This is a genomic window from Treponema sp. Marseille-Q4523, assembly GCF_016901105.1.
GTDB lineage: Bacteria > Spirochaetota > Spirochaetia > Treponematales > Treponemataceae > Treponema_D.
The window spans coordinates 1-54696 of record NZ_JAFEVM010000022.1 but is presented as its reverse complement, the minus strand read 5'-3'; the positions used below and the strand labels follow the sequence as shown (position 1 = coordinate 54696).

Annotated in this window: 49 protein-coding genes; 38 read left to right on the top strand and 11 right to left on the bottom strand. The window is 50.9% G+C overall.

Features of this window, described 5'->3' with window-relative positions; genetic code table 11:
* The first annotated feature begins 424 nt into the window (after positions 1-424).
* From leuA to JSQ97_RS08245, 4 genes are all read left to right on the top strand, one after another.
* Positions 425-2107 carry a 2-isopropylmalate synthase gene (gene leuA, locus JSQ97_RS08260; protein WP_205075617.1) on the top strand — a complete coding sequence of 561 codons (1683 nt, stop codon included), beginning with the start codon at positions 425-427 and terminating at the stop codon, positions 2105-2107.
* Between the two features lie 299 nt (positions 2108-2406).
* Entirely contained in the window at positions 2407-4284 is a 1878-nt protein-coding gene (locus JSQ97_RS08255; protein WP_239447038.1) for an ABC transporter permease, read from the top strand.
* Between the two features lie 2 nt (positions 4285-4286).
* Complete coding sequence (locus JSQ97_RS08250) at positions 4287-5417, top strand: ABC transporter ATP-binding protein (protein ID WP_205075616.1); 1131 nt, start codon at positions 4287-4289, stop codon at positions 5415-5417.
* Positions 5418-5687: 270 nt separating this feature from the next.
* The gene (locus JSQ97_RS08245; RefSeq protein ID WP_205075615.1) at positions 5688-6857 is read left to right on the top strand and encodes an ABC transporter substrate-binding protein; all 1170 of its coding nucleotides are present in this window, start codon (positions 5688-5690) and stop codon (positions 6855-6857) included.
* Between the two features lie 138 nt (positions 6858-6995).
* Here the strand turns inward: JSQ97_RS08245 and JSQ97_RS08240 are convergent, their stop codons facing one another.
* The 5 genes from JSQ97_RS08240 to JSQ97_RS08220 form a co-directional block, all read right to left on the bottom strand.
* Positions 6996-8537, bottom strand: a complete 1542-nt coding sequence (locus tag JSQ97_RS08240) for a hypothetical protein (protein WP_205075614.1) — start codon at positions 8535-8537, stop codon at positions 6996-6998.
* A gap of 61 nt (positions 8538-8598) precedes the next feature.
* A complete protein-coding gene (locus JSQ97_RS08235; protein ID WP_205075613.1) occupies positions 8599-9426 on the bottom strand; it encodes an outer membrane lipoprotein-sorting protein in 828 nt (275 codons plus the stop codon).
* A gap of 246 nt (positions 9427-9672) precedes the next feature.
* Positions 9673-12558 carry an efflux RND transporter permease subunit gene (locus JSQ97_RS08230; RefSeq protein WP_205075612.1) on the bottom strand — a complete coding sequence of 962 codons (2886 nt, stop codon included), beginning with the start codon at positions 12556-12558 and terminating at the stop codon, positions 9673-9675.
* A gap of 162 nt (positions 12559-12720) precedes the next feature.
* On the bottom strand, positions 12721-15357 hold the full coding sequence (locus JSQ97_RS08225) for a polynucleotide kinase-phosphatase (RefSeq protein WP_370590046.1): 2637 nt from the start codon (positions 15355-15357) through the stop codon (positions 12721-12723).
* A 22-nt stretch (positions 15358-15379) separates the two neighbouring features.
* A complete protein-coding gene (locus JSQ97_RS08220) occupies positions 15380-16780 on the bottom strand; it encodes a 3' terminal RNA ribose 2'-O-methyltransferase Hen1 (protein ID WP_205075610.1) in 1401 nt (466 codons plus the stop codon).
* 284 nt (positions 16781-17064) lie between these two features.
* On the opposite strand from JSQ97_RS08220, the gene infC reads away from it, so the two are divergent.
* The 6 genes from infC to JSQ97_RS08190 are packed head-to-tail and all read left to right on the top strand — an operon-like array spanning position 17065 to position 19344.
* Positions 17065-17619, top strand: coding sequence for a translation initiation factor IF-3 (infC, locus tag JSQ97_RS08215; protein WP_187385527.1), 555 nt, complete (start codon positions 17065-17067; stop codon positions 17617-17619).
* Entirely contained in the window at positions 17612-17812 is a 201-nt protein-coding gene (gene rpmI, locus JSQ97_RS08210; RefSeq protein ID WP_016520365.1) for a 50S ribosomal protein L35, read from the top strand. Before infC ends, rpmI begins: the two co-directional genes overlap by 8 nt.
* 17 nt (positions 17813-17829) lie before the next feature.
* Positions 17830-18189 (top strand): 50S ribosomal protein L20, encoded by a 360-nt coding sequence (gene rplT / locus JSQ97_RS08205; protein ID WP_205075609.1) that lies wholly within the window; start codon positions 17830-17832, stop codon positions 18187-18189.
* 1 nt (position 18190) lies between these two features.
* Complete coding sequence (locus JSQ97_RS08200; RefSeq protein ID WP_205075608.1) at positions 18191-18547, top strand: cell division protein ZapB; 357 nt, start codon at positions 18191-18193, stop codon at positions 18545-18547.
* A complete protein-coding gene (gene zapA / locus JSQ97_RS08195; RefSeq protein WP_187385524.1) occupies positions 18548-18850 on the top strand; it encodes a cell division protein ZapA in 303 nt (100 codons plus the stop codon).
* Positions 18847-19344, top strand: a complete 498-nt coding sequence (locus JSQ97_RS08190; RefSeq protein WP_205075607.1) for a DUF188 domain-containing protein — start codon at positions 18847-18849, stop codon at positions 19342-19344. Before zapA ends, JSQ97_RS08190 begins: the two co-directional genes overlap by 4 nt.
* Before the next feature lie 98 nt (positions 19345-19442).
* On the opposite strand, the gene JSQ97_RS08185 is transcribed toward JSQ97_RS08190, so the two are convergent.
* The 3 genes from JSQ97_RS08185 to JSQ97_RS08175 form a co-directional block, all read right to left on the bottom strand.
* Positions 19443-20720, bottom strand: a complete 1278-nt coding sequence (locus tag JSQ97_RS08185; protein WP_205075606.1) for an HD domain-containing phosphohydrolase — start codon at positions 20718-20720, stop codon at positions 19443-19445.
* A gap of 155 nt (positions 20721-20875) precedes the next feature.
* Positions 20876-22243 carry a HAMP domain-containing sensor histidine kinase gene (locus tag JSQ97_RS08180; RefSeq protein WP_205075605.1) on the bottom strand — a complete coding sequence of 456 codons (1368 nt, stop codon included), beginning with the start codon at positions 22241-22243 and terminating at the stop codon, positions 20876-20878.
* Entirely contained in the window at positions 22240-22968 is a 729-nt protein-coding gene (locus tag JSQ97_RS08175; RefSeq protein WP_205075604.1) for a response regulator transcription factor, read from the bottom strand. The genes JSQ97_RS08180 and JSQ97_RS08175 overlap by 4 nt, the downstream gene beginning before the upstream one ends.
* 337 nt (positions 22969-23305) lie before the next feature.
* On the opposite strand from JSQ97_RS08175, the gene JSQ97_RS08170 reads away from it, so the two are divergent.
* From JSQ97_RS08170 to JSQ97_RS08060, 23 genes are all read left to right on the top strand, one after another.
* Positions 23306-23503 carry a flagellar FlbD family protein gene (locus JSQ97_RS08170; RefSeq protein ID WP_205075603.1) on the top strand — a complete coding sequence of 66 codons (198 nt, stop codon included), beginning with the start codon at positions 23306-23308 and terminating at the stop codon, positions 23501-23503.
* Between the two features lie 6 nt (positions 23504-23509).
* Positions 23510-24292 (top strand): motility protein A, encoded by a 783-nt coding sequence (locus JSQ97_RS08165; RefSeq protein ID WP_205075602.1) that lies wholly within the window; start codon positions 23510-23512, stop codon positions 24290-24292.
* Positions 24293-24294: 2 nt separating this feature from the next.
* A complete protein-coding gene (motB, locus tag JSQ97_RS08160; protein WP_205075601.1) occupies positions 24295-25023 on the top strand; it encodes a flagellar motor protein MotB in 729 nt (242 codons plus the stop codon).
* A gap of 63 nt (positions 25024-25086) precedes the next feature.
* Positions 25087-25635: a flagellar basal body-associated FliL family protein gene (locus JSQ97_RS08155; RefSeq protein ID WP_205075600.1), complete on the top strand. Its 549-nt coding sequence runs from the start codon at positions 25087-25089 to the stop codon at positions 25633-25635.
* A gap of 25 nt (positions 25636-25660) precedes the next feature.
* A complete protein-coding gene (fliM, locus tag JSQ97_RS08150) occupies positions 25661-26698 on the top strand; it encodes a flagellar motor switch protein FliM (RefSeq protein WP_187385515.1) in 1038 nt (345 codons plus the stop codon).
* Complete coding sequence (gene fliN, locus JSQ97_RS08145) at positions 26691-27815, top strand: flagellar motor switch protein FliN (RefSeq protein ID WP_205075599.1); 1125 nt, start codon at positions 26691-26693, stop codon at positions 27813-27815. The genes fliM and fliN overlap by 8 nt, the downstream gene beginning before the upstream one ends.
* A gap of 24 nt (positions 27816-27839) precedes the next feature.
* Entirely contained in the window at positions 27840-28478 is a 639-nt protein-coding gene (locus JSQ97_RS08140; RefSeq protein WP_205075598.1) for a flagellar biosynthetic protein FliO, read from the top strand.
* Between the two features lie 112 nt (positions 28479-28590).
* Positions 28591-29418, top strand: a complete 828-nt coding sequence (gene fliP, locus JSQ97_RS08135) for a flagellar type III secretion system pore protein FliP (protein ID WP_205075618.1) — start codon at positions 28591-28593, stop codon at positions 29416-29418.
* An 8-nt stretch (positions 29419-29426) separates the two neighbouring features.
* Positions 29427-29699, top strand: coding sequence for a flagellar biosynthesis protein FliQ (fliQ, locus tag JSQ97_RS08130; RefSeq protein ID WP_205075597.1), 273 nt, complete (start codon positions 29427-29429; stop codon positions 29697-29699).
* Between the two features lie 17 nt (positions 29700-29716).
* On the top strand, positions 29717-30514 hold the full coding sequence (gene fliR / locus JSQ97_RS08125; protein WP_205075596.1) for a flagellar biosynthetic protein FliR: 798 nt from the start codon (positions 29717-29719) through the stop codon (positions 30512-30514).
* Positions 30511-31632, top strand: a complete 1122-nt coding sequence (gene flhB, locus JSQ97_RS08120; RefSeq protein ID WP_205075595.1) for a flagellar biosynthesis protein FlhB — start codon at positions 30511-30513, stop codon at positions 31630-31632. The genes fliR and flhB overlap by 4 nt, the downstream gene beginning before the upstream one ends.
* A gap of 17 nt (positions 31633-31649) precedes the next feature.
* Positions 31650-33827 carry a flagellar biosynthesis protein FlhA gene (locus JSQ97_RS08115; RefSeq protein WP_205075594.1) on the top strand — a complete coding sequence of 726 codons (2178 nt, stop codon included), beginning with the start codon at positions 31650-31652 and terminating at the stop codon, positions 33825-33827.
* The gene (locus JSQ97_RS08110) at positions 33820-35076 is read left to right on the top strand and encodes a flagellar biosynthesis protein FlhF (RefSeq protein WP_205075593.1); all 1257 of its coding nucleotides are present in this window, start codon (positions 33820-33822) and stop codon (positions 35074-35076) included. Before JSQ97_RS08115 ends, JSQ97_RS08110 begins: the two co-directional genes overlap by 8 nt.
* A gap of 4 nt (positions 35077-35080) precedes the next feature.
* Positions 35081-35968, top strand: coding sequence for a MinD/ParA family protein (locus JSQ97_RS08105; protein ID WP_205075592.1), 888 nt, complete (start codon positions 35081-35083; stop codon positions 35966-35968).
* A 484-nt stretch (positions 35969-36452) separates the two neighbouring features.
* Entirely contained in the window at positions 36453-37187 is a 735-nt protein-coding gene (locus JSQ97_RS08100; protein WP_205075591.1) for a hypothetical protein, read from the top strand.
* Between the two features lie 14 nt (positions 37188-37201).
* Positions 37202-37990 (top strand): RNA polymerase sigma factor WhiG, encoded by a 789-nt coding sequence (gene whiG / locus JSQ97_RS08095; RefSeq protein WP_205075590.1) that lies wholly within the window; start codon positions 37202-37204, stop codon positions 37988-37990.
* On the top strand, positions 37990-39954 hold the full coding sequence (locus JSQ97_RS08090; protein ID WP_205075589.1) for a FapA family protein: 1965 nt from the start codon (positions 37990-37992) through the stop codon (positions 39952-39954). The genes whiG and JSQ97_RS08090 overlap by 1 nt, the downstream gene beginning before the upstream one ends.
* Positions 39935-40270, top strand: a complete 336-nt coding sequence (locus JSQ97_RS08085; protein WP_205075588.1) for a hypothetical protein — start codon at positions 39935-39937, stop codon at positions 40268-40270. Before JSQ97_RS08090 ends, JSQ97_RS08085 begins: the two co-directional genes overlap by 20 nt.
* A 2-nt stretch (positions 40271-40272) precedes the next feature.
* Complete coding sequence (locus tag JSQ97_RS08080; protein WP_205075587.1) at positions 40273-40947, top strand: hypothetical protein; 675 nt, start codon at positions 40273-40275, stop codon at positions 40945-40947.
* Positions 40948-41007: 60 nt separating this feature from the next.
* Positions 41008-42069 (top strand): aldose epimerase family protein, encoded by a 1062-nt coding sequence (locus tag JSQ97_RS08075; RefSeq protein ID WP_205075586.1) that lies wholly within the window; start codon positions 41008-41010, stop codon positions 42067-42069.
* Between the two features lie 335 nt (positions 42070-42404).
* A complete protein-coding gene (gene lysS / locus JSQ97_RS08070; protein ID WP_205075585.1) occupies positions 42405-44000 on the top strand; it encodes a lysine--tRNA ligase in 1596 nt (531 codons plus the stop codon).
* A 111-nt stretch (positions 44001-44111) separates the two neighbouring features.
* Positions 44112-44531 carry a hypothetical protein gene (locus tag JSQ97_RS08065; RefSeq protein WP_205075584.1) on the top strand — a complete coding sequence of 140 codons (420 nt, stop codon included), beginning with the start codon at positions 44112-44114 and terminating at the stop codon, positions 44529-44531.
* Entirely contained in the window at positions 44516-45550 is a 1035-nt protein-coding gene (locus tag JSQ97_RS08060; RefSeq protein ID WP_205075583.1) for an SAM-dependent methyltransferase, read from the top strand. Before JSQ97_RS08065 ends, JSQ97_RS08060 begins: the two co-directional genes overlap by 16 nt.
* On the opposite strand, the gene prmC is transcribed toward JSQ97_RS08060, so the two are convergent.
* Positions 45525-46526, bottom strand: coding sequence for a peptide chain release factor N(5)-glutamine methyltransferase (prmC, locus tag JSQ97_RS08055; RefSeq protein ID WP_205075582.1), 1002 nt, complete (start codon positions 46524-46526; stop codon positions 45525-45527). The two genes, JSQ97_RS08060 and prmC, sit on opposite strands and share 26 nt — an antisense overlap.
* A gap of 32 nt (positions 46527-46558) precedes the next feature.
* Positions 46559-47650, bottom strand: a complete 1092-nt coding sequence (prfA, locus tag JSQ97_RS08050; protein ID WP_205075581.1) for a peptide chain release factor 1 — start codon at positions 47648-47650, stop codon at positions 46559-46561.
* Between the two features lie 184 nt (positions 47651-47834).
* On the opposite strand from prfA, the gene JSQ97_RS08045 reads away from it, so the two are divergent.
* A complete protein-coding gene (locus JSQ97_RS08045; protein WP_205075580.1) occupies positions 47835-49265 on the top strand; it encodes a prolyl oligopeptidase family serine peptidase in 1431 nt (476 codons plus the stop codon).
* A gap of 5 nt (positions 49266-49270) precedes the next feature.
* Positions 49271-49393, top strand: a complete 123-nt coding sequence (locus JSQ97_RS13070; protein WP_255519648.1) for a hypothetical protein — start codon at positions 49271-49273, stop codon at positions 49391-49393.
* A gap of 20 nt (positions 49394-49413) precedes the next feature.
* Here the strand turns inward: JSQ97_RS13070 and mgtE are convergent, their stop codons facing one another.
* Complete coding sequence (mgtE, locus tag JSQ97_RS08040; protein ID WP_205075579.1) at positions 49414-50793, bottom strand: magnesium transporter; 1380 nt, start codon at positions 50791-50793, stop codon at positions 49414-49416.
* A gap of 140 nt (positions 50794-50933) precedes the next feature.
* Between mgtE and JSQ97_RS08035 the strand changes: the two genes are divergently transcribed.
* The 3 genes from JSQ97_RS08035 (at position 50934) to JSQ97_RS08025 (ending at position 54396) form a co-directional block, all read left to right on the top strand.
* Positions 50934-51293, top strand: coding sequence for a hypothetical protein (locus JSQ97_RS08035; protein WP_205075578.1), 360 nt, complete (start codon positions 50934-50936; stop codon positions 51291-51293).
* 1 nt (position 51294) lies between these two features.
* Positions 51295-53253: a tRNA uridine-5-carboxymethylaminomethyl modification enzyme MnmG/GidA gene (locus JSQ97_RS08030; protein WP_205075577.1), complete on the top strand. Its 1959-nt coding sequence runs from the start codon at positions 51295-51297 to the stop codon at positions 53251-53253.
* 231 nt (positions 53254-53484) lie between these two features.
* Positions 53485-54396: a formylglycine-generating enzyme family protein gene (locus tag JSQ97_RS08025; RefSeq protein ID WP_205075576.1), complete on the top strand. Its 912-nt coding sequence runs from the start codon at positions 53485-53487 to the stop codon at positions 54394-54396.
* Positions 54397-54696: the final 300 nt, after the last annotated feature.

Genomic DNA, 54696 nt, shown 5'->3' with positions numbered 1-54696 from the left:
ATTATATTCATTCTTTTCTCTGTAAAAGCCAAGCGGGCTATTCACCTACGCCTCTTCTCCGTATCCGTCATAATTCTCTTGTCAGGCAAATCGCCGTATAAGAATCATGCAACAATACCGTTATTGCTTTACTATACCACAACATCGTCCGAAAATACAGCATTTTTTACAAAAAAGGATTTCCGCCTCCCGCCGATGCTCGCTTGTGCCGTACGCTTGTGCTGTAAGCTTGACAGAGCAGTTTTTTTATGCGATACTTATTATATGATATATACGGCGCTACTATATGCAAATACTTTCTCAATTTGCCGACGGTAAAGGTGCTGTATATCGTTATCCTATAAATTACAGACCTGTCGCTTCGGCGGCGGGTCTTTTTGTTTTTAAATAGCGGTGCGCGGCGCGATGCGCAAGGAGCAATACAATGGCAGGAATGGATGCGAAAGGAAAATACCGGCAGTTTCCGAAAATCGATATCGGAAAGCGCGAGTGGCCGGATAAGCTTATCACAAAAGCGCCGGTGTGGTGTTCGGTCGATCTCCGCGACGGCAATCAGGCGCTCGTCAATCCTATGGGCGTAGAGCAAAAGCTCGATTTTTTCGATCTGCTCGTAAAGATCGGATTCAAAGAAATCGAAGTGGGATTTCCGTCCGCATCCGAAACGGAGTATGTGTTTTTACGCCGGCTTATCGAAGAAAACCGCGTGCCCGAAGACGTAACGCTGCAAGTGCTCTGCCAGGCGCGCGAACACCTTGTCAAAAAAACCTTTGCATCGCTGAAAGGTGCGCCGAAAGCGATTTTCCACATATACAATTCGACGTCCCCCGCACAGCGAAAATATACGTTCGGCATGACAAAGGCGCAAGTCACGCAGCTTGCCCTCGACGGCGTCAAGTGCGTGCAGGACTGTCTTTCGGATGCGGGCGACACGCATATCCGCCTCGAATATTCGCCTGAAAGTTTTTCGACGACCGAAATCGAATATGCGGTCGAAATCTGCGAAGCGGTAAAAGAAGCGTGGGCGAAAACGACAAGCGATAAAATTATTTTGAATTTGCCGACGACGGTCGAATGCGCGACGCCGAACATCTTTGCCGATCAAATCGAATATTTTTGCAAACACATTTCGAACCGCGAAAACGTCATCGTCAGTTTGCACAATCACAACGACCGCGGGGAAGCCGTCGCATCGTGCGAACTCGGCTTGCTTGCGGGAGCAGACAGAGTTGAAGGTACGCTTTTCGGAAACGGCGAGCGTACGGGAAACCTCGACATCGTAAACGTCGCCCTCAATATGTATACGCAGGGTGTCGATCCCGCTCTCGATTTTACGCACATCGACGGCGTGCGTGAACGTTACGAAGAGTTTACCGGCATGGCCGTCGGCCCGCGCGTGCCTTATGCGGGCGAGCTCGTGTTTACCGCCTTTTCCGGTTCTCATCAGGATGCGATCCGAAAAGGCATGGCCTGTCGCGCGGACGCCGGAGAAAATGCGCTGTGGGATGTGCCTTATCTTCCGATCGATCCTCACGACATCGGAAGGCAATACGAAGGCATCATCAGGATCAACAGTCAAAGCGGAAAGGGAGGAGCGGCCTTTATCCTTGAACAGGACTACGGTATCATGCTGCCCAAAGCGATGCATACGGCTTTCGGCGATATCGTTAAAGCTGCTGCGGACGAAGCGCAGCGGGAACTCAAAAGCGAAGAGATATACGATATCTTTGCAAAGACATGGCTCAATAAAACCTCTCCGCTTAAAATACTCGATTTGAACGAAACGCATCTCGACAGCGGTATCGAAAACGACGGCGACGAACAGGTTATGTGCCGCGCCGCAGTCGAATGGAAGGGCGAAAAGTATACGATCGGCGCAAAGGGAAACGGTCCTCTCGACGCTTTCGTCAATGCGCTGAAATCGACACCCGTTCCGAAATTCAATATAACATCGTTTCACGAACACAGCATCGGACGCGGCAGCGATACGAGCGCTATGGCGTATGTGCAGATCACGACGGAAGACGGAAAGCAAGTGTGGGGTGCCGGCAGGAGCAGTAACGTCGGGCGTGCGGGGGTCGCCGCAGTCGTAAGCGCGATAAATTTTTAATAATTTTTCGAAAAGTGTACGGCTTTAAAGAATTATTAATTTTTGTTTGCAATCTTAACTGCCGCACGTAAGCGGCAGCGACGTACGCTGTGGTGCATGCAGCAGTGTGCGTGCAATGCGAAATGTGCAATGCGAAATGTTGACTTTTCACAAGATGTGCTATACACTTATATCAATCGATTAAATCATCGCGGTTTTGCTTTGCATAAACCGCGTTTTTTGTATGAAGAGCATCTAAAAATGCACCCGAGTTTTTAGAAGTTCCCGTCATTACCCGGCGACCGATGTCGGATCTTTCAATGGAGTATGTGATGCGACCTGCACTGTACGATGCCGATGAGCCGTTTCCACCCTTTTCCCGGCGGAGACGGCTGCAAAATCGCCTGAAAAATTATTTTACCGATCCGTACAATATCATCATGCTCGTTTCCGTAGCGATTTTATGCTATCTCATCGTCGTGCCTCTCGTGCAGATGATCGGTACGACCTTTACGATGGCGAAAACCGACCTCCGTCGCGTGCGCGGTGCGGTCGAAGGTCAGTTTACGCTGTACTATTGGAAGCGGCTTTTGGCAAGCGATGTTTCGCGCAATCTCTTTTGGATCCCGCTCCGCAATTCCCTCGTCATCGCGGTTTGTACGAGTGCGCTTTCGATCCTCATCGGCTCTCTTGTCGCGTGGCTTTTAGTGCGTACCGATCTGCCGGCAAAAAGATTTTTCTCTCTTGCGGTGATCGTGCCGTATATGCTGCCGTCGTGGTGCAAATCCATGGCTTGGCTCACCGTGTTCCGTAACGAAACGATAGGAGGGGCTGCGGGATTTTTGAGCTATCTCGGCATCAACGCTCCCGACTGGCTCGCCTACGGGCCGCTTCCGATCGTATTCGTGCTTTCCATACATTATTATGCCTATGCGTATCTCCTCGTTTCCGCAGCTCTCCGTTCGATCAATTCGGAACTCGAAGAGATGGGAGAGATCGTCGGCGCGTCGAAGGGGCTTATGCTCAGGAAGATCACTTTTCCGCTCGTGCTTCCGGCCATTCTTTCGAGCGTCATATTGACTTTTTCAAAAGTGATGGGCACTTTCGGCGTTCCGTCTTTCCTCGGTCTCAAAGTCGGCTACTATACGATTTCGACCTCGCTCTATGCGACCGTCCAATCGCAAAAGGGCACGGGCTTTGCGATCAGCATCATGCTTATCCTCATCGCGTCGGTAAATATCTTCGTCAATCAAAAGCTTATCGGTTCGCGGAAATCCTATGCGACGATCGGCGGAAAGGGCGGACGCTCGACGCCGCTTTCGCTCGGTTCGTGGAAAGCGCCGACGGTCGTCGTACTCTCCGCATTTTTGGCCGTAGCCGTCATCCTGCCGCTCGGCATTTTGCTTTATCAAACCTTTATGCTCCAAGCCGGCGATTACAGTTTTTCGAATTTTACGCTGCATCACTGGCTCGGCGAAAGCGACCCCTTGATTTCCGACGGACTTCCCGGCGTTTTCAAATCGCCGCAGTTTTGGATGTTCGTCAAAAATACGCTCTTGCTTGTTGCGTGGACGGCCGTCATCGCGACGATCTGCGGACAGGTCATCGGCTATATCAATTCGCGCGGCAGGCATTTAAAAAGCGGAAAGCTCGTCGAACAGCTCGTGTTTATCCCGTATCTCATTCCGTCGATCGCTTTCGGTGCGATGTACCTTGCCATGTTCGCATCTCCGACCCGCGTTTCGTTTTTCGGACATCCGCTGACGCTCATTCCGTCGCTGTACGGTACCTTTGCCGTGCTTGTCCTCGTTTCTATTGTAAAGCATTTGCCCTTCGCTTCCCGCGCGGGTACGTCCAATATGCTCCAGATAAGTACGGAGCTTGAAGAAGCGGGGCAGATCGCGGGTGCGAATTTTTTGACGCGCTTTTTCAAAATCGTGTTTCCGCTTTCCAAAAACGGTTTTATGAGCGGTCTCATGCTCATTTTGATAAGCATCGCAAAGGAACTCGATTTGATCGTCATCCTCATGACGCCGACGCAGGCGACGCTGCCGTATATGGCGTACACCTATTCGACGAACGGCTTTCAACAGCCGGCGAGCGCCGTCGCAATCGTACTCTTTATCCTCGTGTTTTTATTTTACTGGATCGCAAATAAATTTTTCCACGCCGATATTGCCGGCGGACTCGGAGGCTAGACGTGAGCAAAATCGTATTGACCGGCATCAACAAATATTACGGAACGAACCGCGTTTTAAAAGACGTCGATTTGACGATCGAAGACGGAGAGTTTATGACGCTGCTCGGTCCTTCGGGCTGCGGCAAAACGACGACGCTGCGCGTTATCGCGGGACTCGAAAAACCGCAGTCGGGTTCAATCGTCATGGACGGTGAGCGCATCGTAAACGCGGCCGAAAGTTTTTTCGCACCTCCTGCAAAGCGAGGCTTAAATCTCGTGTTTCAGTCATACGCTTTGTGGCCGCACATGACGGTATTCGATAACGTCGCCTTCGGTCTTCGCGTAAAGCATACGCCGAAAGACGAAATCAAAAAGCTTGTCGAAAGTGCGCTCAGCCGCATGCAGATCGGCGAATATGCGGGGCGCTATCCGTCCGAGCTTTCAGGCGGACAACAGCAGCGCGTCGCCATTGCCCGCGCTATCGCTTCGCCGGTCGAACTCCTCTTACTCGACGAACCTCTGTCGAATCTCGACGCAAAGCTCCGCGTCGATATGCGCAGCGAACTGAAGCGATTGCACGAGGAGATGGGTACGACGATCATCTATGTGACGCACGATCAAGTGGAAGCGCTCACGCTGTCGACGCGCATCGCCGTTTTTTTCAACGGGCACATCGAACAGGTCGCAAGTCCTATGAGCTTATACCAAAATCCTGCAAGCGTGCGCATCGCGGAATTTATCGGAAATCCGAAAATAAATCTCACAGGCGGAAAAGCGAAACGGACGGAAGCGGGGCTCGAAGTCGAAAGCGCGCTCGGAAATTTCACATTTCAAAAAAGCGACTGCACCGATGCTCTTCCCCAAGGCACATTCGACTGCAGAATAGGCTTTCGACCGGAAGAAGTGACGATTTCCAATACGGCTTCCAAGGGGGCCGTCGAGTGCCGCGTGTATTCGAGCATGCCTGCGGGAAGTGAAACGCTCATACGCCTTTCCCTCGCCGGAGAAGCTTTCCTTGCAAAGCGGCTCGGTATCCGTCACTACAAAGCCGATGAAACGGTTTACGCGGCGATAGCCCCCGAAAAGCTCAACGTGTTCGACGCGTCGTCCGGCGTTCTCGTAAAAAAATCCGCCGAAGGCGAAAGCGATTGATCGTATCGAGGTAATTATCGGATATTGTAATTAATTATTAATATAGGAGGTACGATAAAAAGCGCCGTCTGAAATATCGCCGTCGCTTTTTATCTCGAGTTTGCTTGGATGTTTGCAGAAGACGTGTATACGTGTCGTTTCGATAAAAATTGTATGAATACGATACGCTTTATTTTGCAAACTCGACTATTGAACGTGTGCGCGCACGCGCACGGCTAAAAACTTTTTCGGAAATTGATATTTCCTGCAAAAGTTTTTATAGGAGTACAGATGAAAAAGATTGCAGTAGCGATGTTGTTGGCGGCGGCGATGTTTTCGTCCGCATTTTCGATGGGACAAACCGAAACGAAATCGAACAGCCAAGAAGCGAAGTGGGCGAAGGACAACGGACTCGATAAAGACGAAAGCGTCGACGAGCTCTATCAAAAGGCGAAAGCCGAAGGCTCCCTCGTCATTTATACGATTTCGAGCCGTACGCAAAAAGTTGCAAACGCTTTTAAAGAAGCGTACCCCGGCATCAACGTGGAAGTATACGATATTTCTTCCGGCACGTTGAAAGAAAAATTCGCAACCGAATATAAATCGGGCATCCGCACGGTGGATATTTTGCATTCGAAAGAGCAGGTCGGCGAATACACGTATGAAATGTTTTCCGAAGGTATGCTGCATAACTATCAGCCTGCATCGATTTTCAAAAACGTTCCGGCTTCTTATATGACGCTCACTCCACTCATGCTCGAACTTAATCTGTGGTTTTACAATACCGAAGTGTATAAAACGTGTCCGATTACGTCGTGGTGGGATTTTACGAAGCCCGAATGGAAGGGACGCGTCGTATTTCAGGACGCGGCGAGCAACGACGCTTACTGCGCCCCGCTTACGGCTATGGTGCAGCATGCGGACGAAATGGCGGCTGATTACCAAAAAGTGTTCGGTAAAAAAATTCAGCTTGAAAAAGACGAGCCGAACGCGGGCTATGCTTTTATCAAGCGCTTTCTCGCAAACTCGCCGATCATCGCAAAGGGCTCCGATGAAGTTATCGAACTCGTCGGTGCAAAGGGACAAAAAAATCCGCCGGTCGGCTACGCGTCTTCCGTAAAGCTTCGAAAGCAGCGTGACGGTTACGCGATCAATTACGGTCCGACGACGATGCACGTGTCGAACGGCATTCCCGCGCTGAACTTTATTTCAATCGCGAACGAATGCAAACATCCGAACGCCGCAAAGCTTTTTATTAAATTTTGGATGGGAGGCGAAGACGGAAAAGGGAAGGGCTATGAGCCGCTCGTTTCTCTCGGTTCGTGGTCGGTGCGGCCTGAAAATCCGTCGGCTAAAGGAAACATCCCGCTTGCCGATATTCCGCTGTGGAAGATCGATTTCGACTATATCTACAACAACATCGAAACCGTCCGCGATTATTGGATCGCGCACAGAAACTAAACTGCGGATCGTGTAAAGCGCGCAAAGATCGCATATCGATTTTTGCGCGCCGCCTGCGTTTTTGCGCGGGGCTGTCCTTTGCGAAGTTTTCAATAACTTTCGGGACAGCCCCTGCTTCCTTGTTTGTTATCCTATTTTTTAAAACCTGTATTTCATGCCCAGCTGCACAAAGCTGTTGTGACGGAAGGCGGAGAACTCGCTTTTGTCCGAATCGAACGCGTGGATAAATAAACCCGATGCGATGATGTCGAAGCTGTCGGCGACGTTCCACGTTATCTGCGGCATGACGATGAGGTCTTCGCGCTCGATGCCCCAGATGACGCTCAGTTCCGGTTTGATCTTTTCGTGATTCCAGCTGTCGGAAATGTTTACGACGATTTTATCGTTCGTGTAGCTCGCGTTCGCGTTGTAGTCGACGTCGTCTGCGCCGTTATCGCGTACGCCGCCGTCGTTCAGTACGCAGGTACCGATCGTCTGCACGTTTACATTGAGGTTACTGAGCGGCAGATCTTTGTCGAATCCGAACACCCAGCCGATCGAGTGATTGTGAATCGCCACGTCGCTGCCGGCAAAATCGTTCGTCATCGTGTACGCCGCTTCCGCGCGGAAATTGAATCCGCCGAAGGTTTTCGCTCCTTCCGCGCCGAAGACGTGCAGCCGGTCGTAGTCGATGAATTTGTCGCCCTCGGCGACATTTCCGGTCTTAAGATACGTTTCAACATAGCTTCGCAGCTTTGCAGCATTGACCGACGCTTTTTTGCTGCGCCCCGTATAATACGAAAGCCCCACATCCCAAGTACCGAGCGTCGCCGTCGCTCTCACTCCCGCCTGTCCGTATTTCAGCCGGTAGAGGTTCGGGTAAAAATTATTACCGGCGAGAGAATTTGCGCGCGAAAGCATTGTCATATATTGTACTATGATTGGCGGAGGGGTAGTACCGGTAATGCCGCCAGGAAATGCGCCGCCGATGACACTTGCCACCGCCGCCGTCACATTCCTTTTCAGCGTACTCATTTCAGCCGGCTGCCACATACCGCTTCCGTAACGATCGGCGGTCATAAACGGCGCATAGACGCCTTCGATGCGCAGGCTGTTTACTATGCCGACATCTTTCGGTGCGTTCCATACGAGGCGCACCATCGGTTCGGAAATGCGCCTGTCGATGTAGTCGGGGATGATAAAGTCGGTGTAATCGTTCGCGTTGAAGTTGTCGAGCACGTGCAGTTTGTCGCCCTTGCCCCAGACGACTTTCATTTTGCCGCCTTCGAGCACAAAGTCTCCGAGATACGCGCGGAGCGTCATCTCATCGATGATGTCGAAGGGGTAGTCGGCGATGACGTCTTTGTTGAACGCGAATTTTACGTCGGCTTCCGTTTTGCTCCCTTCGTATGCGAGTTCGATCTTTCCTTTCGGTTTGATATACGTATCCCAATCGGAAAACGATTTATTGTCGCCGTCCGAGTTCCTGCTGTCGACGTAATAGCGGAAATCGATTTTCGCTTCGCCTCCGACGCTGAGCCCCGCGCTTTTAACGCCCTGCGATGCACCGCCGAAATCGTCGGACACATCGCTTCCGAAGTCCGCGCTCTCGAAATCGAGCGCATCCTGCGCGTGCGCAAAATAGGGCAGTGTAAAACACAGCGCACCGATCAGCGCCGCAATGGCTTTTGTCTTTTTCATATCCGTGTCCCCTTTGTTTAATTATTAATAATTTTTACCGTTGTCGATTTTACTGCAATCTTTATTTGCCCGTGTTGAGGAAGTTCTGAGTAAATACGCGGTCGGGGATCGGCTTATCGAGGATGATGTTATCGAGCACGTTTCCGTTTGCATCTTTTCGCTGCGTGATCGCAATGCGCGTCGAGTGACCCGTTTGCACGTTTTTGAGCACGTTCGACATGGGGATATTGTAGCCGCCGATGTTTTTAAGTTTTTCGACGGTGAGCACTTTTAAAAGCGAGCCGTCTTTTTTATCGTACATTTCCGCATACACCGGAACGTAGGTCGCTTTATCGATCCACTGGATGCGGTATTTGTATTGCGCTTTCGACGCGTTTACCGGAGTCGATTTGACGACGTAGCAACCAAAGCCGTTTTTTTGCTCTTCTTTCAGCAGTTCGTGCGTGTCGTCGTCGAGTTCGCGCGTCGACATATCGTCGTAGGTTGCATCCGTTCCGGTAAACGATTTATCGCCTTCGCTCGAATTGACGCGGCGCGTATTGCGGAGCGCCGGAAGGTAGATCCATTTGTCGTCGTCGGCGTTTTTCTTTTCCATTTGGAGAAAGCGCGTATTGATATTGCCCTTGTTCGTGCTGTTTTTGAAAATGATGACGACGTCCGACGTGTCCGTCTGTGCGTTGTGCCGCCCGTATTCTTCGATTTCGCGGCTTTCTTCGATCGAACCGTTTTTTGCAATCAAATCCATTTTAATAAGGGAATGATTGTAGGCTGGCTTTTTTACGTTGAGTACCTTTTCGATGACAGCGCGCCCGTCTTCGGCAAATGCCGCTCCCGCTGCGGCGAAAGCCGCCGCCGCAAAAGTGATTTTAATAAGCGATGCTTTTTTCATAATACCCCCTATAAAGAGTTTTGCAGAAAGTTGCAACTTTCTGCAAAACTCTTTAGTCGTGCGCATAAGCACACACGTTTAATGATCGAGTTTGCGAAAATATACTGTATCGTATTCATTCGATTTTCATCAAAACGATGCGTGTACCTATCTTCCGCAAACATCCGCGCAAACTCGAGATCCGAAGCGGCGGCGATATTTCAGACGGCGCTTCGGATCGTCCTCCTATAAAAACTTTCTTATTTCCTATTCCGTGTCGTTTTCACCGATATCTCGTTCGACCTCCTTTTTCGCTCGTATGAATTTCGGATCGTAGGCGACGAGGAAGCCCGGAATGATCGTCATCGCGAGCGCCGAACTTGTGAACATGACGATCGCGACGAGGATGCCGATAAAGCGGAGCACGACGAATTGCGAAAAATAGAGCACGAGAAAACCGAGTCCGACGGCGAGCGCGTTCGTGATGATACCGATACCGCTTTTTCTGAACGTCCGCTTTGCCGCGTCTTTTCCGTCGCGCGTGAGCGCCCTCTCGGCGCGGTACGTTTCGAGAAAGTGGATCGTATAGTCGATGCCGACACCTATGGCAACCGACGCGAGAATGCTCGTCACGAGGTCGAGCTTGATCCCGGAAAATCCCATGACCATGTAGTTGAGCAAAATGGTAAACGCGAGCGGTACGGTGCCGAGCAGTCCCGCCCAGCCGGAGCGGAACGAAACGGCGATGACGATGAACACGCAGATGAGCGAAAAGAGCAGCGATTTGAGCTGGCTCGAAATGACCATATCGGTCATCGTCGCTTCCATTTCTCCCGGCCCGGTGAATTCGACCGTATAGCCTTCGGGAAAATGCTTTTGCGCATAGTCGCTCGCCGTATCGATAAAGTGCGTGATATCGTCCGTACTGTGCGAGCGGAATTGCACTTGCGTGCGCAAAACCGACGGCTGGAGCTGGTTATTTGCAAAGCGGTCGAGCGAACCCGAAAAGAGGAGCAGATACTGCGACACGAGGTCGGAAAGCGCTTCGCGGTTTGCCGCGGGATATTTTTTTACGTCGTCGGGGATTTCGTAATAATCGATCCCGTTGTAATTGAATTTCTTTTCGAGGGCGGACACGATTTTTTCGACGGTCGCATGCTGCCCGCCGGCTTCTACATACGCTGCAGAAAGCATATCGAGCATATCCCGTACCGACATCTTTTCGGAAAGTTTTCGCGCATAGTCTATATTCGGATCGATAAAATCGATCGGCGCTTCAGTTTCGGGTGCGGAAGAAGAACCGAAGTCTCCTCCGAAATCGCTTGCGGCAAAGTCGTTTCCGAAATCGTTCGAACCGAAGTCGCTTGAACCGAAGTCGCTGCCGAAATCTCCGCTTCCGAAGCTGTCATCGGCGATCAGGGATGCGCTTGCATCCGAAACGTTTTCCGTTGACGGAACATGCATGACTTGATTCATGCGTTTTATAAACGTCGTAAACGAAACGATTTTTCCGACGCTGTCGAAGTTGTCGAGCAGATAGGTTTGCATGTCGTCGAGCGGTTTTAATATTTCCGGTTTTGTCATGCTTCCCGCAACGTACACGCGCTTTCCGTCTTCGTCGAGCACGTCGTTTCCGTTTTCGTCTTTTTGTACCGGCCCTTTGACGATCATGTATACGGTATTCGTTCCGGCAAAACGCTCGTCGACGTAGTAGACGTCCTGTCGCAGTTTCGACATATACGGAAAATAGCTGATGAGCGCGGTATCGATGTGCAGGCGCGAAAGACCGACTGCGGAAAACAGCACGATGAGCGTACAGAACAGATATATGCGCGGTTTAGAGCCGCAAAAAAAGCTGTAGATACCGTACAGCGTTTCGCTTGAGCGGTGCGATCCCGTCCGCTTCGCTTCGATTTTCGCTTTGACTTTTGCTTCCGCTTGTGCAAAGCGCTTCGAGCGGTAACCGACCTTTTCCGGATTTTTTATCATGAGCAGCGCGGGGATAAACGTCGTTGCAAGGATCAATGAAAATGCGATGCCGAGTGCGGTGAATATCGCAAAGCTGTGGAGCGGCCCGATGGGGCTTGTGACGAGCGAAATAAAGCCGATCGCCGTCGTGAGTGCCGCAAGGAACACCGCAACGAACACGTCTTTGAGGCTTTCGATGATGAGCGCTTTGTGTGTCTCTTTTGTGAGCGTACCTCCTTTTTCGAGCGCATCGTCGAGGGCTACGTAGTAGTGCGTGAGCACGTGGATACCGTATGCCGACCCGCACGCGATGAGCGCGACGGGGATGATACTCGTGACGATCGTAAACGTAAAGCCCGACGCCGCCATCGTGCCGCACGTCCATATCGTCGCCATGAGTACGGCGATGAGCGGGAGCAGCGTTCCGTCGAGCGTTTTAAAGCTTAAAAACAGCGTGATCAATACGACGACGACGACGAGGGGAATGAGATTTTTCAAATCGCGCAGCATGAATTTTCTCGAGCTTTCGGTGAGGACGGGATCTCCGTAATAGATGACGTTGAGGTTCGTGTGTTCCGTCGCTTTACCTACGATGTCGCGGATCGCATTGAGCGTCCGCTGCCTCACGGCTTCGTCCGATTCGTGTACTTCATTCGGATCGGGATGGTTGTTCGATTTTAAGATGATCTGCATTTGAGCCGCACGCCCGTCGTCGGAGAGGATGACGCGGCGGTACATATCGTCCCAATCGTTTATGTTTCGCTTTACCGTTTCCGCCTGCTCGTCGGTGAGCGGCGGCAAAAGTCCGTTTTCCCGTTCGACGCCGATAAGGTTTCCCGCAATGAGCGCGTCATCTTTTCCGTAGATAAAGTCGATGTTCGTGAGCGAATCGACGCTTTCCACGTTTTCAAGCGCTTCGATTTCGGTCGTAATGCGGTCGATGATTGCGATGTTTTCCGGCGTGATGATCGATCCGCCGTCCGTTTCGAGCGAAACGCCGATGACGACGGTACTGCCGAACATATCTTCCGTGTCGATGAGACGCGTGTAGGATGCGTGCTTGTGCGGGAAAAATTGTCTGACCGAATTGTCGAGCTTAATGTTTTTGAGCTGGATACCGAGTATGCCCGTTATGACGAGGCATACGACGATGATGATCCTCGGATGCTTAAAAAATCGCTGCATGGAGTCTCCTTGTATTTTGTTTATGTGTTCTTTGGTTTAAGTTCTTAAACGTATGAACATATACTAATAAAACCGCTTTGAAAAGTCAATAGGGCATCGCGAAAAAACTCACTTTCCCCGCGATGTTTTTTGCGTATGTACTCGGATGTGCGGCGGTGATGATTACAGACGGGGATCGGTGGGTTCGCTTTCCGTTGCGAGTACGGCGAAGACGCTTTCATGGATCCGCCTGAGCGGTTCTTTTTTGACAAAACGTTCGAGCGCTTCGATCCCCAACGCAAATTCCTGTACGGCAAGCGCTCTCTTTTTTGCAAGTCCGCGTTTTTTCAAACGGCTGAGGTTTCCCTCCTCGCAATACTCCGGACCGTAGATGATGCGGAGATATTCTCTTCCGCGGCATTTAACGGCGGGCTGTAAAATGCCGCCGTCCTTACCGTATGCGATAAAATCATAGGGCTTTACCACCATACCTTCTCCGCCCTTACCCGTGAGATCACGCCACCATATCGTCGCATCGTTTATTTCAGCTTCATCTTCCAAATGCACGATTTTATACGGAGTCATTTTGAAAAGCGTCGTGTCCGCACGGCATATCTCCGCTATATGCTCCATATGCCATTGATGATTTTTATCGGTATGGACGCTACCTTCCGTTGCCAAAATATGGAAGGGTGCAAGTTTATAATCGTCTACGCTTGCAACTTCCCAGCAATAGGCACGGTACGCGGAAACGAATTGTTCCGCCGACTTCTTTTTTTCCAAAAACGTGTGCAACAGATTTTGGGAACCTTCAATGCCGCGCAGTGCCGTTAAACGTAAAACCTCTTCCGCTTCCGAAAGCGCGTTCAGCGCGGCTGATCCGGTTGCGGCATATTGATCGTGAATAAGGCTTTGCGCTTTTGCCGACCAGGGCATGAGTTCGGCATCGAGGCATACCCAGTCGGTATCGTGCTTTTCCCAAAAAACGGAACGAGTTAAGGCATTCCGCACTTTTTCCAAAAACGCTTTTTCGATTTCCTTATCGTTAAAAAAATTGCGTCCCGTGCGGGTATAGCAGATACCGAAGCCTTCACCTGCAATACCGAATCGGTTTTCGGCGGTCCGTTCATCCCGACAGATGATCAATACGGCGCGGGAACCCATGTGTTTTTCTTCGCAGACTATTGTTCGGATGCCGCGATTTTTATAATACGCAAATGCTTCGACCGGATATTCCAAAAAATCGTCGAGTGTACTCGTTTCGCTCGGCGACATGGTCGGCGGCAGATAGATGAGCCACTTGGGGTTAACTGCAAAACGACTCATCGCTTCAAGGGCGGCGATGGAATTTTCTTCCCGAATTAAAATATTGTTTTTAAGTCGCGTCTGAACGATACGCCGTCCCGTAACGTCTTCGATGTCGAGAACGTCGTCATCCAGATGCTGAAGCGCCATGAAAGCATAGTTACCGCTGGTTGCGTCTGCCGCCCCTGTCTCCGACGCAATCGCATTTTCTCGCTCCGCCTTTTCGTTTTCCGATGTATTCGCAGTTCCGGATCCTATCGCTTCAAGCGGTTTGACCGGTTTGCAATATGTCTTTTGAGCTTTTACCGAAACGAGTTCTTCTTCGGGATAGCGCAGCGCCGTGAGCGAACCGCCGAAGGCGCAGCCGGTGTCTATATCGATCGTATTGTTGAGCCACTGGGGGGAGGGGACGGGCGTATGACCGTAGACGACCTTTGCGCGTCCGCGGTATTCCGACGCCCAGTTGTACCGCACCGGTAAACCGAACTCATCCGTCTCTCCGGTAGTCTCCCCATACAGGCAAAACGAACGCACCGCTCCTGAGCCGCGCCCCTGCATTTCCTCTTTAATGCCTGCATGAGCGACAACGAGTTTGCCCGAATCCAATACATAGTGGCTGATCAAGCCGTATAAAAATTCTTTTACGTCGCTTTTAAATGTGTCGGATTCTCCTGTCAGCTGCTCAAGCGTTTCGGCTAAGCCGTATTTTTCCTGCACCGCCTTTCCGCTTAATTTCTTTTGGAGCTTTATATCGTGGTTTCCCGGGACACAGAGTGCCGTTCCGCCTCGCACCATACTCATAACGAGTTTTAATACGGCCGGAGAAGCGGGTCCCCTGTCGACCAAATCGCCTAAAAAAATAACCGTACGATTTTCGGGGTGACTTACTTTAAATCCGAAGTTCGTTCCGTCATCGGCTGTCGGTTCTATCGCATAATGCAGTTTTTGCAAAAGTGCAACCAATTCTTCATAGCAGCCGTGCACGTCTCCGATGATATCGAATGGGCCGTGCAGTTCGGTTTTATCGTTATACAGCTTTTCTCTGACAATCGCGGTAACGGCATCGACTTCATCTTCGGACTTAAAGACATGAATCTTTTTGAAGCCTTCTTTTTTTAAGTTTCGAAGAGAGCGCTTTAAATCATGCATCTGCCGCCTGAGGACATGGACGGAAACGGATCTGTCCGTACGTGTTTCATTCCTGCTTTCGCACAGCTTTTGCGGCATATCAAAAACGATTGCGACCGGCAGAACGTGAAAGGAGCGCGCGATATCGAGCAATTTTTTCCGTGCGTCGGCTTGAACATTTGTCGCATCGGCGACGGTGAGCAATCCGTTTTTAAGGCGCATCGAAAGGATAAAATGAAAGAGCTCGAAGGCATCGCCTGAAGAAGTCTGATCGTTTTCATTGTTGGAAACAATTCCGCGGCACGTATCGGAAGAGACTATCTCATATTTTGCAAAATGTTTTTTTGCAAAACTGCTCTTGCCCGAACCGGAAACCCCGACTAGCACTACCAATGCAGTTTTCGGTATATTAATTTCCATATGTAAATACCGCCATCTGAGACGGCGCTCCTATACTTTCCTCTTCTTCGCCGACCGGAAAAAACGCAACCGCATAATTGTTTTTGCGTGCAATCTCTTGCGCCCATGCTTCGAATTCTTTCCTCGTCCATTCAAAGCGATGATCGCCGTGCCTCATTTTTCCCGCAGGCAGATGTTCGTAGCGTATATTGTATTCGCTGTTCGGTGTGGTGAGCACGACGATATTCGGCTTTGCATACATAAAGATCGATTTTTCCAGTGCAGGCAATCTGTTCGCATCGAGGTGTTCTATCACTTCAACGAGGGCTGCGGCATCGAATCCGTCGAAACGTCTGTCCCGATAGGTAAGCGAACTTTGGAACAATGAAAGCCGCTCGCGCTGATTTGCAGACAGTTCTTCCCAATGCAGTTTTTCTTTGCATTTTATCAATTCCGAATACGAAACATCGGTACCGGCGATACGTGTAAATTGCTTTTCTTTTAAAAGCAGCTTCAACAGTTTGCCGTCGCCGCATCCCAAATCGATAACGCTTGCCGCTCCGCTCATGCGCAATTTTTCGGCGACGAGCCGTAAGCGTATGTCGTGGAGCCGCTCTTTCTTTTCTTTTTGCGCCGGTGTTTCATCGGCGGCGTCTTCATCGCCGGTGTTTTCTTCCGTCTGCAGTATTTCAAAGGCGGAACGCATAAGCGATTTTAAATTGATCAAATACCGCGAAACGATAGTTTCCTTTTCAGGATGCCCTTCGATCCATCCTTTTCCTTTTCGAAGCAGTTTATCGACTTCATCCTGCGTGATAAAATAATGCTTTTCGTTATCCAAAACGGGGATCAAAACATAGAGGTGGGACAGCAATTGTTTTAAAGGCAGTTTGTTTTTGAGCGTCAGGGTAAAATATTTTCCGTACCCCCATTCGGGAAACTGCGTATCAAGCGGATGTCGCTCCGCTTCGACCGTGTAGCCGAGCGGTTCGAAGAGTTTTTTGATCAGTATTTCCCCGCCGTGCGGAGCCGGCAGCACGGATATCTTCGCCGTTAAGGAAAGCGGCACATCGACGAGTTCCGGCCGTTCTTTGCAGTTTCCGTTTAAAGCGCTTGAAAAAGCTTTTGAAATCGCCGTACTCATGAAAGAGGAAGCCGCATAGGGGCGATCGTTGACGTATTGTCCGAGTAAAAAATCTTTCCCCGCAAAGTTTTTTGCGTTGCGAACCATGCCGACGGGATCGATATCCAAGAGGAGGGCGGCCGTCGCTTTTTCTTTTTCGTATTCGGGATAAAAAATATACGCCTTGCCGACCGACAACTCCGCGGTCTGCAGCGTGTCGGGATGTTTGTGCAGCAGAAAACTTAAAGCTTCGGCGTTATCTCCTTCTGCCCTTATTGTCAGCAACATATTCGCTCCGTCTCTACGATCTGTATGATGCACTTGAAAATCTTCAAAGATTGCGATTTCGGAAAACAGTATCAATTATATATAAAAGCAAAACGGCATTCAATCGACATCTCGCTTGGATCGTTACGTGTGTAACTGCGTCGATGCTCGTGCTCTTTTCGACATTCGTTCGGCTCAATCTTTTTTATGCGATGCGATGCGAGCACTAGACATTTCGGCATACATTATTATATAATACTACTTACTTTACATGGTAGACGTGTTTTCAGACACAAGGAGGATAGTTGGCCTATACTAACAACAATAAGGGTTTACGGATTAACGAACAAATCCGCGTACGGGAAATCAGGTTAATAGATGATGAGGGTAATCAAAAAGGGATCGTACCTACGATTGATGCGCTCAGAATGGCTAGGGATGAGGACCTCGACCTTGTTGAAGTTTCGCCAAACGCGAATCCGCCGGTCTGTAAAATACTCGACTTCGGCAAATACCGGTTTGAAATGGAAAAAAAGCTCCGAGACTCCAAGAAAAACCAAAAGGTATTGAAGCTCAAGGAAATCCGTATGCAGCCGAAAATCGGCCCGGGCGACCTTGACACGAAAGCCAAGCATGTGCAGGAATTCCTCGACGAAGGCAATAAAGTCAAAATCACGATCCGCTTCCGCGGACGCGAATTGGCTCACACCGAGCTCGGATACGGAGTCCTGCAGGAAGTTCTGAAAAGGCTTACTTCCCCATACGTCGTCGAAAAACCGGCCGCTATGGAAGGCAAGTTTATGTCGATGACCATTTCGGGAAAAGCCAAAACAACAAGTGAGGTAAAATCGAATGCCTAAGATGAAGACGAAAAAATCCGCCGCCAAGCGCTATTCGCTTACGGGCAGCGGAAAAGTCAAGTACAAGAAAATGAACCTCCGCCATATTCTCACCAAGCGTTCTTCAAAACGGAAACGCCAGCTGCGCGCTGCCGGAATTATGGCCGAAGACTCTGCAAAAAAAGTAAGAAAGCAGATGCTGCCGTACGGCTGATTTTCAGGAGTTAAAACATGTCAAGAGCAATAGACGGATCAAAACGTAAAAATCGCCGCATCAAAATCCTCAAGCTTGCAAAGGGTTTCAGAGGCGACAGAAAATCGAATTTCAAAGCCGCAAAAGACGCGGTCGTAAAAGCGCTGCGCCATGCCTACGTCGACAGACGCGACAGAAAGGGCAATTTCCGCGCGCTGTGGATCGCACGTATCAACGCGGCTGTCCGCGATGAAGGGCTTTCGTACTCCCGCTTTATCGACGGTTGTACCAAAGCCGGAGTTGCGCTCAACCGAAAAGTACTTGCAAATATGGCAATCGAAGATCCCGCGGCGTTCAAAGCCGTCGTGGACATCGCAAAGAACGCACTGAAGGCATAATATGATATCGCTCGATCAGATCCTTCTTCTTGAACGAAAAGTGGAAAGCGCTGTGGAAAAAATCTCACAGCTGCAGTCGGAAAACGATGCTCTGCGCACCAAGTGTGCCGAGCTCACAAATGCGCTTGCCGACAAATCGGAGCGGCTTTCCTCTATCGAACAGGATCAGAGCAAGATCGAAGACGGTATATTAAAAGCGCTCGACCGGCTCAATTCCATCGAAAATTCCGTACTGAGAGCCGGAAGCGCAGCCTCTGCTGCAAAAACGCCGCAAAGTCCGAAAGCGCCCCAGAGCGCACCCGTCCGTGCCGCCGAACCGAAAAAAGCGGAAGACGACGGACAGTTCGACATTTTCTAAATGGGTTCCCTTCAAATCGACCTGCTCGGCTCTTCTTTTGCGATAAAAGCGAACGAAGAATCGGCTTATCTTGAAAAACTGCTCGGCTATTATAAACGCATCACCGAAGAAGTGAAAAAAACGGGCGGTTTGACGAAGCCCGTCGAAATAGCGATCATGAGCGGCATTACGCTCGTCGACGAATTATACAAAGAAAAATCGAAAAACGTAAAACTCTCGAAAGACGGGCAATCGACGGACGATGAGGAAGTCGAACGCCTTACGCTCCGCATGATAGACAGGATCGATAAGGCGCTCGAGTGAAAGTTGTGCACGTGTGGGTGGATGCGGACTCCTGCCCTCGATCGGTACGCGATTATATTATTAAAAAGGCGGCGTCTCTTTCGCTTGCCGTCACCTTCGTCGCAAACCGCGCCGTCCCCGTCGATGATAAATTATTAATTAATAAAAAATCGTCTTTCGAAATGCTCACTTGTGAAAACACGCCCGGAGCGGCCGACGATTATATCGCAGATCATGCCGAAGAGGGCGATATGATCGTTACGCGCGACATCGTGCTTGCGGCAAAGCTTGCCGAACGGGGCTTGTGCGTTTTGAACGACCGCGGTACGTGCTACACGAAAGAAAGTGCCAAAAAAAAACTTGCCGACAGAAATTTCAATATGCAGCTCGCAGAGGCGGGGCTTACGGGCAATAAAAAAAACATCTACGGCAAAAAAGAGTTCGCAGCGTTTGCCGCGTGCTTCGACAAAGAAATTATTAAATTGATACGCGATCGCTCTCTTTCGATCCTATAAACGATACGGCTCTTTTGCAAAGGTTACGTTTCGTGCGCCTTTGCGGGGCATTGTGTGTGATTGTACTGCGTTCGGCGGCCGAATCTTTTTTAAATGGATTAGCCGCGTTCTTCGGGGGCGGATTCTTCGTCGGGATAGGCGAGGAGAATGGCCGAGATGCGGCTTTTTATCTGCAAAAACGCCGAGACGATTTCAGGGTCGAACTGTCTGCCCGCCTCTTTTTCGATCTCTTCAAACGCCTGTTCGGGCGACCACGCTTCTTTATATGAGCGGCGATGACTGAGCGCATCGAACACATCGGCCACGCTTATGATGCGCGCGGCGAGCGGGATCGCATCTCCGCCCAACGCGTCGGCATGGGGAATGGGCTCGCCTATTTTATAGGCGCGGTAATCGATATCGCCGGGATAGCCTGCGCTCGATTTATTCCACGCTTCGTGATGATGGAGCGCGACGTCACGGCACATCGAATCGAGCTGGGAAGATCCTTCTCCGAAAATCTGAGCGCCGATGCACGTATGTCCTTTTAGTATGGCTCGGTTTTCGTCATCGGGACCGTAGCGCTTCGGGCTGTGGAGCACCGCATCGGGAATGCCGACTTTGCCGATGTCGTGAAATTTTGCGGCGATTTTTAAACAGTCGCGAAAGCGATGCTTTTCCTGATCGGGGACATTGTGATCGAATGCCCAGCGGTCGTATATTTCGAGAGAATTTTCGGCAACGCGCATGACGTGGGGATAGGTTTCTTTCGGGTCTCGGAACTCCGCCATCCTCAGCATGCGCTGCACCATCAAATTCGTCTGATACGTATTTTGCAGCGCTTGGCGGACGCTGGAGGCAAAGTGTGTGATATAGAGCACCGCATCTTCATCGAAGCCGATAAGTTTTCCCGATTCGTCCTGCGCGTTTATGAGCTGCATGACGCCGAGCAGTTTTCCCGACTGCATTTTAAGCGGCAGCGTGTAGATCGATTTTGTGTGATAGCCGGTCGAGATATCGGTTTCTTTATTAAAAACGAAAGGCTTGTCAGCGGATATTTGATATGCGTCTTGAATATTGACCGGCTCTCCCGACAGTGCGACGTAACCGGAAATCGACTTTTGATTGATCGGAACGGAAAACGACAGATACGGAAGCTTTTCTCCGGGTTTGAGTTTTTTCAGCTGCGTATCGTTTTGCGCGTATTTTATACGCAGCTTGTTATCTTCGATTTCGTAGATGGAACCCGCGTCCGCGCGGACGATGGCGCGCGTTTCGGTGAGAATACGTTCGAGAAGCACGTCGATGTCTTGGATCTCTTCAAGCTTTTTTTCAAGCTCAAGAATTTTTTGCAGCTTCTGCTCTTTTTGCAAAACACTTTTTTTTGTCCGTCTCATGCACACTTTTTCCTGATACGATATCGAAAACACTTTCCGCGCACAGAGCACGAAAGCCGATTGATTATACTATTGTTTGAAATAAAATACAATGTAAAAACCGAGCCTTGCAAGCGGCGCGGGGAACTCGCGCTCGGCAAGCGACGAGGTTGTATTCATTTCGGAATCTTTATCGTAAACGTCGAACCTTTGCCGGTTTCCGACTCGACACCGATCGTCCAGCCGTGTGTGTCGACAATGCTCTTTACGACGGTGAGGCCGATCCCCATGCCTTCTTCCCGCCGCGAATCGGTCGCCCGATAAAACATATCGAATATGTGATCGAGGTCTTTTTGCGCTATGCCGATTCCCGTATCGCTGACGCTTACGACGCACGCGTCGTCCGTTTCCGTCGCAGAAATCGAGATTTCGTCTCCGTCTTTCGAATAACGTATTGCATTGCTCAAAAGGTTTTCGAGCGCGCGGGAAAAAAGCTGCCTGTCCATCGGTATTTTGCATTCGGGGGAGATGGTGATCGACGACGTGATTTTGCGTTTAAAGACAGCCCCCGTCATTTCGGCGCTTTTTGCGAATTCGGAAACGACGGAAAGGACGCTTTCGGGGACGAGCTTTTGTCGCCAATCCGCGCTGTCGAGCTTTACAAAATTGATGAGCGTGTCGATCATGCTTTCGAGCTGATTCGTCTTCGTCGAAATGATTTCGAGCGATTTTTTGATTTCGTTTTTGTCGGTGACGACATCGTCTGAAATCGCTTCCGTGTAACCTTTGATGACGGCAACGGGAGTACGGAGATCGTGGCTGATCCCCATGATAAATCTCGTGCGCCGCTCGTGCGCGTCGAGCAGCGCGCTCCGCATCTTTTCAAGGTTTTCGGTCAGCGAGATGATTTCGTTGCTTTTCGTTTTTGACTGCTTCGTATCGTCGGTGAGAGGCACGCTCAAATCCCCGTCGGCGATCTTCTGTGTCTTTTGTTCGAGGATCGTGATCGATGTAAATATGTCTCCCGAAATTTTTGCGATGATGATGAGTACGAGGGCTGCAAAGCACAGCAAAATGCCGACCAGGTAGCTGACGTAATCCATGCCGTGCCTTTCGCGTTTATTGAATTTATCGACGCGGGTCAAGATGACGATCGTATCGTTTCGACTTGAAAAACGGAAACTCGTAAATTGATAAAAATACGTATCGCTCGTCGAAGATGCGAATCCCCACAGTACGAGCGGAGAGAGAGAAGTGCCGGCTTTGAGTTCGGCGATCGATGAAATTAAAATATCGGCCGATCCGGAAAGCGAAAAGACGGCAACTTCCACATCCGGCGGCAGGCGACGGATATAATCGTGGAGCTTACTCCATTCACGCACCGAAAGTTTGAACGCATCGCTTTTGCGCAGCTCTTTGTAATCGTGGATGAGCGCGCGTCCCGGAGACGTAAAATAGTGATACGACGGAATAAAAAGTGCGCAGCATATCGGAATGACGATGATCGCTGCAAGAAGGATATGAAATTGGCGCCTGATCGTCATGCGTCTTTTTTCGCTCCTTGCCTGAAGGCGATCGATTCTTTTGAAAAGCAATAGCCGAGCCCGAACACCGTTTTAATAAATTCGGGATTTGACGGATCCTTTTCGATTTTTTTACGAAGCCGCTGGATGTACACTGCGACGGCGGTTATGTCTCCGTACTGCGCTTTCCACACGTCCGCGTAGATTTTTTCCGGTGAAAGAGATTCGCCCGCATGTTTGACGAGGTATTCGAGGACGGCGTACTCTTTTGCCGACAGGGCGATCTTTTGTGCGCCTTCTTTGAGCACGCAGCTGTTTAAAAGCAGCGTGTACGGACCGAACGAAATCGTCTCTTCCGCAGCGGCTTCGGTTGCCGCCTGTCTCCGCAAGTTTGCCTGAACACGGGCGACGAGGACGCGCGGCGAAAAAGGCTTTGTGACGAATTCGTCGGCTCCGAAACCCAAACTTTTGATGATGTCTTCGTCGGCATCGCGCGCCGAGACGATGACGACGGGTATCGTCGTTTTATATTCGGCGCGGAATTTTTCAAGGAATTCGAAACCGCTCATACCCGGAAGATTCAAATCGAGGATGACGAGGTCGGGTGTCGTGTCCGATTTCAGTTTTTCGAGCGCAGCTTCCGCCGTACCGAAAGAAAGAGCATCCATACCGGCTTTTGAAAGATACATCGCGATAAGGTTGGCAATTTCGGAAACATCTTCTATAATAAAAATACGGGAACGCATAGCTTTTCCTTTCAAGTTCGACTGCGGCATACACGGCGAGTTTGCAGAGCAAACTCGGTAGTGAGCGCAGCGAACGAAGTTCTCGCCGAAAGCACGGTTTTATTTAGAAATGCTTTCAAAACTCGGCATTCGATCTTTTAACAATTTAATGTAAAACGGAAAAACGCGCAACATCGACGGGGAACGATAACATTTTTTTATGAGATAAGAACGAAAAATTATCCGTAAACAAGTATATCGGCTCGTCCGATAATGAAATGACGAGATTTTTATCGGAATGGGGCATCGGGTATGGTGAATACTTGACGGCTCGAAGCAATCGGAGCATTATATAACGATGATCGAAGTGGTGCGTTTAAACGGAAAAAAGTATTGGATCAATCCCCATATGATCGAAAGCATGGAAGAAAATCCCGATTTGACGCTTGCGATGCTGTCCGGCAGAAAAATCGTCGTAAAAGACAGACCCGAAGATATTATCGAAAAGATCATAGCCTATCGAAAGAAGATCGGCATCAATACGCAAGAGGTGTGAGGAATTATGGATATAGCGACAATAATCGGAATCGTCGGCGGCGGCGCGTGTATCATGGTCTCCGTTATCTTTTCCGGCGGTTCATTGGCGGGTATTTTCGATGTGCCTTCTCTTTTTATGACGATAGGCGGTTCGTATTTTTCGCTGTGGCTCTGCGCTCCGATTTCATATTGTATCGGTCTCTTCCGCATCATGGGGCGGTCGTTTAAGATATTCGATTTCGGCGAAAAGCAAATAATTCAGAATATGGTCGCGCTTTCCGAAAAAGCGAGGCGTGAAGGCATCCTCGCCCTCGAAGACGGACTCGACGATATCGAAGATGCGTTTATGCGCAGCGGACTTCGCCTCGTCGTCGACGGTACGGACGGACAGGTCATCCGCGCGATCATGGAAAACGAAATGAACCAGTGCGAAGCGCGTCATATGACGTGGATAGGACTTGTAAACCAGTGGGCGGGCTTTGCACCGGGCTTCGGCATGATGGGTACCGTCGTCGGTCTTATCGGTATGTTGCGCAACATGGAAGACAAATCGGCTATCGGTCCGAATATGGCAGTCGCTCTTATCACGACGCTGTACGGGTCTTTGCTTGCGAACTGGATCATCGGACCTATCGCGCAAAAACTCATCGGCCACAACGCCGCCGAAATGCGGACGAAAGAGATGGTCATCGAAGGCGTGCTTGCCATTCAAGCGGGAGAAAACCCGCGCATCATGGCGCAAAAGCTGCTCACCTATCTCGACCCCGTCGCGCGTCACGCGATCGAAGCCGATGTCCTCAAGGATTGAGTATGGCACGGAAAAGCAAACAGCCCGAAAAGCCGTCAACGGCATGGCAAGGCACGTACGGCGATATGATCACGCTCATGCTCTGTTTTTTCGTCATGCTGTACAATCCGACTGAAGTCGATATAACGCAGCTTGCGACGATAACGCAGTCGCTCCAGATGCGCGAAACGGAAACGACGGCGGGCGGTCTTTCGCTTGCGACGGGACGGCTTGCGGATTTGGGAAACAATATCAATGCGCTGCCTGCGATGGAAAAGGGGCGCTCCCTTGCAAACGCGCGAAAAAAAGCGGTGAGTCTTTTTGCACCCGATATCAAATCGAACAGGATAACGATAACGAGCGACGAGCGGGGGCTTGTCATCACGCTTGCATCCGACAGTTTTTTCGCCGAAGGAAGCGCCGAAATCAATATCGACGAAACGCGCGATACGTTGCTGCGCCTTTCGGAATTTTTCAGGGATCCCGAACTGAAGGCGAGGCGATTTCGCATCGAAGGGCACACCGACAGTACGCCCGTTCCCGCATCCTCGCCGTATCCGAGCAATTGGGAGCTTTCCGCTTCGCGTGCGATGAACGTGCTCCACTATCTTGCCGACTTCGGCGTAAACGAGCAGCAGTTTTCGATAGCAGGCTATGCGGATACCCGCCCGATGTTTTCGGACAACACGCCGGAAGGCAGAGCGTACAACCGGCGGGTCGATATAATTATCCTAGACGAAGGACACTTTTGATGGTAAAATGTATAATTAAATATTCGTTAGAATGTAAACCGTGCGTTTGTACAGGTGGGGATCATGGCAGACAACGATATTAATTTCGATGAAAACGCGTCCGACGGCGGAAGCGGCAGTGCGAAAGGAAAAGGGATCGGCGGACTTGTTCCCGGATTATTAAAATGGATACTCATAGCGCTCGGCGCCGTCATCCTCATCGTCGTCGTCGTGTTCGTTACGGTGCGCATCGTCTCGAGCAATACGTCGGCGCAGACGGCGATCCCGATGAGCGACGAATATCAGGCGCAGCGGGAAGTGCTCGATTGGTACTCATCGCTCGGAGCTATCAGGACGCGTACAAGCGACGACATCCCCGCGAGCGTCGTCGTCAACGTGTTCCTCGGTTATAAAAAAGACGATAGAGTTGCGGCGACCGAGATAACCGAACGGAGAGTTGAACTCACCGATTATTTGCGCCGATATTTTACACAGAAGACGATCGACGAATTGAAGCCGCAAAACGAACAGAAATTGAAAATAGAATTGCGCAACGCGATCAACGACGAAATCTTAAGCGGTTCGAAGATCCGCGACGTTTCGTTTCAGCAGCTCGATGTCATCGAGCAATAGCACGGCGGTTTGATTAGGAAAAAGCATGAACGAAGTTCTGTCACAGGATGAAATAGATCAGCTGCTCACCGCGATAAGTTCGGGCGATTCGGAAACCGACGATTTTAAGCCGGTCAGCGATACGCGTAAAATCAAGATTTACGATTTTAAGCGTCCCGACAAATTTTCAAAAGAACAGCTGCGTACCGTGTCGAACATGCACGAAACCTTTGCGCGTTTGACGACGACGAGCCTTTCCGCTCAGCTGCGGAGCCTCGTGCACGTTCACGTTGCTTCCGTCGATCAGCTCACGTACGAAGAGTTTATCCGATCCATTCCGACGCCGACGACGCTTGCCGTCGTCAATATGGATCCGCTGAAAGGGAACGCGGTACTTGAAATCGATCCGACGATCACGTTTTGCATGATCGACCGTCTGTTCGGCGGCCGCGGTACGACCACGGGCAATAAAAACCGCGATTTGACCGATATCGAACAGTCGGTCATGGAAGGCATCATCGTGCGCATCCTCGCGAATATGCGGGAAGCGTGGACGCAGGTCATCGATTTGCGCCCACGGCTCGGGCAGATCGAAACGAATCCGCAGTTTGCCCAGATCGTGCCTCCTTCGGAAATGGTCGTCCTCGTTACGCTCGAAATGAAAGTCGGCGAAGAGGAAGGCATGATGAATTTCTGCATCCCGTATTTGACTATCGAACCGATCATTTCAAAGTTGTCCTCTCAGTTTTGGTTCAGCTCGGTGCGCAGAAGTTCGACGACTCAGTACCTCGGAACGCTGAAAGAAAAACTTTCGTCGGTGGAGATGGACGTTGTCGCCGAAGTCGGTTCCATCGATTTACCGATACGCGAAGTGCTTTCTCTTCGCGTGGGAGACGTCGTGCGCCTGTCGAATATCCGCGTCGGCGATCCGCTTACGCTCAGCGTGGGCAGCAAAAAGAAATTTTATTGTCAGCCGGGCGTCGTCGGGAAAAAGATGGCGGTGCAGGTGACCGGTAAATTGGAAGATATTTCGGCGGATGATTTTGAAGAACTTTCTGTAGAAGGAGATGATTCGTATGAGTGATGGTGCAATATCGCAGGATGAGATTGATGCTCTGCTTTCGGGCGTATCCGTAGACGGTCTCAATGCATCCGGCAGAGTCGGAAGCGCTCCTTCCGTACAGGTGGATACCGCCGTTCTCCAGAAATTTGCGGATGAACTCAAAACGCCGCTCGCAGAAAATCTCAACAAAATGACCGGCGCGAATTTTTCCGCCGACACTCCCGTCGTCGAACAGCTCGACCGCGACCGCTTATTGGCAAAGCTGCCGGAAATCGTCGTCAATATCCTCGCCGACTTTTCGAGCGGACTCGTTGGAGATCACCTCTATATCCTCGCGCCCGAGTTTGCGCAAAAGATCGTCGGCCTCATGAACAAAGAGGATAACGCGGACATCGACGACATGGCGCTTTCAGTCATCGCCGAAACCGTGTCCACTCACACGAACGACGAAATTCAAGCCCTCGAAAAGACGGGTAAGCTTTCGGGCATTTCGTGCAACCCGCCCACTGCCCGTAACGATCCGAAAGCGATGATACGTGTTCCGCAAAATCAATTTGTCCTTTTTAATTATCCTCTTTCGCTTGACGGACAGGGCTATACCTTGTGGGAAGCCGTCAGTGCTTCGGCTGCCGAACAGATATGCAATGCACTCGGAGGCGGAAATTCTGCTCCCGAGATGAGCACGGGCGGAACGCTCAGCGCCGCCGATATCGCATCCGTCGGAACGATGGCTTCGCCGAGCATGAATATGGGAAGCATGAACATGGGACAGGCGATGCCCATGATGGGGCAGATGGGAAACGGCATTCCGAACGTGCAGTCCCTGCAGTATCCGATGTTCCAAGGCATGCAAGGCAATGTCTCCGGAAGCGCCGAGCAGGGCAATATCGGTCTTATCATGGACGTGTACATGGAGATGACCGTAGAGCTCGGCCGTACGAAAAAACAGATCAAAGACATTCTCGGCATGGGAGAAGGTACGATCATAGAGCTCGACAAACTTGCAGGGGAGCCGGTCGATATCCTTGTCAATCACAAGCCGATCGCAAAGGGCGAAGTCGTCGTCATCGACGAAAACTTCGGCGTGCGCGTTACCGAAATCCTGTCTTCGCTTGAGAGGGTGACGGAACTGCACTGATAATTGTACCGGGTGGGGGAACAGTTGCAATACTCGAAATTATTAAAAACGGCGGCGTTTTCGTTTTTGCTGCTTGCCGTATCTTTTTCGCCGTACGCGCAGACGCAGGTGACCGAAGATACGCGCATCGAGCGGACTGAAAGTGCGGCCGTCGACGAATCTTCTCTTCCGATAGCCGATCCCGCGCTTTCGCCGTCCGCAGCAGAGCGGCCCGCATCGACGCTTTGGCTTTTTATACGCATGATCCTTGTCCTCGCCGTAGTGGTCGCGTGCGTGTACGCGGTCGTCTACCTCATGAAGCGCAGTATGAATAAAGACGTCGGAGAGGGCGATCAATTTTTGCGCGTCGTCTCTTCCGTGTCGATCGCTCCGGGAAAATCGGTGCACGTCGTTTCGCTCCTCGACGATAAAGCGTATCTCATCGGCGTTACCGACAACGCGGTCAATCTCATCGGAGAAGTTACGGACAAAGAGACGATACACGCGATGAACCTCTATGCGGATACTCGCCAAAACGTGAGGCGTCCGCGAAATTTCGGCGATATCCTTTCGATCTTTATGCCGCAGGGAACGAAAAAGGGCGAAAGCGTTTTCAGCGGCGACGGCGATAAAGCGCGCGATATGCTTCGGGCGCAGAGAAGCCGCCTCGATTCGGAAAACTGATATGAGATTCCTCAAAGATTTCGGCGGCAAGCCGACGCCTTCTTGCGCCGAGCGAAAACCGCGCTTAGTGCAGGCGAAGTCCGGCATCGGTTCCGGAAAAAAAGCGTATCGAATGCGGGCGTCGCGCATCGTCCGTGCGGCACTCGTTCTCGCTCTCCTTTTGTGTACGCTTTCACTTTCCGCTCAGCAGAATAATAATTTTCCCGAACGCTCTGCGAGGGGGACGACGGAGATGAATCGCAATGTGCGAAATCCTGTCGTGCCGAATGTCGATATAACCCTTACGCAGCCTCAAACGGGCAGGGAAGTCGCGTTTTCGGTACAAGTGCTCCTTTTGCTTACGGTACTCACGCTCGCGCCGAGCATTTTGATTTTGACGACGTGCTTTCTGCGTTTTTCGATCGTCCTCGATTTTATTAAACGCGCGCTTTCTCTGCAGCAGGTGCCGCCGACCGCCGTGCTCAACGGGATCGCGTTTTTTATGACGCTCTTTGTCATGTGGCCGACTTTTACGAGGGTGTACGACAATTCGTTCCGTCCGCTTTCGAGCGGAGAAATCGGCGTCGAAGAGGCGTACCGCGAAGCCGAAGTTCCGATGCGCATTTTTATGTATACGCAGATGGCCGAAGATACGAGCTATATTTCCCTTTTTATGTCTATGGCGAGGATGGATCGGCCGAATACGCTCGCCGACGTTCCGACGCATATCCTCGTGCCCGCTTACATTTTGCACGAGCTTACCGTCGCGTTTAAAATCGGCGTACTGCTTTACATTCCGTTTATCATCATCGATATGGTCGTCGCGAGTATTCTCATGTCGATGGGCATGATGATGCTGCCGCCGGTGCAGATTTCGATGCCGTTCAAACTGATGCTCTTCGTCCTCGTCGACGGATGGGGACTTTTGACGCAGCAGCTTTTCGTTTCCGTGTTGCGTTAAGGATGGTAGTGATGTCGATCGGGCAGCTTGTCAATTTAATCCGTGGCGGCGTATTTGAAATTTTTATCCTCGCTTCTCCCGTACTCGGAGCCGCGCTGCTTATCGGACTCGTCGTTGCGATCTTTCAAGCGACGACGTCGATCCAGGAACAGACGCTGACGTTTTTGCCGAAGGTTTTGACGATCCTTGCGATGTTGGCTCTGTTGGGGGGCTGGATGTTTACGCATCTGAGAAATTATACGGTTTCTCTTTTTAATCTCATACCGCTCATGGCGCGCTAGAGATAAGGACGAAAGCGGTGATCGATCGTATCGTAAGTCATGCGCCGATATTTTTGCTTATTGCCGTCCGCTGTTTTGCGCTTTTGATGACGCTGCCGCTCTTTTCGATGCGCTCGGTGCCGAGGACGGCGAAGGTCGCGCTTGCAGGCTATATGGCATACGCCCTCGTTCCGCACGTCGATTTTTCATCCTACGCTCCGTATATTTCGTCAAGCGGTCTTTTCGATCTGTCGTATGTGTTTTTGCTTGCGGGCGAAGCGATGATCGGACTCATCATCGGTTTTTTTATCACGATCCTTTTTTCCGCGTTCAGCACGGCAGGTCAATTTTTCGCATTTCAAATGGGATTGAGCGCATCCGAAGTGTACGATGCGCTCGCGCAAATCGAAAACCCTCTTATGGGGCAGTATTTGAACCTCGTCGCGATGCTGCTTTTTTTGCAGAGCAAGTGGTTTCAAAAATTGTTTTTGCGCGGACTGGTTTCAAGCTTTGCATCGATGAACGTGTTTGCGCTTCTCGAAGCGAAAGAGCGCATCGTGCGTTTTTTGGTCGGAAGCCTCACCGAGCTTTTTTCGGCTTCTCTCGTTATCGCGCTTCCGCTTATGGGAACGCTTTTGCTTATCAATATCTGCATGGGGATCCTTGCGCGAGCGGCTCCTCAGATGAATCTTTTGTCCGAAGGATTTGCGCTGCTTTTGCTTACGTCGTTTTTCGTCATCGCAGCTCTCATGCCTCAATTGTGCGATTTTTTCGAACGCTCGTTCAATGCGGGCGTCACATCTCTTATCGCAATCATTTCGGGAGGCTCTTCGTGAACGATGTGCTTCCCGTACCGCCGTATCTGTATATCGACCTGCAGTGGTTCGCTGCGGAAGACGAAGGCAGGACCGAAGAACCTTCGGAATACAAGCTTGAAAAAGCGCGGAAGGAAGGGCGTGTCGCAAAAAGCGCCGAACTCAACAGCGCTTTCGTCATGCTTTTGTGCGTGGTGCTCCTCATCGTCCTTGCGCCTTCGATGCTCAAAGAATGTGCGGCGATTTTCCGTTATTATTTTTCGCGCTGCGCTTCATCGAGCGTAAACGATCCCGCGATCGCCCGCGCATTTTATTATTTTTTTTTACGCCTCGTTCTGCCGATCGGCATCATCGGTATCGCAGGCGGAGTTGCGGGAAATATCATTCAAAACCGAAGCTTTATCTTTACGACGAAGACGATCGAACCGAAGTTTCAAAAAATCGTTCCGAACTTCATCCAATATTTCCGCAACACGCTTTTTTCGTTGCGCGGACTTTTTAATGTCGCGAAATCGCTCGGCAAAGTGACCGTCATTTCGATACTCGCTTTTATGCTGCTCCGTCGAGACGTTCCGATTCTCATGCTCGAAATTCAAAACGGAAGCATCGGCATGGCGATCCGCCACATCGGCATCATGAGCGCGGAAATTTTAATAATGGCGAGCCTTGTCTTTCTCGTCATCGCGATCCCCGATTATTTTGTGCAGCGGCGCGAATTTATGGAACAGATGAAGATGACGAAACAGGAAGTAAAAGAGGAATACAAAGAATTCGAAGGCGATCCTGAAGTAAAAAACAGGTTGCAGCAGGCCGAACGCGCCATCCTGCAGCAAAACATGCCGCAGGCCGTCAGGGAATCCGATGTCGTCATCACGAACCCGACGCATTTCGCCGTCGCGCTCAAATACGATGCGGCAGCCGGTTACGAAGCTCCGCGCGTTACGGCAAAGGGCGAAGACGAAGTCGCGTTTTCCATGCGCAGGATAGCCGAAGAAAACGACGTGCCCGTCGTGGAAAATCGCCCCGTCGCGCGCGGTCTCTATGCAAACACGAATGTTGGTGATATAATACCTGAAGAATACTTTAGAATTATTGCCGATATCTATGCTCATGTTATGAATTTGCATAAACGGCTTTAGTAGGCGGGTGGGGACTGATGCCTGATGAAGCGAGACGAATTTCAAATCAAAGCATTTTAAATTTTTTGCAGCGCAATATCGTCGGTGTCGCAGTCGTCGTCGTTGCGCTCTTTCTCGTTATACCCATGCCTCGCATCCTCATCGATTTTTCGATGGCGCTCAATATCGCGTTTTCGATCGTCGTCCTGCTCATCGTCATGTATACGCCCCGCGCGACGAATTTCATAACCTTTCCGCGCGTGCTTTTGTTTATGACGCTTTTCGGACTCGGTATCAATATTTCGTCGACGCGCCTCATCCTCGCGAACCCCGTAAATCCCGCGGGGCTTTCGAAAAGCCAAAGCGCGATGGTGCAGGCCTTTGCAAATATCGTTACGGGAGGAGGTACCGGCGCGACGCCTGTCGTCATCGGCTTTGTAATTTTTATTATTTTGATCGTCGTGCAGGTCGTCGTCATCACAAAAGGGGCCACGCGCGTATCGGAAGTCGCCGCACGGTTTTCCCTCGATTCGATGAGTACGAAAAAATTCGATATCGGCAACCGGCTCAACAGCGGCATCATAACGGAAGAGGAAGCGCAAAAAGAGCAGGAAGCGCTCGACCGCTCGGTCGATTTTTATTCGACGATGGACGGCGCTTCGAAATTCGTTTCGGGCAACGTCAAAGCCGGCATCTTTATCACGGCGATAAATATCTTCGGCGGATTTGCCGTCGGTATGGCGATCAACCGCATGTCGGCGGGAGACGCGCTTTTATCCTATGCGAAGCTTACGATCGGCGACGGTCTCATGTCGCAGATCCCTTCTCTCATGCTTTCGTTTGCGACCGGTCTCATCGTTACGGGAAGCAGTACCGATGAAGCTTTCGACAAACAGCTTTCGAAAAATTTTTCGGTCGACGGGCACATCTACGAAATCGTCGGAGCCGCGCTTGCATTTATGGGCATCGCGTTTATAGGAAACGGTGCGGGGGCGACGGTGCTCTTGGTTTTGCTCGGAGCATTTTTCTTTTTTATGGGATACCGTATTGCTTCTTCTCAAGTGCGCGAAAAAGCGCAGGCGGCGGCAGCCGCGACGGCAAAGGAAAAGACGGGAGGAGCGAGTCCTGCAGACGCTGCGGCGATCGCACCGTTGGATACGCTGTCGCTCGAACTCGGCTATGCGCTCATCCCCCTCGTCGATAAAGAAAACGGCGCGGAGCTCGTCGAGCGGATCGGGCGCATACGGCATGAAGCCGCTCTCGATATGGGACTCATCGTTCCGCCGATCCGCATCCTCGACAATATGACGCTCGACCCGAACGAATACAGTTTTAAAATACGCGGTATCGAAGCGGGACGCAGCACGATCAGGCTCGGCTACTATATGTGCATGAACAACGGCACGGTGACCGAAGAGCTGCAGGGAGAAAAGACGAAAGATCCCGCTTTCGGTATGAACGCGATTTGGCTGCCGGAAGAAAAAAGAGCCGAAGCCGAGCGGAACGGCTATACCGTCGTCGATCCTCCGACGATCATCGCAACGCATTTGACGGAAATCATCAAAGCGCATGCGGCGGAAATCATCGGTCGGCAGGAAGTGTCGAGGATCATCAACAATATCAAAGAGACGAATCCGGTCGTCGTCGACGAAGTGCTCAACAGTGAAAAATGCAAATTCACCTACGGCGATATTGAAAAAGTATTGAAGATGCTTTTGCAGGAGCGCGTTTCGATACGCAACATCGTTATCATTCTCGAAACGCTCGCCAACTTCGGACCTGTCACGCACAACGCGTGGGACCTCGCCGAAAAAGTGCGCGAAGCGCTGGGGCTGCAGATATGCAAGCAGTACGTCGACGAGGACAATACGCTGCGCGTTATGAGCCTGTCGCAGGGGCTGTCGCAGCTCCTTCTCGATCATGTCGCAAAGAGCGCGGGCACGGAGCCTTTCGTCGCCCTCGATCCTGTCGATTTGCGGATGTGGGAGCGCGCGATCCACGGCGCCTACAACGCGCTTCGCAGCAAGGGCAGTCTTCCGATCGTCATGTGTTCGTCGGTCGTGCGCCGCCTCGTGTGGAATATGACGAACCGCGAAATGCCCGACATCATCGTCATTTCCGACAGAGAGATCATCGCCGCGGGCAGAAGCATAAAAGTCGAAGTACTCGGAGAAATCGCAGAGGAAAAAGCAGGAGTGACGATACAGAATGTATAGCGCAGACAGACGGGATGCACCCGTATTGAAGATGACGGGTCGGACGCTCGACGAATGCAAAGCGAAACTCTTTGAAAAATTCAACAACGAGTATACGATCCGAGGAAAACGCACGATGCTCAAGGGCGGATTTTTCGGCATCGGTCAAAAAGAAGTCGTCGAAGTGTCCTATACCGTAGACCGCGAAGACGACGTGCAAAAAAATACGGTCGCGCGTACGACAGGGATTTCATCACGCGACGGAACGGATGCGCTCGATGCGGCCGCCGCGTTCAATAAAACAAAAGACGAACTTTTGCGCGCGGCTCAGATGACGGCTTTCAATACCGCACTGAATGCCCGCATGACGCAAATGGAGGAGAATTTTTCGAAGCAGCTCAAAAGCATTTCATTCGCCGCTTCGGAAAAGCATCCGTCGATAAAAAAAATCGAAAGCCTTTTGGAAGAAAACGAATTTACGTTTTCATACATCAACGAGATAACCGAAAAGCTGCAATCGAATTTTACGCTCGATTCTCTCGACGATTTTAAAGCTGTAGAACGCAAAGTCGTCGATTGGATCGGGAAGACGATTTCGATCGCGCCGGAAAAAATCCAGCGGCCGCCGCACGTCGTCGTTATCGTCGGTCCCACGGGAGTCGGTAAGACGACGACGCTCGTAAAGCTTGCGACGAAAATGGTGAGCGAAGCGAAGAGAGAGGAACGGAGAATTCCGTCGTTCGCATTTATCACGACCGATACGATGCGCGTCGGAGCTTACGAACAGCTCGCTTCGTACAGCACGATCTTTGAAACGGAACTCGAAAAAGCGGAAACGGTCGAAGACTTGAAAAAGCTCTACGACGAAAAGCGCGAAAACCTCGACGCGATCTTTATCGACACGAGCGGCTACAGTCCGAACGATACCGAAAATATCGGCAAGATGAAAGCCGTTCTCGATGTGCGCGGAATGAAACCGGACATATACCTCGCCGTCGCCGCTTCTACGAAAGCCAAGGATTTGGCGAACATCATGCAAAATTACGAGCAGTTCGGATACAATTCCGTCATCGTGACGAAGTGCGACGAATCGAAACAGTACGGAAACATCATCAGCGTACTCCACGAAAAAAACAAAAAAATTTCATACATCGCCGACGGGCAAAAAGTCGTGCGGGACATCCACCGTGCGGACGTCGTCGAGTTTCTCATCAGGCTTTCGGGCTTCGATGTCGATCGCGTGCATATTGAAGATGAATTTGGAGAATAAGGTTATGGAAGAACAGGCAGAAGGTTTGCGTGAATTGATGAAAGACAGCGCTCAGGAAAAAAAGAGGACGTCTTCGGCAAAAGACGCGCATAAAACGCGCATCCTCGCGATCACGAGCGGCAAAGGCGGCGTCGGTAAATCGAATATAGCCGTAAACATGGCTATAGCCTACGCGCAGACCGGCAAGCGTGTCATTTTGATCGACGGGGATCTCGGCATGGCGAACATCAATGTGCTGCTCAATCAAGTGCCGCCCTACAATCTCATGCACGTCATCGATAAAAAAAAGACGATGAAAGAGATCATCCTCGATACCGAATTCAATATCAAATTCATCGCGGGTGCAAACGGGCTTTCAAAAATCGCAAACCTCTCCGTCAAAGAGCTTGAAGATTTTGCAAAGCAATTCGCGTCTCTCGGTTCCGCCGATATCATCATCATCGATACGGGAGCGGGCATCACGAACAACGTTTTGCAGTTCGTCGCCGCCGCCGATGAAGTGTACGTCGTTACGACGCCCGAACCGACTGCGATCACCGACGCATACGGCATTATTAAAATCATTACGACGGAAATCGTCGAGCATCCGGTCAACTTAAAGCTGCTCGTAAACCGTGCGCATTCGGCGGACGAAGGCAAGCGCATCTCCGAGCGCATCATCACGATCGTGAGCCAGTTTTTGAACTACAAAGTCGATTACATCGGCTTTGTGTACGACGATCCTGTCGTACAGGCTTCGGTCATCCGGCAAAAACCCTTTATCGTCATCAATCCGACATCGAAGCCTTCAATGTGCATCAAGCACATCGTAGGGCGCATCGAAAAAACGGAGCCTGCGGAAAACGAAGGTGTATCGAATTTTTTGAAAAAGTTTTTGCGCAGAAAGCGCTGAGCATTGTCGCGGAACGAGGGATGCACTGCAAACTGCGGGTGTTCGGCAGGGGCGAGTGCGGACGGAAAAATCAGCGGTATGTGTGCCGTCGCGAAAGCGGCATTGTATTTTTATTATTATATGGTATATAATAAGCAGTAAAAGTTTTTATGAGGAGGTAGGATAAAAAATAACGTCTGCAATATCGCCGTTGTTGGAGTCTGGAGCCAAAAAACGCTGAAGCGTTTTTCTTTTATCGGAGACACTCGCGATTTCTGCGCATTGCTCGAAATCGCAGCGTTCTTATCGCGAGTTTGCATGGATGTTTGCAGAAAACGTGCATACGTATTGTTTTGATAAAAATTATTATGAATACGATGTACTGATTTTGCAAACTCGCATATTTACCGTGTGCGCTCTCGCGCACGGCTAAAAACTTTTTCGGAAGTTGCACCTTGCTTGAAGCTTCGCTGCAATTACCTGCAAAAGTTTTTAGGGAGGTGTGGTGAAGCAGGTTCGGTTTATCGCAGGTTTTGCTCTCGCCGGCTTTCTCATCTCGTTTTTTTTCGGTCTTTTTTCCCGCGGCGGTATCGGGCGTATGTTGCTCTATGCTTTTATATTCTCGGCGGTATTTGCCGTCGTGGGGTTTGCCGTGCAGTTTATCGGTTCGACGTTTTTGAATATCGATGCGTCGGCGGGAGGTGAGGGCGAAGCGCAGCGAGGGGCGCCGGAAAACAATATCGATATCGTTGTGCAGGACGAAGATCTTCCGACGGAAGAGGGATCGCCTGAGTTTTATGTCGGCGAAAACCATCAGATGCTGAACAAAGATGATTATGCAGGCGGAGAAAAAGAAAGTCGTTCCGCCCGTGCTTCGAGTGAAAACGGAACGGTCGATACGATCCATGCGGTAAACGGAGATGTTTTATCTGCGGATCGGACGGAGCAGCCGGATGACGGTTTCGTTCCCGTGCAGCTGCATGAAAACGCACGGACGATTTCGGGGAAAGAAGCGGGAGTCGATTCCGACGACGGTTTTTCGCTCAAAGACGATACGCTCGACGATTTACCCGATCTTGAGGATTTGGCCCCGTCCGGAGAGATCGTCGAAGATACCGCTTTTTCCGCCGCTTCGGACAAAACGAAAAAATCCGATAAGGCGAGCAAATACAGTGAAAAAGATACGACGCTTATGGCGAAAGCGATAAGCACCGCGCTCGCGAAGGATAAAGAAACATAAGAAAGGTGCATAGTATGGCAGACCCGGTAAACGACGAAAAAGAAGAAGACAGACTCTGGGAAGAATACCGAAAGACGAAATCGCAGGCGCTGCGCGACGCGTTTATACGGCAGTATATGCCGCTTGTTAAATACGTCGCGGGAAAAGTGTCCGTCGGTATGCCCGGCAGCGTCGAATTCGATGACCTCGTCGGCTTCGGTCAATTCGGTCTGCTCGATGCAATCGAAAAATACGATCCGTCGAAAAACGTCAAATTCAAAACATACGCCGTTACCCGTATCCGCGGCGCGATCTTCGATGAGCTCAGGCAGATCGATTGGGTGCCGCGCTCAGTTCGTCAAAAATCGCGCGAAATAGAGGACGCGATCAATACGCTCGAATCGCGGCTCGGACGGACGGCGAGCGACGCGGAAATCGCGGAATCGCTCGGCGTAAGCGAAGACGATTATCACCGCATCATCATGAAAGTGTCCGGAACGAGCGTGCTTTCTCTCAACGACGTGTGGCATAACGGGGACGATGCGGCGAACGCGTCGATCGGTGACAGCATCGAATCTCCGTCGAGCATGAACCCCGATGCGATCGTCGAGCGCGAAGAGATCAAAAAAGTGATCGTACAAGCGATAAACGAATTGCCTGAAAAAGAAAAGATGGTCATCGTTTTATACTATCACGAAGATTTGACGTTTAAAGAAATCGGGCAAGTGCTCAACGTAAGCGAGTCGCGCATTTCCCAATTGCACACAAAAGCGAATCTCAGAATGCGCGCAAAATTGACGAATCTCAGGAAAGGGATCATGTGATGGTATCGCTCGAGAAAATGCGTGCGGATATGCAGCTCCTCTTGGAACGCGATAAGCAGCTGCACAACGTCGACGTCCATGCCGAAAGTATCGACGAAGCGCTCGCCGACGCCGCAGTCCAACTCGACACGAAGGCCGTTGATCTCGAATACGAAGTCGTCGAAAAGGGAAGCAACGGTTTTCTCGGTTTCGGCAAAAAGCCGTGGCGTCTTCGCATCTATGAAAATCCGAATACGGCTCATGTAAAACATAAGACCGCAAAGGACGATCTCTTCGGAGCGGACGAGGAATCGGCTGAAGAAAAGATAATTGACAGAGACGGCGCGTATTACGTCCGCCATTTCGGCGACAGGATCATGCTGAAAGTTTTGCTTCCTACGGGAACGGGAAAAGCCGTCGACGGCAAAGACGTCATGCAGGCGCTCGTGCGGCCGGATACGGTTTCCGTAGAAGAGGATCTCGTAAAAAAATATATCAAACAGGGGACGTCCGGCCGCTATGAAGAAGTCGGCATCTACAAGCATATAGCAGCCGGAGACGCGAGCGTTTCGGTGAGCATTTCAAGCGACGAAATGAAAGCGGAGATCGTCGCATCGGCTCCTGCGATGAGCGGTGCCGATGTTTCTTATTCGATGATCGAGCGGGCGCTTCGCGCTCAAGGTATCGTCACCGGTTTCGAAGAAGATAAAATCGAAGCATTTGTCGACGATCCCGTATACGAAACTCCGTACGAAGTTGCCGCCGGTACTCCCGCACAGGACGGCAGAGACGCCTACATCGCGTACGATTTCGAAACGGATCCGAAAAAACTGCGTGCGACCGAATCGGCGACGGGGCAAGTCGATTTTAAAGAGCTGAACCTCATTCAAAACGTCATCAAGGGCGGACGCCTTGCACAAAAAATTCCCGCGGAAAAGGGAAGACCCGGCAAAACGCTGTTGGGGCGCTATACCGAAGCGAAAAACGGAAAAGATATTCCCATCCCGCTCGGGCAAAACGTTTCGCTCGCTCCCGACGGTATGACGGTGATCGCCGATACCGACGGCCAGGTCATGCTCTTTGCCGGCAAGATTACCGTGGAACCCGTACTCCAGCTCATGAGCGTCAACATCAAAACGGGAAACATCAAATTCCTCGGCTCCGTCATCATACGCGGAAGCGTCGAAGACGGTTTCAACGTGGACGCGTCGGGCAATGTCGAAGTCGGCGGCACGGTCGGCAACTGTAAAATCAACGCCGGCGGCAATATCATCGTGCAGCAGGGCATATTCGGTAAAAACGGCGGAACGCTGACGAGTAAAAAATCGCTGTGGGCGAAATTCATACAGGCGGCGAAAGTCGAAGTCGATGAGTCCGTCATCGTTACCGACAGTATTATGAATTCGGAAGTGATGGCGATGAAAAGCATCGTTTTGAGCGGGAAAAAAGCGCAGATCATGGGCGGGCACTTGTTTGCGACGGAAGAGATTTCCGCAAAGAGTATCGGCTCACCGGGAGGGGGAGCGGAAACGATACTCGAAGTAGGATTCGATCCGAGAGCGAAGCAGCGCCTCGACAGCTTGCAGGAAAAGCAGGGAGCGCTTGTCAAAGAGCTTGAAAATCTCGAACTCGATATTTCGACGCTCGAAAATCAAAAAAAGATACGCCGCTCGCTTCCGAAAGAAAAAGAAGACAATCTTACGAAACTCAAAGAGCGCAAAGCGCAGATCGATTCGGAATCGGCGGAGATGACCGAAGAAATTCAAACGCTGCAGGAACACTTGCGTGAATTGAAAGCGGTCGGAAAAGTGAAAGCGTCGGGAACGGTGTACGCGGGCGTCAAAATCTATGTGCGCGACGTACTCGATGAAGTGCACAACGAAGTGTCGGGCGTAACGTTCTATTTCGACAATAATTTCGTCAAGCGCGGCAAATACGAGGCTGCTTCGAAGATAAAGGGACCCGATGGCTATACAACCAATTGACTTGCAGACGATGTATTCTCAAATGGCGAATATCGCGCAAAACGCCGCGCATGCCCAAGACGGCGGCAGGCTTGCCGAAGCGATGCAACAGCAAAATATCGTTCGGCAAAATTTGGAAGAAGTCGATCGCGTCTCCCGTCCCGCATCGGATGGATCGGAAGCCGAATCGCGCGCCGTAAAAAACGACGGTTCGTCTCCTTCTCACGGCGAGGCTGAAAAAAAAGGTAAAGACGGAAAGCGCGAAAAAAAACAAGAAGGGTGCGAGTGCATCGTACGGGAATCTTATATCGGACAGCACATAGATATTACGAGGTAGGCGTGTCGACGGTTTTATTTGCGATCGTTGCGATCAATGTCGCTCTCTGGGTCATCTTTCTCATCCGCTTTAAGCGCCTCTTTTCGCCCGACGATGTTATCGAAAAAACGAGAGCCGAAATGGACAATATGATCCGCGACATCAACAATAATACCGTCCGCGCGATCGATATCATCGACGATAGAAAAAAGCAGCTGAATCGCCTCATCGAAGAAGCGGATAGAAGGATAGCGCTTGCTCGAAGCGAAGAAGCGAAAAAGATTTCGGTGTCCGCTCTCCGCGATACGCTTGATAAAAAGGCGGTTTCCGAAGTCTCCCGCCGCGCTGCGAACACTTACAAAAAAAACGCTCCTCGCTCCCGTCCCGCCCCCGATGCGTCCTATGCCGTAACGGGAGAGGGTGAAGCGATTTCGGAAAGGCAGCATTCTCTCTTCGATGACAGGCAAGAAGAAGTGCGTACAAAGACCGAGATGAACGTGATGAGGGACGGAACGTCGTATGCGAAAGTGCCTGTCATAAAACCCGACGTGTACTTTTCGGAAACGCCGATCATACCGAAAAAGAATTTTACAAAGCAAGTGCTCGAGATGGCGGAGATGGGACTCGCAATCGAACAGATCGCAAAACAGCTTTCGTGTTCGAAAACCGAAGTGCAAATGATACTCGATATGCAGTAAAGACCGCTGGAAAATCGATTGGATTTTTGACGGTTCTCAAAAATTTTTATGGGGGAAGATATGAAAACAACGGTGCAAAATTTCGGCGTGCTTTCCGACGGAACAAAGGTTTCTCTTTTTACCGTCAAAAACAAGCACATGTCCTTTTCCGTTACGGATTACGGCTGCAGGATTACGAGTATCGTGCTGCGCGATCCTGACGGCAGCGAAACCGACGTCGCGCTCGGCTATTCGACGCTCGAAGGCTATATTTCCGACACGAGCTATTTCGGCGCTTTTGTCGGGCGTTTTGCAAACAGGATCAAAAACGCTTCGTTTACACTTGACGGAAAACAGTACACGCTCGATAAAAACGACGGGCGCAATATGTTGCACGGAGGTTTTGACGGCTGGGACAAAAAAGTGTGGAAAGCGAAAATCGTTTCGACCGATAAATACGCGGGAGTGGAATTTACGCGCGTTTCGAAAGACGGAGAGCAGGGCTTTCCGGGGACCATGCGCGTAAAAGTACGCTACCTCCTCGACGAAAAAAACAATCTTACCTGCCGCTATACCGCATCGAGCGATAAAGCCTGTCCCGTAAACCTTACCAATCATTCGTATTTTAATCTTGCAGGAAAAGGCACGATCGAAAATCACGTTTTAAAACTCGACTGTTCTTCCTATCTCGAATGCACGAGCGCTTTGATCCCGACGGGAAAAATCCTTTCTGTAAAAGATACGCCGTACGATTTTTTAAAAGAAAAACGAATCGGACGCGATATTAAAAAAACAGCTGCGGGCTACGACGACTGCTTTGTTACGAAAATTTATGACGAAAAAAACGGAAGGAGCGGAGTTCCCGAATCGGCTGGAAAAATCATCCGTGTCGCCGAATTATGCGATCCCCAATCGGGCAGGACGATGACGGTCGACACGAATGCGGAAGGCATACAGCTCTATACCGGCAATATGCTGAAAGCCGTGCACGGCAAAAACGGACGCGTCTACGGCAAGTACAGCGCACTCTGCCTTGAAACCGAATGTTTTCCGGATTCACCGAATATCGCGCACTTTCCGTCGTGCGTTTTGCTTCCCGGAAAAAAATACGAATCTGTTACCGTATACGGATTTCACTGGTGAAAGGGCGGAGAGAAAGAAGGTAGACGGGGCAGGATACATTAATAAAATTTGCCGATAAAAATGAAGCTGAGAAGCATCAAGATATGTATTATTTTAAAAAGACGATACGGGTACAGCAGGAAGTTCTGAAAGATATGGGAGATGATGACTTTAAGCTCCTTTTTGCGCGGAAGAATAAACTTTTTGAATAAGCCGTTGTCTTTCTTACGAACACGTGCTATTATAAGCGGCTATATGTGTCGTCGATCGGTCGGAATAATAATTAATCAACAACCCCGACGCGAGCGTCGGGGTATTAAACCCTCCGCACGAATAATTTTTAATAAGGGACTGTTATGAGCGTCGATAAAAAACTTTTGTGCCATTGGGCTGACCGCGTCGCGGACAATATCGTTTCGGAACGGGGCGAACGCGATTTATATACCTGCGCTTCGGGCATAACGCCGTCGGGTACCGTGCATATCGGGAACTTCCGCGAAATCATCACGGTCGATTTGGTCGTGCGCGCGCTGCGCGACCGCGGCAAAAACGTGCGATTTATCTATTCATGGGACGATTACGATGTATTCCGCAAAGTGCCCGCGAACATGCCGAATCAGGACGAGCTGAAAAAATATCTGCGCTTTCCAATCACGATGGTGCCTGATACGACAGGGCGCGATGAAAACTATGCGCGCCATCACGAAGTCGATATCGAGCGGGAGCTTCCGAGAGTCGGTATTCATCCCGAATTTTTATATCAAGCTCAACGCTACCGCGAAAATCGCTACGCCGAAGGTATGAAAAAGGCGATGCAAAATCGCGAACTTATTAAATCGTGTCTGAATGAATACCGCGACGACGCGCACAAGATGAAAGCCGACGAAGCGTATTGGCCTGTTTCGGTGTTCTGTTCGAAGTGTGATCGCGACACGACGGAGATCACCGGCTACGACGGCGAATACGGCGTATCGTACAAGTGCGAATGCGGACACGAAGCGGCGGAAGACCTCCGCACGTCGAAGGGCTTTAAGCTCGGCTGGAGAGTCGACTGGCCGATGAGATGGAACGAAGAAAAGGTGGTGTTCGAGCCGGGCGGAAAAGATCACGTGAGTCCCGGCGGTTCTTACGATACGGCAAAACTCGTTTCGAAAAAAGTGTACGGCTGGGATGCACCGGTTACGATGAAGTACGATTTTGTCGGCTTAAAGGGGATCCCCGGAAAGATGTCGTCGTCGAAGGGCAAAGTCATCGCACTTCCCGACGCGCTTGCCGTCTACCAGCCGGAAGTGCTGCGCTATATTTTTGCCGTCAATAAAGTCGATCACGAATTTGCGATCAGCTTCGACCTCGACGTCATCACGGTGTATGAAGCGTACGACCGCACCGAGCGCATCGCGTGGGGGCTTGAACAGGCGAAAAACGACGACGTCGCAAATCACGAAAAGCGCGTCTATTTGCTTTCTCAAGTGGAGCCGGCGATGCCGAGCGTCATGCCCTATCAAATCGGCTTCAGAATGCTCACGACGCTTTTACAGACGTATTCCGGCGACATCGACGCGGTTATCGCATCTTTGGGCGACGTGCGGGACGAACAAAAAGACTGTTTGAAGCGGAGATGCGAGTGCGCGTGGTATTGGATCACCGAATGCGCGCCGGAAGATTTTAAATTTGCGCTCCGGATCGAAAGCGGGGCGGTCGCGTTAAGCGACGCGGAAAAAGCGGTCGTCGAAAAGATGAAAAGCGATGTGCTGCCCTTTGTCGAAGAAAGCGGAGAGCAGGAGCTTTCGCAAAAGATCTACGATGCGGCAGTCGGATGCGGCATTAAGCCGAAAGAGCTTTTCGGCATTATGTATCGCGTGCTCATCGGTAAAGAGCAGGGACCGCGCCTTGCAAGCTTTATGAAGATCATCGGAAAAGAAAAGCTCGAAAGGATATTGGCCGAATATTGAGCGGAAGAGAGACTTGCGATTTCAGCGCGCGGAACTTTGTGCTTCGCGCCCGTTGCAAGGTTGCATGGGGAATTTCGCGCTTCGACACGCTTCGATGAGCGTGTTGACTATATGCATAAAAACGGCCATACTGTCCTTATGTGTGCCGCCGCTCGAAAATCGATTCGATACGACGATATCGGCAGAATAGACGCTCCGCAAATCTGCGCCCTGCCCGGCGTGCTCGACAACATAAGCAGGGAAGGCTGCAAAGTGCATTATCCTTTTCCCGTCGTCATAGACCTCGACAGCGATTATGAGATAAGGGTGATGCCTTCGCACATTTCGGGCGAAATGCACAAAACCGCTTTTACGCTGCTCTGTCATCCGCGCTGGGTAAAAGAAGACAGAGGCGCGACGGAAATCGGCTTCAGTATTCTCCGCTCTCCCGATTCCGTATACCTTTCCGAATATGTCGCAGGCCTTTCCGACGCTGCCGATGAACAAAGGGTCGAAAATCAAATCGTCGGCTCCGTATGCCAAGTAGTGTAAAAAAATTACCGGGTGCCGCATTTTTATCGTTTCCCGACATGTACGATATGCTCGTTTCCGAACTTCGCGAACGTTTTTTTTGCGATTTACGCGATTCCGCGCAATACGGAGATCTGCTCTATGTTCCGCATATCGATAATTTATTAATTAATAATTTTAAAGGCGATGGGAAAGAAAACGGAAATACGCTTTCGGAAAACGGCGCTTCGAGTCTTTGCACGCCGTATTGGTGCCGCACGGCTATGCTTTCGCCTCTTGTGATCGGTTTCGATTCGATAGGGGATGGGGCGCACGCTCTTACCGATATGCAGCGCTCTTGGGCTCCGTATCAGTATCGTTTTTTTAGGCGCGCTTCGCTTATTCAGGAAAAACTTCCGTATGTCAATCTCAAAGAACGCATCTTTCCCGTGCGCATACCCGCATCTCCCATCGGGTTGTATACGCTCATCGGAGAACATGAGATGCTCGCATCGGAAGCGACGACGAGTCTTTTGCCTGCCGGTGCGATTCGGTTTGCGGAAAATCACGAAGATCCGCCGAGCCGCGCATATTTGAAACTCTATGAAGCGTTGACGCTTATGCGGATTTTTTTCGGCTGTGAAGCGCCGTGTGCCGGAGAGCGCTGTTTCGATGCGGGTGCAAGCCCCGGCGGTTGGACGTGGGTGCTTGCCGGTTCGGGCTGCACGGTGTTTTCGGTAGACCGTGCGGAGTTGGCGCCGGGGCTTATGAAGCATCCCTGCGTCGAATTTTTAAAGCACGATGCCTTTACGCTCAAGCCCGAGGATGTCGGAGCGTGCGATTGGGTTTTCAGCGATGTGATATGTTATCCTTCGAGGCTTTACGATTGGATCGGCACATGGCTTTCAAGCGGGCTTTGCCGGAATATGATCTGTACGATAAAAATGCAGGGCGATATCGATTGGCCTCTTGTGGAAAAATTTGCAGTCATTCCCGACAGCCGTGTCATACATTTGAATTATAATAAACACGAACTCACATGGCTGCACTGCAGAAAATAAACGATGCCGCTCGGCGGCCTGTCGTTACGCGCGGCTTGCCCGACAGATCGCAGTGCGTTTCGACGCGGACGAAACCGGCTTTTTTCATCAGGTGAGCGGCTTCCTTTGCATTGTATTCGTCGCTTTCGAGAAAAAACACACCGCCTTGTGCGAGGCGCTCATACGCTTGCACTACGAGGCGCCTCGTGATCGCAAGACCGTCCGAACTTTGCCGTACACCGAGCGCGCTGTCTGTATCTCCGTCGAGGGCGAGAGCCGGATCGCCTCTTCCGTCTTTTAATAATTCCGTCACTTCATCGGACGGCACGTAAGGCGGATTTGCGAGTATCGCGTCGAAGAGGGAGAAGGGCGAAATCGCGGCGAGCAGATCGCCTGAGACGAATGCCGTGCGTTCGAATTGCGCTTTCGTTAAAAGCCGAGATGCGTTTTGCTTTGCGATTTCAAGAGCGCGGGAAGAAATGTCGGTAAGCGTAAGCTCGCAAAAGATTCCGCACTCGTTCAATTCACGAGCTGCCGCGATGCCGACACAGCCGCTTCCCGTGCATATATCGGCGATGCGGAGCGTATCGTCGGTTTGTCCCCCTTCGTTTTGTTTCGTCGTTTCGGCAGTCCGTACCGCTTTGCCGGTACTCGTCATTTTATTTCGTACAAGCTCTTTGATGCCTTCGACCGCTTTTTCCACGAGCGTTTCGGTGTCCGGCTTCGGAACGAGGACGTCTTGTGTGACGATAAAATCGAGTTTATAAAATTCTTTGTGCCCCGTGATATAGGCGACTGCGAGTCCCGTTTGGCGAAGCGCGATTGCGGACATAAATGCGCCGTACTGCGCATCGGTCAAATCGTCATTCCGATGTGCGAGTAAAAAAGATTTCGAACACTTGATCGTGTGCGATAAAAGAACGTCCGCATCGAGCTGAGCCGTCGGAGAATTTATTAATTTTTTTATCGCTTCGTCTCTTGCGTTTTTGATGGTCACGCTTTTGTTCCGCCGCTGTGCGCTTTTATCCGCTAATCGTGTGCGAGTTCGCTTACGTCCGCTTTCAGCTGCTCTTCTTTTGCGTACACGTTGAGTGCGTCGAGCATTTCGTCCATATAGCCGAGCATAAACTGGTCGAGCTTGTACAGCGTCAAATTGATGCGGTGATCGGTCACTCTGTTTTGCGGAAAATTGTACGTGCGGATGCGTTCGCTTCTGTCACCGCTCCCGACCATCGATTTACGCGCCGCATCCCGTTCCGCCCGTTTTTTGCTCTCTTCCAAATCGAACAAGCGCGCGCGCAAAACGCGGAATGCTTTCGCTTTGTTTTTGATTTGGCTTTTTTCGTCCTGCTGGATGACGACGAGTCCCGTCGGAATATGCGTGAGGCGTACTGCGGAATCCGTCGTGTTGACGCACTGTCCGCCCGGCCCGCCCGCCCGCATCACGTCGATGCGCACGTCTTCCGGCTTGATGACGATATCGGTTTCGCTCGCTTCGGGAAGGACTGCGACCGTTACCGTGCTCGTGTGGATTCTCCCCTGCGCTTCCGTTGCGGGAACTCGCTGTACGCGGTGTACGCCGCCTTCCCATCTGAGCGTGCCGTATACGAATTTTCCGGAAAGCGAAAACGAAATCTCTTTATAGCCGCCAACCTCCGTCGACGTCGAATTCATAATTTCGTATTTCCAGCCTTTCATCTCCGCAAAGCGCGCGTACATTTCGTAGAGGTCGGCGACGAACAGCGACGCTTCGTCTCCTCCGACGCCGTTTCGTATTTCGACGATGATGTTTTTTTCGTCGAGCGGATCCGGCGGAATGAGTTTTAATTTTATTTTTTCTTCGAGCAGCGGCTTTTGTTCTTCGAGCGATTTCAGTTCTTCCCTCGCCATCTCTTTCAGATCGTGGTCGTCTTCGTTCGTGATCAATTCGGTATCGCTTTCAATGCCGTCGAGTATTTTTTTGTATTCGCCGTATAATTCCATGAGCTCGGAGAGATGACCGTGTTCGCGCATGACGTCTTTGTATTTTTCGACGTCTTTAACAAGATCGCCATCCATAACGCGCGCGCTTAATTCGTCGAAGCGTTTTTTGCAGTCTTCGAGTTTTTTCAGTAAATCCATAGCGTTCTATTGTATAGTTTCCGAACGATTTTTGCAATGAAACGAAAAAAACATGAAATGAAAAAATATCGAAAAAATTATTGAAGAAAAATATTTTCCGCCTCCTTGTTGTTTTTCACATACATCATCTCCGTCGCGGAGTTCGCTGTAGCGATACGTATGAGAATAGTATATACTTGATTTTATGAGCAAAGCTGATAAAATTTTTCTTGCGATATGTTTATTGCATTTTTGTCTCTTGCCGTTTGCTGCGGAAGAAGCGGACACGGTTACGGTTTTCACAGGCTCTGCGGAGCCAGCAAAAAATCGATATGTACTTGTCGTCGGCGCCTACGATTGGGGACCCGTCGCCGACACGGTGATAATGAATATCGACAAAACTTTTTCAGCCGATGCCGTCAGAGCGAAAGATTTTGAAGTTACGAAAATTTTTGCGCCGGAAGAGCAGGCGCGGCGCGGTTCCGGTTTTTCAAAAGGCGAGCGCGATGTTGTCGACGCGTATCTTTCCGACTCGCGAGGCAATAAAATCGAGGGTGAAGGAAATCATATAACGCTGAAACTTTCCGTTGAACCGGAGGAATCTTCCGGAAATCCTTTTATAAAAGCCGTCTTTTATACAGGGACGCTCTACGGTTTAAAAATTGAAAACGAAAAACTCGGCTTTACGATAAAAAAACGGAGTGCCGCCGTATGTCCTGAGGCTGCGCGCTTTACGATGTTCGATTTTACATCCGGCGATACGGATATGCAGTATGCGTTTTGGGCGCCGACAAATTCCGATCAAAGCGATAAAAAAATTCCGCTGATCGTTTGGTTTCACGGTATAGCCGAAGGCGGCAATAATCCGTATATGCCGATTTTGGGCACGAAGGCGGTGAACCTCGCGGGGCAAAAAATTCAGTCGTATTTCGAAAACGGTGCGGCAGTCCTCGTTCCGCAAGCTCCGACGGCGTGGCTCGAATCGACAAGCAAGGGTGTCGGGGGAAAGCGGCTTTGGGTTCCCGTCGATATTGAAGGAACGGCAAAAAACATACTGAATCCGTTTCTCAAAACAGCCAATGCTATTTTTAAAACCGATTTGAAAATCAAATCCGATAAAAAAAATCCCGTGGCAAGCGTTTCATATTACAGCGAGGCGGTAAAAGGATTGATCGACGAATGTATTGCAGAGCATCCGTACATCGACCCTGATCGCATATATGTCGGCGGCTGTTCGGCCGGCGGTTATATGACGCTCAATATGCTTTTGCAATATCCCGATTTTTTTGCGGCGGCTTTTCCCGTGTGCGAAGCCTATCCCGATAAAAAAATTACGGACAGTCAGCTCGGCGAACTTGTGAAAGTTCCGCTGTGGTTTACGCGGGCAAAAGACGACGACACAATTAAGATGGAAAAGTACGACGGCGCGACCGTATCGCGTCTGCGAGAATTGCATCCCGAAGATTTGCATTACGTCGTTTACGACAACGTCCTTGATCTAAGCGGCGCCTATAAAGACAAAAAAGGCAATCCGTATCGCTTTGACGGACATGCGTCGTGGATATACGTTTTGAACGACGATGTCGAAGATGGGGGCATAAAGCTGTTCGCGTGGCTTGCTTCACGGCGCCGCTGATACGTGTGCCGGCGAAAAAAATAATCGACGAATATTCGGCTTCGCTCAATTTGCTTGCGATCGCCAACGATGAAGCGATATTGGTCGAAGACGATGCTCTACGCGTCGAGCACAGGGCGCGAACGTGATCGGAACATAGGTGTTCACGCTATATGCCGAGCATCGCTTTGGTAATGCCGAAGTAAATCAAAAGCCCTGTGATATCGACGATCGTCGTGAGCGCGGGACTTGCAACGAGTGCGGGGTCGATTTTGACTGCGGCCGAAACGAGCGGAAGCGCCGCACCGATGATCGTTGCGGAGATAACCTGTACGGCGAGCGCGAACGCAATAGCAACTCCTATCTGTACGAGGGTGAGAGAGGCGGGGATCGTCGTACCGCCGCTCATAAGATTGACGCGCAAAAACGCGATCGCTCCGAGTACGAGGCCGAGCATGATCGAAATGCGGAGCTCTTTCCATATTACGCGCAGTATATCGCGCTTATCGATTTCTTTCAGAGCGAGTGCCCTGACGATAACCGTCGCGGCTTGGCTTCCGGTATTGCCTCCCATATCGGTGAGCATGGGCATATAAAACGTGAGGAGCATGAGGTGCGCGATCGTGTTTTCGTATGTCTGCAGTACTGCGCCCGAAAAAAAATCGAATATTGCAAGTACGACGAGCCAGATGACGCGCCGTGAAAAATGCGCCCACGCTGACGTGTTCAAGTACGACGTTTCCTGATGTTTGCCGGTGATCGCCATAAAGCGTTCCATATCTTCCGTGCGTTCTTCTTCGACGACGTCCATCGCATCGTCGTGCGTGATGATGCCGATGAGGAGCCCTGAACTGTCGACGACGGGGAGAACGAGGAGGCCGTATTTCGTTATCTTAAACGACGCTTCTTCCTGATCCGCGTCCGCCGTGATTTCCGCTACAGGTTCTTTTTTTATGGATGCGAGCGTTGCCGCGGGTTTCGCAAGGATCAAATCGGTGAGCGTTACGTAGCCGCACAGTTTTCTTTCTTCGGTGAGCACGAATATAACCGATACCGCTTCCCTTTGCGCGCCTTCAAGCCGTATGCGGTTGATCGCTTCCTGTACCGTAAACGATTCGGGGAACGCGACGTAATCGGTCGTCATAACCGATCCTGCCGTTCCTTCGGGGTAAGACGAAAGCTTTTTGATTTCGTCGCGCTCTTTTTGCGCGAGAAGCGGGAGCACTTCGTCGAGCCGGTCTTCCGAAATCGATTTTGCGAGGTCGGTGCGTTCGTCCGGCGGCAGTATTTTGAGCAGCCGTGTGAGTTCTACGTTGCTCAAAAGCTCTGCGGTTTCCGATTGGAGCGTATCGGGCAGTTCGCGGAAAATGTCGATCGCCGTACGCGGTTCGAGCTTTTTGAACAGGTTATATATCTCTTCAGGCTCCAATCCTTCGATGAGTTCGGCGTCTTCCGTCGGATGACGGGTACTCAGAAAACGAGCGACATCGGCATACCGTTCTTCTTTGACGAGGGTTTCGATGTCGGGCGAAAGCAATTCTGTCTGCATGTGCAGCCTCCGAAGGTATGAGATTGAACCTATGATAAACGGTTTGCGCGTCGTATTATAGCATAAAACGTATAAAAAGAAAAATATTGTAAGAAAAAATATTGCAGAAAAAACGGCGATGTGATAGTGTTGCACTGCGTATGAAATCCAAACCTTTCGTATCCGCGCTGCTCCTCTCTCTTCCGCTCGTGTTTACCGGCTGTTCGTCCTTTTCCGGTGAAAATCTCGGTGCGGTCTATGTGATTTTTTTGTGGATAGGCGGCGCTGCAGGCTATCTCATCTCCGATTTTATTTGGTCGGGCGACGACGCGGGAAACGAATACACGCCCGTATGGGAAGTGATCGCGTGGTTTGCGCTTACCGCGCTCGGCATCGTTTTAGGCTATGTGAAGCCCTTTTTCCTTTTTTCGGGATTCCTCATTTCCGTCATGACGCCCGTCGTCGGCATGACGGTCATTATGTTCATCGTCCGCATTTTGAGAAAAAGACGACAAGGCTGACATGTCCGGTTTTTACGATTTTTATGACGTCGCAGTCGTCGGTGCGGGACACGCGGGGATCGAAGCTGCCCTCGCGTGCGCGCGCATGGGATTGAAGACGCTCGTCGTAACGCAGACGATCGAATCGATCGGGCGCCTGTCGTGCAATCCTTCGATCGGCGGCATCGCAAAGGGCAATATCGTCCGCGAAATCGACGCACTCGGCGGTGAGATGGCAAAGCTCACGGATGCTTCCCTTATTCAATTTCGCCTCCTCAACAAAAGCAAGGGGCCGGCCGTACGCGCTCCGCGCGCTCAAGCGGACAAAATCGTCTATTCCGGGCTTGCACGGAAAGCGCTCGAATCGGAACCCAATCTTTCGACGCTCATGGACACCGTTACCGATATCGTGACGGCGGAAAGTTCGACGCCGCTTCCGCCGCATTCGGAGGGGAGCGCGGAAAAAGGAACGATACCGGGCGAAAAGAGGGGTGAAACGCTCGGCGCGGCTATGCGCTTGAAAATCACCGGCATCGTAACCGAGCGGGGCCGCGTCGTTCCCGTGCGCGCCGTCGTGCTTACGACGGGGACATTTTTGGGCGGACGCATATTTATCGGCGAATACGACGCTCCCTGCGGAAGGCTCGGAGAAGCCGCCGCACAGGGTTTGACGGAGTCGCTTCGGAAGCTCGGCTTTACGACGGGGAGACTGAAAACCGGCACTCCGCCCCGCGTGCTTAAAAAGACTGTCGATTTTTCGAAGCTCGACGTGCAGGAAGGAGACGTCGACGTTATCCCGTTTTCATACGATAATACTTCCGTCGATCGCCCGCTCGTACCCTGCCACATCGTATACACGAATGGCGAAACGCACCGGATAATCCGCGACAACGTTCACCGCTCGCCGCTTTTCAGCGGAAAGATTTTGGGGATCGGGCCGCGCTACTGTCCGTCCATCGAAGACAAAGTGGTGCGCTTTGCCGACCGCGAGCGCCATCAGATTTTCGTAGAACCGGAAAGCCTTGAAACCGATGAAATTTATTTGAACGGATTTTCCTCTTCGCTTCCCGAAAGCGTGCAGGATGCGTTTTTGCGTACGCTTCCGGGCTTTGAAAACGCCGTGCCGTCGAGACCGGGCTATGCGGTCGAATACGATTACGTCGAACCCACCCAGCTTTTTTCGTCTCTCGAAACGAAGCGCGTCGCGGGATTGTTCAACGCGGGGCAAATCAACGGAACGTCGGGCTACGAAGAAGCTGCGGGGCAGGGCATCGTCGCGGGCATCAACGCGGGCTATTACGCGAAAGCGCATCGGAAAATCTGCGGCCCCATGTGCGCTTCTTCCGGCGATATGCGCTCGTCTCCCGAACGCTTGAACGACGCTCTCGAAAAGGTGCAAAGGGATGCGGGCTTTAACAATTTCCGTACGATACCCGAATGGCAGCCGCTCGTACTCCGCCGCGACGAAGCGTATATCGGCGTATTGATCGACGATTTGGTGACGCTCGGCACGAAAGAACCCTACCGCATGTTTACCGCGAGAGCCGAATATCGCTTAAAGCTCCGAAGCGATACGGCAGACCGCCGCCTTGCTTCTTACGGCTTTGCCGCGGGCTTAAAGACGAAAGCGCAGTTCGATGCCGTAAACCGAAAGTATGCCCTGCGCGAAGAGATATTCGAAAAATTATTAAAAGACCCCGCACTTGAAAACCCCGGCTACGACGAAAGCGAATGGGAAGAAGCGAAAATCGATTTCAAATACCGCTACTATATCGAAAAGCAGGACAGGCGTGTCGAAAAAATGCACCGCATGGAAAGCGCGCGCATCCCCGACGATTTCGACTACGCATCCGTCGTATCGCTTTCCGCCGAATCGCGTGCAAAGCTCGAAAAGATACGCCCGCGCACGCTCGGGCAGGCGGGACGCATTTCCGGCATCCGCGTGAGCGACGTCATGCTGCTTATGGTATACGTAAAGTAGTTGATAGGTTGAAGCTCGCCGTTCAGTTGCTGCGTGATGTCCTAACTGCGGCTCATGAGCCGGTAAAACAGTGTATCTGGAACTCCCGACTTTTTCGGGAGTAAACCCACTGGTATACAAGCAAAAATAAGTGTAAAATAAACAAAGCGGAGTCTCTAAAAACTGCAGTTGTTAGAGGTGACTTTGAAAATGCGATATTGCAACTCGAGATAAAATAATGCAGGAGGAAATATGAGAACTTGTTTAAAGAAAAGCGGAATACTTGCGGCGGCGATTGCCGTGATCGTGATTGCGGGATGCAAAAACACCGCAGAAGAAGACAAAAAGACTGGCACAAGCAACGCTCCCGAAGGCTTTGTGGAAGTACCCGGCACCTCAATCGCCGGAACGGAAAGCTGGATACCGAGTTCAGAAGTATTTGTGAGCGGCCGCGTTCTGGAGATAAACTCCTTTTACATGAGCGACCACGAAGTGACAAGGGCGGAGTACAAGGAGGTAATCGGAAGCGTCCCGGGTATAGCAGACGCTTACGACAAGGACGGACACAAACTTACGGGAGACGCAGCCGGCAAAAATCCTGTAAATACGGTCTCTTGGTATGACGCACTCGTGTACTGCAATAAACTTTCGATAAAAGAAAGCCTCATCCCATGCTATAAAATCAACGGCTCGACGAATCCTGACGACTGGGGTGCAGTTCCAACATCGAGCGACTCTACATGGAACGCCGCTACATGCGACTTCGATGCGGACGGCTACCGCCTTCCGACGGAAGCGGAATGGGAGTGGGCTGCCCGCGGCGGAGAGAACTACATTTACGCCGGAAGCAACGATGTAAATGTAGTGGCATGGTATACATCAAACACAAACAATACAGGAACCAGGGACGTGAAGACAAAGAAAAAGAACGGCTACGGACTGTACGACATGAGCGGGAACGTGTGTGAATGGTGCTGGGACCGGTACGGAAACATATCGAACACCACACCAAACACAGGCTCGGCGTCGGGTTCTGGCCGCTGTCTACGTGGCGGTTCTTGGTGTTACAGCGCCGACCGCGCGCGGGTTGCTTACCGGAGCAGCAACGCCCCGGGCGGTAGCAGCTTCAGCCTTGGCTTCCGCCTGGTTCGCTCCGCCAACTAGCGTTGGCAGTTCTGCAAGGAAATTATTAACACCTTCCGCATTCTGCGGAAGGGCGAAGCCCGACAAGCGGAGTGCGGTATTCCGGCAGGAATACTGCGAACGCAGCGGCCGGGCCGGCAATGTCAAGCCCGCATACGGGTTAGGGATAGAAGCGGAAATTGCCGAAGGCGATTGGAGCGGATAGCCCGACCCGCCTGAGGCGGGGAACCCCCTGAAAAAAACGAAACGTACGATGTAATTAATACTTGGCATTGACGTACGCTATAATGTACCTTATCTTAAAAATAGTAAACATTAAGT

What these genes read in the sequence shown, in the direction of transcription:
- leuA (WP_205075617.1), top strand. Translation starts at nt 425, where the DNA reads ATGGCAGGAATGGATGCGAAAGGAAAATACCGGCAGTTTCCGAAAATC.
- JSQ97_RS08255 (WP_239447038.1), top strand. Translation starts at nt 2,407, where the DNA reads ATGGAGTATGTGATGCGACCTGCACTGTACGATGCCGATGAGCCGTTT.
- JSQ97_RS08245 (WP_205075615.1), top strand. Translation starts at nt 5,688, where the DNA reads ATGAAAAAGATTGCAGTAGCGATGTTGTTGGCGGCGGCGATGTTTTCG.
- JSQ97_RS08240 (WP_205075614.1), bottom strand. Translation starts at nt 8,537, where the DNA reads ATGAAAAAGACAAAAGCCATTGCGGCGCTGATCGGTGCGCTGTGTTTT.
- JSQ97_RS08235 (WP_205075613.1), bottom strand. Translation starts at nt 9,426, where the DNA reads ATGAAAAAAGCATCGCTTATTAAAATCACTTTTGCGGCGGCGGCTTTC.
- JSQ97_RS08230 (WP_205075612.1), bottom strand. Translation starts at nt 12,558, where the DNA reads ATGCAGCGATTTTTTAAGCATCCGAGGATCATCATCGTCGTATGCCTC.
- JSQ97_RS08220 (WP_205075610.1), bottom strand. Translation starts at nt 16,780, where the DNA reads ATGTTGCTGACAATAAGGGCAGAAGGAGATAACGCCGAAGCTTTAAGT.
- rpmI (WP_016520365.1), top strand. Translation starts at nt 17,612, where the DNA reads ATGCCTAAGATGAAGACGAAAAAATCCGCCGCCAAGCGCTATTCGCTT.
- rplT (WP_205075609.1), top strand. Translation starts at nt 17,830, where the DNA reads ATGTCAAGAGCAATAGACGGATCAAAACGTAAAAATCGCCGCATCAAA.
- JSQ97_RS08200 (WP_205075608.1), top strand. Translation starts at nt 18,191, where the DNA reads ATGATATCGCTCGATCAGATCCTTCTTCTTGAACGAAAAGTGGAAAGC.
- zapA (WP_187385524.1), top strand. Translation starts at nt 18,548, where the DNA reads ATGGGTTCCCTTCAAATCGACCTGCTCGGCTCTTCTTTTGCGATAAAA.
- JSQ97_RS08185 (WP_205075606.1), bottom strand. Translation starts at nt 20,720, where the DNA reads ATGAGACGGACAAAAAAAAGTGTTTTGCAAAAAGAGCAGAAGCTGCAA.
- JSQ97_RS08180 (WP_205075605.1), bottom strand. Translation starts at nt 22,243, where the DNA reads ATGACGATCAGGCGCCAATTTCATATCCTTCTTGCAGCGATCATCGTC.
- JSQ97_RS08175 (WP_205075604.1), bottom strand. Translation starts at nt 22,968, where the DNA reads ATGCGTTCCCGTATTTTTATTATAGAAGATGTTTCCGAAATTGCCAAC.
- JSQ97_RS08170 (WP_205075603.1), top strand. Translation starts at nt 23,306, where the DNA reads ATGATCGAAGTGGTGCGTTTAAACGGAAAAAAGTATTGGATCAATCCC.
- JSQ97_RS08165 (WP_205075602.1), top strand. Translation starts at nt 23,510, where the DNA reads ATGGATATAGCGACAATAATCGGAATCGTCGGCGGCGGCGCGTGTATC.
- motB (WP_205075601.1), top strand. Translation starts at nt 24,295, where the DNA reads ATGGCACGGAAAAGCAAACAGCCCGAAAAGCCGTCAACGGCATGGCAA.
- JSQ97_RS08155 (WP_205075600.1), top strand. Translation starts at nt 25,087, where the DNA reads ATGGCAGACAACGATATTAATTTCGATGAAAACGCGTCCGACGGCGGA.
- fliM (WP_187385515.1), top strand. Translation starts at nt 25,661, where the DNA reads ATGAACGAAGTTCTGTCACAGGATGAAATAGATCAGCTGCTCACCGCG.
- fliN (WP_205075599.1), top strand. Translation starts at nt 26,691, where the DNA reads ATGAGTGATGGTGCAATATCGCAGGATGAGATTGATGCTCTGCTTTCG.
- fliP (WP_205075618.1), top strand. Translation starts at nt 28,591, where the DNA reads ATGCGGGCGTCGCGCATCGTCCGTGCGGCACTCGTTCTCGCTCTCCTT.
- JSQ97_RS08115 (WP_205075594.1), top strand. Translation starts at nt 31,650, where the DNA reads ATGCCTGATGAAGCGAGACGAATTTCAAATCAAAGCATTTTAAATTTT.
- JSQ97_RS08110 (WP_205075593.1), top strand. Translation starts at nt 33,820, where the DNA reads ATGTATAGCGCAGACAGACGGGATGCACCCGTATTGAAGATGACGGGT.
- JSQ97_RS08105 (WP_205075592.1), top strand. Translation starts at nt 35,081, where the DNA reads ATGGAAGAACAGGCAGAAGGTTTGCGTGAATTGATGAAAGACAGCGCT.
- whiG (WP_205075590.1), top strand. Translation starts at nt 37,202, where the DNA reads ATGGCAGACCCGGTAAACGACGAAAAAGAAGAAGACAGACTCTGGGAA.
- JSQ97_RS08090 (WP_205075589.1), top strand. Translation starts at nt 37,990, where the DNA reads ATGGTATCGCTCGAGAAAATGCGTGCGGATATGCAGCTCCTCTTGGAA.
- JSQ97_RS08085 (WP_205075588.1), top strand. Translation starts at nt 39,935, where the DNA reads ATGGCTATACAACCAATTGACTTGCAGACGATGTATTCTCAAATGGCG.
- JSQ97_RS08075 (WP_205075586.1), top strand. Translation starts at nt 41,008, where the DNA reads ATGAAAACAACGGTGCAAAATTTCGGCGTGCTTTCCGACGGAACAAAG.
- lysS (WP_205075585.1), top strand. Translation starts at nt 42,405, where the DNA reads ATGAGCGTCGATAAAAAACTTTTGTGCCATTGGGCTGACCGCGTCGCG.
- JSQ97_RS08065 (WP_205075584.1), top strand. Translation starts at nt 44,112, where the DNA reads ATGCATAAAAACGGCCATACTGTCCTTATGTGTGCCGCCGCTCGAAAA.
- JSQ97_RS08060 (WP_205075583.1), top strand. Translation starts at nt 44,516, where the DNA reads ATGCCAAGTAGTGTAAAAAAATTACCGGGTGCCGCATTTTTATCGTTT.
- prfA (WP_205075581.1), bottom strand. Translation starts at nt 47,650, where the DNA reads ATGGATTTACTGAAAAAACTCGAAGACTGCAAAAAACGCTTCGACGAA.
- JSQ97_RS08045 (WP_205075580.1), top strand. Translation starts at nt 47,835, where the DNA reads ATGAGCAAAGCTGATAAAATTTTTCTTGCGATATGTTTATTGCATTTT.
- mgtE (WP_205075579.1), bottom strand. Translation starts at nt 50,793, where the DNA reads ATGCAGACAGAATTGCTTTCGCCCGACATCGAAACCCTCGTCAAAGAA.
- JSQ97_RS08035 (WP_205075578.1), top strand. Translation starts at nt 50,934, where the DNA reads ATGAAATCCAAACCTTTCGTATCCGCGCTGCTCCTCTCTCTTCCGCTC.
- JSQ97_RS08030 (WP_205075577.1), top strand. Translation starts at nt 51,295, where the DNA reads ATGTCCGGTTTTTACGATTTTTATGACGTCGCAGTCGTCGGTGCGGGA.
- JSQ97_RS08025 (WP_205075576.1), top strand. Translation starts at nt 53,485, where the DNA reads ATGAGAACTTGTTTAAAGAAAAGCGGAATACTTGCGGCGGCGATTGCC.